54 protein-coding genes and 2 pseudogenes are annotated in these 49,146 nt (G+C 69.4%); 24 read left to right on the plus strand and 32 right to left on the minus strand.

Features of this window, described 5'->3' with window-relative positions; genetic code table 11:
- Positions 1 to 442 precede the first annotated feature (442 nt).
- The 11 genes from ACQG07_RS18535 to ACQG07_RS18585 all read right to left on the minus strand — a co-directional run bounded on the left by ACQG07_RS18535 (position 443) and on the right by ACQG07_RS18585 (position 11,777).
- Positions 443 to 1,909: a hypothetical protein gene (locus tag ACQG07_RS18535; RefSeq protein WP_426739080.1), complete on the minus strand. Its 1,467-nt coding sequence runs from the start codon at positions 1,907 to 1,909 to the stop codon at positions 443 to 445.
- Positions 1,899 to 2,711 carry a TIGR03943 family putative permease subunit gene (locus tag ACQG07_RS18540; protein WP_241160967.1) on the minus strand — a complete coding sequence of 271 codons (813 nt, stop codon included), beginning with the start codon at positions 2,709 to 2,711 and terminating at the stop codon, positions 1,899 to 1,901. The genes ACQG07_RS18535 and ACQG07_RS18540 overlap by 11 nt, the downstream gene beginning before the upstream one ends.
- Positions 2,704 to 3,792, minus strand: coding sequence for a permease (locus ACQG07_RS18545; protein WP_369821859.1), 1,089 nt, complete (start codon positions 3,790 to 3,792; stop codon positions 2,704 to 2,706). Before ACQG07_RS18545 ends, ACQG07_RS18540 begins: the two co-directional genes overlap by 8 nt.
- Positions 3,793 to 3,799: 7 nt before the next feature.
- Positions 3,800 to 4,201 (minus strand): Fur family transcriptional regulator, encoded by a 402-nt coding sequence (locus ACQG07_RS18550; protein WP_274498763.1) that lies wholly within the window; start codon positions 4,199 to 4,201, stop codon positions 3,800 to 3,802.
- A gap of 95 nt (positions 4,202 to 4,296) precedes the next feature.
- Positions 4,297 to 5,193 (minus strand): metal ABC transporter permease, encoded by an 897-nt coding sequence (locus ACQG07_RS18555; RefSeq protein ID WP_079704166.1) that lies wholly within the window; start codon positions 5,191 to 5,193, stop codon positions 4,297 to 4,299.
- Positions 5,190 to 6,044 (minus strand): metal ABC transporter ATP-binding protein, encoded by an 855-nt coding sequence (locus ACQG07_RS18560; protein WP_274498764.1) that lies wholly within the window; start codon positions 6,042 to 6,044, stop codon positions 5,190 to 5,192. The genes ACQG07_RS18555 and ACQG07_RS18560 overlap by 4 nt, the downstream gene beginning before the upstream one ends.
- On the minus strand, positions 6,041 to 7,015 hold the full coding sequence (locus ACQG07_RS18565; RefSeq protein WP_274498765.1) for a metal ABC transporter solute-binding protein, Zn/Mn family: 975 nt from the start codon (positions 7,013 to 7,015) through the stop codon (positions 6,041 to 6,043). The genes ACQG07_RS18560 and ACQG07_RS18565 overlap by 4 nt, the downstream gene beginning before the upstream one ends.
- A gap of 97 nt (positions 7,016 to 7,112) precedes the next feature.
- Positions 7,113 to 8,486: a dihydrolipoamide acetyltransferase family protein gene (locus ACQG07_RS18570; protein ID WP_192003891.1), complete on the minus strand. Its 1,374-nt coding sequence runs from the start codon at positions 8,484 to 8,486 to the stop codon at positions 7,113 to 7,115.
- A 26-nt stretch (positions 8,487 to 8,512) separates the two neighbouring features.
- Positions 8,513 to 9,493: an alpha-ketoacid dehydrogenase subunit beta gene (locus ACQG07_RS18575; protein ID WP_426739081.1), complete on the minus strand. Its 981-nt coding sequence runs from the start codon at positions 9,491 to 9,493 to the stop codon at positions 8,513 to 8,515.
- Entirely contained in the window at positions 9,490 to 10,629 is a 1,140-nt protein-coding gene (locus ACQG07_RS18580) for a thiamine pyrophosphate-dependent enzyme (RefSeq protein WP_426739082.1), read from the minus strand. Before ACQG07_RS18580 ends, ACQG07_RS18575 begins: the two co-directional genes overlap by 4 nt.
- Entirely contained in the window at positions 10,626 to 11,777 is a 1,152-nt protein-coding gene (locus ACQG07_RS18585; protein WP_426739083.1) for a histidinol-phosphate transaminase, read from the minus strand. The genes ACQG07_RS18580 and ACQG07_RS18585 overlap by 4 nt, the downstream gene beginning before the upstream one ends.
- 100 nt (positions 11,778 to 11,877) lie before the next feature.
- Between ACQG07_RS18585 and ACQG07_RS18590 the strand changes: the two genes are divergently transcribed.
- Positions 11,878 to 12,270, plus strand: a complete 393-nt coding sequence (locus ACQG07_RS18590) for a phage holin family protein (protein WP_159876305.1) — start codon at positions 11,878 to 11,880, stop codon at positions 12,268 to 12,270.
- Between the two features lie 20 nt (positions 12,271 to 12,290).
- Here ACQG07_RS18590 and ACQG07_RS18595 read toward each other — a convergent pair whose 3' ends face one another.
- Positions 12,291 to 13,862, minus strand: a complete 1,572-nt coding sequence (locus ACQG07_RS18595) for a hypothetical protein (RefSeq protein WP_426739084.1) — start codon at positions 13,860 to 13,862, stop codon at positions 12,291 to 12,293.
- The gene (locus tag ACQG07_RS18600; RefSeq protein ID WP_079704174.1) at positions 13,859 to 14,155 is read right to left on the minus strand and encodes a hypothetical protein; all 297 of its coding nucleotides are present in this window, start codon (positions 14,153 to 14,155) and stop codon (positions 13,859 to 13,861) included. Before ACQG07_RS18600 ends, ACQG07_RS18595 begins: the two co-directional genes overlap by 4 nt.
- Before the next feature lie 180 nt (positions 14,156 to 14,335).
- Between ACQG07_RS18600 and ACQG07_RS18605 the strand changes: the two genes are divergently transcribed.
- On the plus strand, positions 14,336 to 14,863 hold the full coding sequence (locus ACQG07_RS18605; protein ID WP_079704175.1) for a low molecular weight protein-tyrosine-phosphatase: 528 nt from the start codon (positions 14,336 to 14,338) through the stop codon (positions 14,861 to 14,863).
- On the plus strand, positions 14,860 to 16,242 hold the full coding sequence (gene purB / locus ACQG07_RS18610) for an adenylosuccinate lyase (RefSeq protein ID WP_064296029.1): 1,383 nt from the start codon (positions 14,860 to 14,862) through the stop codon (positions 16,240 to 16,242). The genes ACQG07_RS18605 and purB overlap by 4 nt, the downstream gene beginning before the upstream one ends.
- A 211-nt stretch (positions 16,243 to 16,453) precedes the next feature.
- Here the strand turns inward: purB and ACQG07_RS18615 are convergent, their stop codons facing one another.
- The 3 genes from ACQG07_RS18615 to ACQG07_RS18625 form a co-directional block, all read right to left on the minus strand.
- A complete protein-coding gene (locus ACQG07_RS18615) occupies positions 16,454 to 16,720 on the minus strand; it encodes a hypothetical protein (protein WP_056010480.1) in 267 nt (88 codons plus the stop codon).
- Complete coding sequence (locus tag ACQG07_RS18620) at positions 16,717 to 17,376, minus strand: hypothetical protein (protein ID WP_192003894.1); 660 nt, start codon at positions 17,374 to 17,376, stop codon at positions 16,717 to 16,719. Before ACQG07_RS18620 ends, ACQG07_RS18615 begins: the two co-directional genes overlap by 4 nt.
- A 70-nt stretch (positions 17,377 to 17,446) precedes the next feature.
- A complete protein-coding gene (locus tag ACQG07_RS18625; RefSeq protein WP_426739085.1) occupies positions 17,447 to 18,502 on the minus strand; it encodes an NAD(P)H-dependent flavin oxidoreductase in 1,056 nt (351 codons plus the stop codon).
- A gap of 124 nt (positions 18,503 to 18,626) precedes the next feature.
- On the opposite strand from ACQG07_RS18625, the gene ACQG07_RS18630 reads away from it, so the two are divergent.
- From ACQG07_RS18630 to ACQG07_RS18655, 6 genes are all read left to right on the plus strand, one after another.
- Positions 18,627 to 19,406, plus strand: a complete 780-nt coding sequence (locus ACQG07_RS18630) for a carbon-nitrogen hydrolase family protein (RefSeq protein WP_274498769.1) — start codon at positions 18,627 to 18,629, stop codon at positions 19,404 to 19,406.
- Positions 19,407 to 19,468: 62 nt separating this feature from the next.
- Complete coding sequence (locus ACQG07_RS18635; protein WP_159876313.1) at positions 19,469 to 20,935, plus strand: APC family permease; 1,467 nt, start codon at positions 19,469 to 19,471, stop codon at positions 20,933 to 20,935.
- A gap of 41 nt (positions 20,936 to 20,976) precedes the next feature.
- Positions 20,977 to 21,711 (plus strand): FadR/GntR family transcriptional regulator, encoded by a 735-nt coding sequence (locus tag ACQG07_RS18640; RefSeq protein ID WP_426739086.1) that lies wholly within the window; start codon positions 20,977 to 20,979, stop codon positions 21,709 to 21,711.
- 124 nt (positions 21,712 to 21,835) lie between these two features.
- Positions 21,836 to 23,473, plus strand: a complete 1,638-nt coding sequence (locus ACQG07_RS18645; RefSeq protein ID WP_426739087.1) for a chromosome partitioning protein ParA — start codon at positions 21,836 to 21,838, stop codon at positions 23,471 to 23,473.
- Positions 23,474 to 23,480: 7 nt separating this feature from the next.
- Positions 23,481 to 24,341, plus strand: coding sequence for a helix-turn-helix transcriptional regulator (locus ACQG07_RS18650; RefSeq protein ID WP_426739088.1), 861 nt, complete (start codon positions 23,481 to 23,483; stop codon positions 24,339 to 24,341).
- Positions 24,342 to 24,438: 97 nt separating this feature from the next.
- On the plus strand, positions 24,439 to 25,008 hold the full coding sequence (locus ACQG07_RS18655) for a hypothetical protein (RefSeq protein ID WP_426739089.1): 570 nt from the start codon (positions 24,439 to 24,441) through the stop codon (positions 25,006 to 25,008).
- A 38-nt stretch (positions 25,009 to 25,046) separates the two neighbouring features.
- Here the strand turns inward: ACQG07_RS18655 and ACQG07_RS18660 are convergent.
- A pseudogene (locus ACQG07_RS18660) lies at positions 25,047 to 25,868 on the minus strand (helix-turn-helix transcriptional regulator); the annotation flags it as partial.
- 184 nt (positions 25,869 to 26,052) lie between these two features.
- On the opposite strand from ACQG07_RS18660, the gene ACQG07_RS18665 reads away from it, so the two are divergent.
- The 5 genes from ACQG07_RS18665 to ACQG07_RS18685 all read left to right on the plus strand — a co-directional run bounded on the left by ACQG07_RS18665 (position 26,053) and on the right by ACQG07_RS18685 (position 30,819).
- Positions 26,053 to 26,598 (plus strand): hypothetical protein, encoded by a 546-nt coding sequence (locus tag ACQG07_RS18665; protein ID WP_426739090.1) that lies wholly within the window; start codon positions 26,053 to 26,055, stop codon positions 26,596 to 26,598.
- Positions 26,599 to 26,724: 126 nt separating this feature from the next.
- Positions 26,725 to 27,942 (plus strand): cupin domain-containing protein, encoded by a 1,218-nt coding sequence (locus ACQG07_RS18670; protein WP_079704186.1) that lies wholly within the window; start codon positions 26,725 to 26,727, stop codon positions 27,940 to 27,942.
- A 95-nt stretch (positions 27,943 to 28,037) separates the two neighbouring features.
- Complete coding sequence (locus tag ACQG07_RS18675) at positions 28,038 to 28,937, plus strand: helix-turn-helix domain-containing protein (protein WP_426739091.1); 900 nt, start codon at positions 28,038 to 28,040, stop codon at positions 28,935 to 28,937.
- A gap of 8 nt (positions 28,938 to 28,945) precedes the next feature.
- Complete coding sequence (locus ACQG07_RS18680; protein ID WP_426739092.1) at positions 28,946 to 30,016, plus strand: Dyp-type peroxidase; 1,071 nt, start codon at positions 28,946 to 28,948, stop codon at positions 30,014 to 30,016.
- A complete protein-coding gene (locus ACQG07_RS18685; RefSeq protein ID WP_426739093.1) occupies positions 30,016 to 30,819 on the plus strand; it encodes a family 1 encapsulin nanocompartment shell protein in 804 nt (267 codons plus the stop codon). The genes ACQG07_RS18680 and ACQG07_RS18685 overlap by 1 nt, the downstream gene beginning before the upstream one ends.
- Here ACQG07_RS18685 and ACQG07_RS18690 read toward each other — a convergent pair.
- Positions 30,816 to 31,895 (minus strand): GlxA family transcriptional regulator, encoded by a 1,080-nt coding sequence (locus tag ACQG07_RS18690; RefSeq protein WP_426739094.1) that lies wholly within the window; start codon positions 31,893 to 31,895, stop codon positions 30,816 to 30,818. The genes ACQG07_RS18685 and ACQG07_RS18690 overlap by 4 nt on opposite strands.
- A 174-nt stretch (positions 31,896 to 32,069) precedes the next feature.
- Between ACQG07_RS18690 and ACQG07_RS18695 the strand changes: the two genes are divergently transcribed.
- The gene (locus ACQG07_RS18695; RefSeq protein WP_426739095.1) at positions 32,070 to 32,885 is read left to right on the plus strand and encodes an SDR family NAD(P)-dependent oxidoreductase; all 816 of its coding nucleotides are present in this window, start codon (positions 32,070 to 32,072) and stop codon (positions 32,883 to 32,885) included.
- 31 nt (positions 32,886 to 32,916) lie between these two features.
- Positions 32,917 to 34,137, plus strand: a complete 1,221-nt coding sequence (locus ACQG07_RS18700) for an MFS transporter (protein ID WP_426739096.1) — start codon at positions 32,917 to 32,919, stop codon at positions 34,135 to 34,137.
- Positions 34,138 to 34,178: 41 nt separating this feature from the next.
- Here the strand turns inward: ACQG07_RS18700 and ACQG07_RS18705 are convergent, their stop codons facing one another.
- The 5 genes from ACQG07_RS18705 to ACQG07_RS18725 form a co-directional block, all read right to left on the minus strand.
- On the minus strand, positions 34,179 to 35,438 hold the full coding sequence (locus tag ACQG07_RS18705; RefSeq protein ID WP_426739097.1) for an FAD-dependent oxidoreductase: 1,260 nt from the start codon (positions 35,436 to 35,438) through the stop codon (positions 34,179 to 34,181).
- Positions 35,435 to 35,800 (minus strand): UBP-type zinc finger domain-containing protein, encoded by a 366-nt coding sequence (locus ACQG07_RS18710; RefSeq protein ID WP_426739098.1) that lies wholly within the window; start codon positions 35,798 to 35,800, stop codon positions 35,435 to 35,437. The genes ACQG07_RS18705 and ACQG07_RS18710 overlap by 4 nt, the downstream gene beginning before the upstream one ends.
- A 113-nt stretch (positions 35,801 to 35,913) precedes the next feature.
- Positions 35,914 to 36,240, minus strand: coding sequence for a transcriptional regulator (locus ACQG07_RS18715; protein WP_274498782.1), 327 nt, complete (start codon positions 36,238 to 36,240; stop codon positions 35,914 to 35,916).
- The gene (locus ACQG07_RS18720) at positions 36,233 to 36,676 is read right to left on the minus strand and encodes a hypothetical protein (RefSeq protein WP_229940251.1); all 444 of its coding nucleotides are present in this window, start codon (positions 36,674 to 36,676) and stop codon (positions 36,233 to 36,235) included. Before ACQG07_RS18720 ends, ACQG07_RS18715 begins: the two co-directional genes overlap by 8 nt.
- A gap of 97 nt (positions 36,677 to 36,773) precedes the next feature.
- Positions 36,774 to 37,088 (minus strand): ArsR/SmtB family transcription factor, encoded by a 315-nt coding sequence (locus ACQG07_RS18725; RefSeq protein ID WP_426739099.1) that lies wholly within the window; start codon positions 37,086 to 37,088, stop codon positions 36,774 to 36,776.
- Between the two features lie 85 nt (positions 37,089 to 37,173).
- On the opposite strand from ACQG07_RS18725, the gene ACQG07_RS18730 reads away from it, so the two are divergent.
- A complete protein-coding gene (locus tag ACQG07_RS18730; protein WP_426739100.1) occupies positions 37,174 to 38,223 on the plus strand; it encodes an SDR family oxidoreductase in 1,050 nt (349 codons plus the stop codon).
- A 14-nt stretch (positions 38,224 to 38,237) separates the two neighbouring features.
- On the opposite strand, the gene bla is transcribed toward ACQG07_RS18730, so the two are convergent.
- Together bla and ACQG07_RS18740 are read right to left on the minus strand one after the other, a co-directional pair.
- A complete protein-coding gene (bla, locus tag ACQG07_RS18735) occupies positions 38,238 to 39,176 on the minus strand; it encodes a class A beta-lactamase (protein WP_426739101.1) in 939 nt (312 codons plus the stop codon).
- Entirely contained in the window at positions 39,173 to 39,580 is a 408-nt protein-coding gene (locus tag ACQG07_RS18740; protein WP_426739102.1) for an SRPBCC family protein, read from the minus strand. Before ACQG07_RS18740 ends, bla begins: the two co-directional genes overlap by 4 nt.
- Before the next feature lie 123 nt (positions 39,581 to 39,703).
- Between ACQG07_RS18740 and ACQG07_RS18745 the strand changes: the two genes are divergently transcribed.
- Positions 39,704 to 40,774 carry a S41 family peptidase gene (locus ACQG07_RS18745; RefSeq protein WP_426739103.1) on the plus strand — a complete coding sequence of 357 codons (1,071 nt, stop codon included), beginning with the start codon at positions 39,704 to 39,706 and terminating at the stop codon, positions 40,772 to 40,774.
- 249 nt (positions 40,775 to 41,023) lie between these two features.
- Positions 41,024 to 41,860: an alpha/beta fold hydrolase gene (locus ACQG07_RS18750; protein ID WP_426739104.1), complete on the plus strand. Its 837-nt coding sequence runs from the start codon at positions 41,024 to 41,026 to the stop codon at positions 41,858 to 41,860.
- Positions 41,861 to 42,001: 141 nt separating this feature from the next.
- On the opposite strand, the gene ACQG07_RS18755 is transcribed toward ACQG07_RS18750, so the two are convergent.
- Positions 42,002 to 42,469 carry an LptM family lipoprotein gene (locus tag ACQG07_RS18755; RefSeq protein ID WP_274498788.1) on the minus strand — a complete coding sequence of 156 codons (468 nt, stop codon included), beginning with the start codon at positions 42,467 to 42,469 and terminating at the stop codon, positions 42,002 to 42,004.
- Positions 42,470 to 42,554: 85 nt separating this feature from the next.
- Between ACQG07_RS18755 and ACQG07_RS18760 the strand changes: the two genes are divergently transcribed.
- Positions 42,555 to 42,953 carry an AraC family transcriptional regulator gene (locus tag ACQG07_RS18760; RefSeq protein ID WP_426739105.1) on the plus strand — a complete coding sequence of 133 codons (399 nt, stop codon included), beginning with the start codon at positions 42,555 to 42,557 and terminating at the stop codon, positions 42,951 to 42,953.
- 9 nt (positions 42,954 to 42,962) lie between these two features.
- Here ACQG07_RS18760 and ACQG07_RS18765 read toward each other — a convergent pair whose 3' ends face one another.
- The 3 genes from ACQG07_RS18765 to ACQG07_RS18775 all read right to left on the minus strand — a co-directional run bounded on the left by ACQG07_RS18765 (position 42,963) and on the right by ACQG07_RS18775 (position 44,539).
- Entirely contained in the window at positions 42,963 to 43,421 is a 459-nt protein-coding gene (locus tag ACQG07_RS18765; RefSeq protein ID WP_274498790.1) for an NUDIX hydrolase, read from the minus strand.
- A gap of 92 nt (positions 43,422 to 43,513) precedes the next feature.
- Positions 43,514 to 43,897 carry a cupin domain-containing protein gene (locus tag ACQG07_RS18770; protein ID WP_071262105.1) on the minus strand — a complete coding sequence of 128 codons (384 nt, stop codon included), beginning with the start codon at positions 43,895 to 43,897 and terminating at the stop codon, positions 43,514 to 43,516.
- Positions 43,898 to 43,981: 84 nt separating this feature from the next.
- Positions 43,982 to 44,539 carry a dihydrofolate reductase family protein gene (locus ACQG07_RS18775; protein WP_426739106.1) on the minus strand — a complete coding sequence of 186 codons (558 nt, stop codon included), beginning with the start codon at positions 44,537 to 44,539 and terminating at the stop codon, positions 43,982 to 43,984.
- A gap of 121 nt (positions 44,540 to 44,660) precedes the next feature.
- Between ACQG07_RS18775 and ACQG07_RS18780 the strand changes: the two genes are divergently transcribed.
- Both ACQG07_RS18780 and ACQG07_RS18785 read left to right on the plus strand, forming a co-directional pair.
- Positions 44,661 to 45,134, plus strand: coding sequence for a GNAT family N-acetyltransferase (locus tag ACQG07_RS18780; RefSeq protein WP_426739107.1), 474 nt, complete (start codon positions 44,661 to 44,663; stop codon positions 45,132 to 45,134).
- Between the two features lie 141 nt (positions 45,135 to 45,275).
- Complete coding sequence (locus ACQG07_RS18785) at positions 45,276 to 45,785, plus strand: hypothetical protein (RefSeq protein ID WP_274498794.1); 510 nt, start codon at positions 45,276 to 45,278, stop codon at positions 45,783 to 45,785.
- Here the strand turns inward: ACQG07_RS18785 and ACQG07_RS18790 are convergent.
- On the minus strand, positions 45,740 to 46,144 hold the full coding sequence (locus ACQG07_RS18790; RefSeq protein ID WP_274498795.1) for a VOC family protein: 405 nt from the start codon (positions 46,142 to 46,144) through the stop codon (positions 45,740 to 45,742). The genes ACQG07_RS18785 and ACQG07_RS18790 overlap by 46 nt on opposite strands.
- Positions 46,145 to 46,197: 53 nt before the next feature.
- Positions 46,198 to 46,686 (minus strand): MarR family winged helix-turn-helix transcriptional regulator, encoded by a 489-nt coding sequence (locus ACQG07_RS18795; protein WP_411557204.1) that lies wholly within the window; start codon positions 46,684 to 46,686, stop codon positions 46,198 to 46,200.
- A 96-nt stretch (positions 46,687 to 46,782) separates the two neighbouring features.
- Between ACQG07_RS18795 and ACQG07_RS18800 the strand changes: the two are divergent.
- Positions 46,783 to 46,974, plus strand: a pseudogene (locus tag ACQG07_RS18800) (SDR family NAD(P)-dependent oxidoreductase); the annotation flags it as partial.
- An 83-nt stretch (positions 46,975 to 47,057) separates the two neighbouring features.
- On the opposite strand, the gene ACQG07_RS18805 reads toward ACQG07_RS18800, so the two are convergent.
- Positions 47,058 to 47,948 carry a MurR/RpiR family transcriptional regulator gene (locus tag ACQG07_RS18805; protein ID WP_137243010.1) on the minus strand — a complete coding sequence of 297 codons (891 nt, stop codon included), beginning with the start codon at positions 47,946 to 47,948 and terminating at the stop codon, positions 47,058 to 47,060.
- A gap of 202 nt (positions 47,949 to 48,150) precedes the next feature.
- On the opposite strand from ACQG07_RS18805, the gene ACQG07_RS18810 reads away from it, so the two are divergent.
- Positions 48,151 to 49,146: MFS transporter (locus ACQG07_RS18810; RefSeq protein ID WP_426739108.1), on the plus strand; the 996-nt coding region annotated here is incomplete at its 3' end.

The following is a 49,146-nucleotide window of genomic DNA, read 5'->3' on the forward strand; positions in this document are numbered from 1 at the left end:
AACCGAAAAGGAAGGCATCAATTGCACGAGGTTTTTGGCATTTGACATTGTGCACGCTGTTGAGTTCTCAAGGATCGGATGCTCCTGCCTTTGGCCATCACGACCGCCCTGCAGGGCAACTTCTCTATCTTACATCTTCCCGGCTTGTTGTCAACTCGGCGTTTCAGCCGCTCTGCGAACAGAGTCATGCTGAGCACGAGTGACACCAGGAGGAAGTCATCCAACCGAGACTTGAAACGGTAACATCGAAATGTTCTCGCTTTTGGCTGGGGATTGTCCCCGCTTGAGGCCGAGAAGCTCTTCCGCTTCCCGCACCTTTGGGGTGACGAGTGATTACTCTACGTGTGTCTCGGGATCGTGGCAAATTCCGCTTGCATCCCGGGCGTGTCGCCCGGAATCACGCGGTTTTCGCCGAGGCGGCCGCGAACGGGTCGGCGCAGGGTCACTGCGCGACACCCGTGCCTGCGCACCAGGACAGGTCGAAACCGGCCTGCGTCCCGACCACCTTGCCGGTGCGGGCGTCGACGACCTCGATCTCGGGGCCGTTGGGCATCGGCGCGTTGGCGTACCCGTCGAAGCCGGCCTTCGCGAAGTCGGGGACGACGACGACCGCGACGTACTCCGCGTTCGGGCTCGCGCACAGTGACCAGATGACGGCACCCGCGTCAGGTCGATAGAGCTCGGCGGTCGCGCCGTCCTTGATCGCCAGTACCCGCTGCTCCGTGGTTCCGGCGGCGCGGTCGTAATCGGCGTAGATCCTGGCCGACAGGGACTCGGACAGTGCGACGAGTTGTCCGGGGATCTCGGTGGGTGCCACCGAGGGCAGGACGAACGGTTCGCTCTTCCCCGTCGCGAGGTCGAGCACGACAACACCGTCGACCTGCTCGATGACGACCTTGGTGGTGCCCGGGATGTAACTCGAGATGAGGGAGGCCCGGCCGAGCAGCACCGGGTCGGTCGTCGCAGCAGGATCGAGCAGCTCGAGCGAGTTGTCCACCGTGCGGACGAGCATCGAGGAGGTCCGGGGCACGAACGACCACTCCGCCGCCTGGACCGCAGCCCCGTCGATCCCGCCGACCCGAGCGGCCTCCGTGGGTTTCCCCTGCCGCAGCTCGAACGAGTACAGCGTGAGGTTGTCGCCGCCATCGCGGCCGAACGACTGTTCCGTGAACAGGAACCCCACCCGACTCTGCGCCGGGGCGGTCTGCAAGGAGGTGATCATCCCGCCCATCGGGAGGGCCACCTCCTGGGTACTGCCGTCGGTCGTGTCCACCACCACGATGCGACCGAGCCCGCTCGTCTCCTGCTCCACGACGATCAGGGAGTCGCCGATCGTCGCGAACTCCTGGATCTTCGCCGCTTCGTACGCGGTCTCGGGTTCACCACCGCCGATCGAGAGGCGCACGATCCGGTCGTCCGCCTTCGTCGCCGCCGAGCCGCCGTCCTTGACCGGACTCCGCACGAGCGAGAACCCCTCGACCGGCGGCGTCGAGAACGACGTCGTGAGCGTGGCCGCGGGTCCGCCACCCGGCGCGGTCACCCCGTCGACCGTGATCCGGTAGTCCGTCGCATAGGCGAGCGGCTCGGGGAACACCAGCGTGATGCCGCCGGCCCCGGTACTGACGTCGAAGTCTGCTGCCGGCTCGATCCGCACCCGGTCCGACCCGAGATCCGCGATCGGTTGGTTCACCGCCAGGACCACCCGCTGGCCCCAGGACTCCACGAGTCCGGTGGGATCGACCACCGTGCGGACGAGCTTCGGCCCCTGGGTCAAGCCCACGACGGCCGCGCCGCCGCCGATGACGACGAGCGCGATCAGCACGATCGCGACCAGCCGGCCGAAACCGCTCCGGTCGCCGGCGGCCTGCGTCGACCGGCCTCGTGCGCCACCCCGGCGATCAGTAGTCATACGGGTCCGCCGGCTCCTCGACCTTGTCGACCTTCGCCGTCCCGACCACCAATGGCAGATGCGAGGCGTCGCTCGCGGTGAGCGCCCCCGAGACCTCGACCCAGTCACCGGGCTTGAGCTGTTTGTCCCAGCCGTCGAGCTGCACGGGCACACCGACCGGCTGGGCGTCCACGGCGCAGCAGTTCACGACGAACCGCGAGACGTAGAAGACGTCGGCCGCGTCCGGATCGGCGATCACGAAGCCGACCCCGGTGAAGGCACGCCCTTCGAGGTCGGCGGGACGCGTCGTCTGGCGCAACAGCGTCGCCCAGTCCTTGATGCCGAAGGTGCTGAAGTCCGGGTTCGAGGTCAGCACCGTCTGGGCGTCCTGCCCCTGGACCTCCCCCGCGAGCGTGCCGGAGTTCACCGCGCGCTGGTCGGCCGTCGCGACCGACAGCGTCGACGGCGGGAGCACCACCATCGCACCGACCACCGCGAGACTGCCCACGACGGAGGCGAGCTGCAGCGCCGTTCGTCCGCGACGCTTCGGCACCTCTTCGACGTCCACGTGGACGAGGACGCTGACGATGCCGAGCGCGACCGCGATGAGCGCCATGATGACGGTGAACACGAAGTAGCGCGGGTGGATGTAGAGCCCGAGGCGGTCGGTCAGCGCGAGCCAGAGGATGCACACGGCGGCGGTGACGAGCAGCAGCACGCCCCACCATCGCTGCCGGAGGCGTTCGAGCAGTGGGACACGACGATCGCCGGCCGTCGACGTCTCGGCATGCGCGTGTCCGTGGGTGGCGTTCTGATCAGGCAAGGGCGTTCACTCCGAATCCGAGGGCCGCCGAGAACAGCACGGCGACCGCGGTGATGATCACGAGGGTCCTGGTCGTGTAGGTGGTGCGCATGAGTGCGAGCATCTTGACGTCGACGACGGGGCCGAGGACGAGGAAGGCGACGATCGAGCCGGGCATGAACGTCGATCCGAAGGACAGCACGAAGAAGGCGTCGACGTTCGAGCAGATCGAGACGATCACGGCGAGCGTCATCATCGCGAGCACCGACCAGACCGGGTTCGCGCCGAGGGTGACGAGCACCTCGCGCGGCACGAGCACCTGCACGGCGCCGGCCACGGCCGACCCGATGAGCAGCGCCGGCATGATCGCGCGCGCCTCGGCGACGAACTGCTGCAGGCTGCGCTCCACCTTCGTGTGCTCGTGCCCGTGCTGCTCGGTCACCTCGCAGCTGGCTTGGAAGGTCGGCGTGAGCAGCGAGCTGGGGTCGGGGTGCTTGCTGAAGAGCCACCCGATGAGGTTCGCGAGCAGGAACCCGCCGACGAGCCGGGCGACGAGGATCCCGCCGTCCCAGCCGAAGGCCTGATGCGTCGTGACGATGACGATGGGGTTGAGGATCGGCGCCGCGAGCAGGAAGGTGATCGACTCCGGCACCGTGAACCCGCGCACGATGAGGCCGCGGGCGAGCGGGACGTTCCCGCACTCGCAGACCGGCAGGAACATGCCGAGCAGCGAGATGCAGGCTCGGCGGAGGATCGGCTGCGTCGGCAACCACCGCTCGAGCCAGCCGTCGGGAAGCCAGATCTGCACGAGGATCGACAGCACGATGCCGAGCACCACGAACGGCAGCGACTCCACCACCACGCTGAGCGTCAGGGTCACGAAGTCGCGCACCGCGGTGGGCGGGGTGAGCGCCTCACCGAGCGGCATGAGCGCCCGGAGCACGAAGAGCCCGACCACCACGAGCAGTGCGACGCCGATCAGGAGCGGTGTCCGCAGGTTCCGTGGATCACGCCCCTCGGTGCGACCCCAGTGCTCCGCGCCGTCGTCGTCGGGCGCGGTCCAGTCGTCGTCGACCCCGAGGGTGCCGGTCGTCCTGCTCACTCCGGCCTCACGCGCGCTGGGCCGCCGCCGAGCAGTTCGCGCAGAGCCCGAAGACGTCGACGACGTGCTTCGCCTCGGTGAACCCGTGCTGCGACGCGACCGAGCGCGCCCAGGCCTCGACCTCGTCGGCCTCGATCTCGATGGTGAGACCACAGTTGCGGCAGATGAGGTGGTGGTGGTGGGTGCCCGGCGTGCAGGCGCGGTAGAGGTTCTCGCCCTCCGGCGACTGCAGGGAGTCCGCCTCGCCCTCGACCGCGAGGTCGGAGAGGGCGCGGTACACGGTCGCGAGCCCGATCGGCGAACCGGTGTCGCGGAGTTCGGCGTGCAGACCCTGGGCGCTGATGAATCCGTCGTTGCCGCCGAGGGCCTCGCGGACAGCTTCTCGCTGCCAGGTGTTGCGCTTCGCCACGGGTGCTCCTGCCTGTCCCTTCAAGGGTACCCGGGAACCGCTCGGAGGACGCTCCGAAGCAGCTCCACGCGGACGCGGTGCACGGTCCACGATCATCACGCGACCTGGGCGTGCCGCGTCTCGCCGACGGGTGCCCGACGACCACGTCGCCCGGACGCGGTGCGCGGCCCGACGATGCGGCAGACGAGGTAGATGAGGAAGGAGATCGTCGTGATGTAGGGGCTGATCGGGAGCGATCCACCGATGGCGAGCAGGATGCCGCCGACCGCCGAGACGAAGCCGAAGAGCATGCTCAGCACCGGGACGAGGACGGGCGACGACGACACCCTGAGCGCCGCGGCCGCAGGTGTCACGAGCAGTGCGAGGACGAGCAGCGCACCGATGATCTGCACCGACACCGCGACGGTGAGCCCGAGCAGCACCATGAAGGCGAGCGAGACGAACCGGCTCGGCACCCCACGCGCTGCGGCGACGTCCGGGTCGAGGCTGTCGAAGCTGAGGGGCCGCCAGAGGAGGAGGAGCGCTACCAGCACGACGATGCTGATGACGATGAGCAAGCCGAGCTGCGGGTCGTCGACCGAGACGATCTGCCCGGTGAGGAGCCCGAACTTGTTGGCACTCCGGCCCGGATAGAGCGCGAGGAACAGGATGCCGAGGCCGAGGCCGAACGGCATGAGCACCCCGATGATCGAGTTGCGGTCGCGCGCTTTGGAGCCGAGCAGGCCGATGAGGATCGCGGCGACGAGTGAGCCCGCGAGGGACCCGACGACGACGTTGGCCCCGAACAGCAGCGCACCCGCGGCGCCGGCGAAGGACAGCTCGCTGATCCCGTGCACCGCGAACGCCATGTCCCGCTGCATCACGAACACGCCGATGAGGCCGCCGACGATGCCCAGGACCGCGCCGGCGATGATCGAGTTCTGCACGAGTTCGAGGAGTGCGCCGTAGTCCTGGAAATTGAACAGGCGTCCCCAGAGGTCGTCGGTGTTCATGCGCCGACCCCCACCGCACCGGTGTGCGGATCGTCGTGGTGATGGTGATGGGTCTCGCTGTCGGGGATGCCGACCACGACGACCCGGCCGTGGCTGCGGAGCACGTCGACGGGCGTGCCGTAGAGCTCGGACAGCACCTCGCTGCGGAGCACCTCGTCGGGGGTGCCCTCCCGGAACCGGCCGCCCGCGAGGTACAGGATGCGGTCGACCATGGGGAGCACCGGGTTCACGTCGTGGGTGACGAAGACCACCGCGGTGTCGTGCTCGCGCCGACGACGGTCGATGAGTTCGCTGACCCCGCGCTGATGCTGGAGGTCGAGGCTGAGCAGTGGTTCGTCGCAGAGGAGGAGGATCGGGTCGTCTGCGAGCGCCTGGGCGACGCGGAGCCGCTGCTGCTCGCCGCCGGACAGGGTGCCCACCGCGCCGTCGGCGTAGGCGGTCGCGCCGACGGAGGCGATCAGCGCGTCGACCCGACGCTTCGTCGCCGCGGTGCGGATGGGGAGTCCGAAGCGGTGACCGTCGACGCCGAGGGCGACGAGATCGCGACCGCGCATCGGCGTGCCGGCGGGGATGAGCTTCTGCTGCGGGATGTAGCCGATGCGGCGGTCGCCGCGGTGCACCGGGCCTCCGGCGACCCTGATGGTCCCGCGGTCGAGCTGCTGCTGCCCGAGGATGGTGCGCAGCAGACTCGTCTTGCCGGAGCCGTTCGGGCCGAGCACGGCGAGGAACTCCCCCGGTCGCACCGAGAGGTCGAGGCCGTCCCAGAGCGTTCGTCCGCCGAACCCGAGCTCGGCCCCGGCGAGCGCGAGGACGTCGACGGTGCCTGAGCCGTTGGTCGGACCGCTGGTCATCGATTCAGGGCGTCCGCCACGGCGTCGACGTTCTCGGTCATCCACGAGAGGTAGTCCTTGCCGTCCGGGAGGGTCTCGGTGAATGACAGCACCGGCACGCCTGCGTTCTCCGCGGCGGTCTTGACCTGTTCGGTCTCGCCGCCACTCGTCTGCTCATTGTAGGCAAGCAGCGCGACCGATCCGCCGCCGAAGAGGTCGAGCGTCTCCTTGAGGACGGTCGGTGACACGTCGGTGCCCTCCTCGATCGCCTCGCTGAACGCCTCGGGGGTGCGGTTCACGAGTCCGGCGCCCTCGAGCAGGTAGAGCGGGACGGGCTCGGTGATGGCGACACCCTCGCCGTCGTGTGCGGTCTTGATCGCGGCCTGGGCCGTCTCGATCGTGCCGAGGGACTCGGTGAAGGCCTTCGCGTTCGCGGTGTACGTGGCGGCGTTCGCGCTGTCGAGTTCGCCGAGCTCCTTGGCCAGCTCGTCGGCGAGCTTCGCCATCGTCGGGAAGCTGTACCAGACGTGCTCGTTGAACCCCTCGATGTGGTCGTGGCCGTCGTCCTCGGCGTGCGCCTCGTCCGTGTGCTGCTCGTCGGCGTGGTCGTCGTCCGGGGCGAGGCCCGACAGGTCGACGACGTTGACGACCTCGACGGACTCGTTCTTGGCGGCGTCGAGGAGCGTGTCGACGAACGGGTCGTAGCCGCCGCCGTTCTCGATGACGAGGTCGGCGTTCTTGATGGAGAGCTGGTCCTGCGTGCTCGCCTCGTAGGAGTGCGGGTCCTGGGCGGCCGAGGAGATGAGCGACGTCACCTCGACGTCCTTGCCGCCGATCTTCGAGGCGATGTCGCCGTACACGTTCGTGGAGGCGACGATGTTGATCTTGCCGTCGTCGGCCGCGCTCGACGCACTGCTGCCGGAGCAGCCCGCGAGGACGAGGGCGGCCGCCGGGAGGATGGCCAAGGCTGGGAGCAGGGTGCGAGCGCGCATTGATGAACCTTCTCGATCGGGGTGAGAAGGCCAACGGTACGCCTATTGATACTGATTCTCAAAATCGCCCGGCTGGAAGGTTCCTGAGCAGGTGTACTCAGTCGAGCAGCAGCGCCGGCTCCTCGATGATCGACGCGACATCCGCCAGGAAGCGGCTCGCGACGTCGCCGTCCACCACGCGGTGATCGAAGGAGGCGCCGAGCGTCGTCACGAACCGACTGCGCACCTCGCCGTCGACGACCCACGGCTTCTGCTTGATCGTGCCGAGCGCGACGATGCCGACCTCGCCCGGGTTGAGGATCGGGGTGCCGGTGTCCATGCCGAAGACACCGATGTTCGTCACCGTGATCGTGCCGTTCTGCTGGTCGGCCGGCGGCGTCTTGCCGTCGCGGGCCGTGAGCGTGAGGGTCTCGAGGGCGCGCGCCAGCTCGAGCAGGCTCATCGCCTGCGCCTCCTTGACGTTCGGGACGATCAGTCCGCGCGGTGTCGCGGCGGCGACGCCGAGGTTCACGTAGTGGCGGACGATGATCTCCTGGTCGGTCCACTCGCTGTTGACCGTGGGGTTGCGGCGGACCGCCCAGATCATCGCCTTGGCCATGATGAGCAGCGGCGAGACCTTGACGCCCGCGAAGTCCGTCGAGTTCTTCAGGCGCTTGACGAACTCCATCGTGCGCGTCGCGTCGACGTCGACGAAGAGGGAGACGTGCGGCGCGGTGAAGGCACTGCGGGTCATGGCCGTCGCGATGGCCTTACGGACGCCCTTGACCGGGATGCGCTCCTCGCGCTCGTCGGCCCACTCCGGCGTCTCGATGTTGCGGAACACGCTCGCCTGGCTGGCCTCACGGATGACGTCGTCGCGGGTGATCTCACCCGCGAGCCCGGTGCCCTCGATGGCCGTGAGGTCGACCTCGAGGTCCTTCGCGAGCTTCCGGATCGGCGGCTTGGCGATGACCGGCAGCGCGGAGGCGGCGGGGATGCTCGACGGCGGCTGGCGGCGCACGGGCGGCTGCGGGGTGACGGCCGGGCTCGACGGCTCGACGATCGGCGTCGCGCCACGGCCACGACGACGGCTCGAGGTGCTGCCGGCACTGCCGTACCCGACGAGCACGGCGCCAGGGCGCGGCTCTTCGGCGGGAGAGACGCTCGCCGCGGTGTCGGCGGCCAGCGTGGCCTCCTCCGACTCGACGACCGCCGGTGCGGGCGCGGTCGGCTCGGCGGTCGCTGCCCCACCACCGGTGCTCACGCTGATGATGGGCGTCCCGACGTCGACGGTCTGGCCCTCCTCGACGAGCAGAGCGCCGACAGTGCCGGCGAACGGCGACGGGAGTTCGACGAGCGACTTCGCGGTCTCGATCTCGACCAGCACCTGGTTGACCGAGACGGCGTCGCCCGGCGCGACCTTCCATGCGACGATCTCGGCCTCGGTCAGGCCTTCGCCGACGTCCGGCAGTTCGAACTGGAGATCACTCATCGTGGTTCCTCGTCTTCCTTCGGTGTTCAATACGCCAGCGAGCGATCGACGGCCTCGAGGATGCGGTCGGCATCCGGGAGGTAGACGCCTTCGAGCTTCGCCGGCGGGAACGGGGTGTCGAACCCGGACACCCGAAGAACGGGTGCCTCGAGCGAGTAGAAGGCACGCTCGGTGACGGTCGCCGCGATCTCCGAGCCGACGCTCGTGAAGCCGGGCGCCTCCTGCACGTAGACGAGGCGGCCGGTCCGGCGGACGGATTCGACGAGCGGGTCGTAGTCGATGGGCGACAGCGAGCGCATGTCGACGACCTCGACGCTCGTGCCCTCCGTGGCGGCCAGTTCAGCCGCCTGCAGCATGACGCTCACGATCGCGCCATGTCCGGCGAGGGTGACCTCCGTGCCGGTGCGGACGATGCGGCTGCCGTGCAGTGGGGCGGCCGAGCCGTCGAGGTCGACCTCGCCCTTCGGCCAGTAGCGGCTCTTCGGTTCGAGGAAGACGACCGGGTCGTTCGAGGCGATGGCGTCCTGGATCATCCAGTAGGCGTCGTTCGGGGTCGACGGGCTGACGACGCGGAGGCCGGCCGTGTGGGCGAAGTACGCCTCGGGGCTCTCCTGGTGGTGCTCGACCGCGCCGATGTGTCCGCCGTAGGGGATCCGGATGACGACGGGCATCTGCAGCTTGCCCTCGTGCCGGTTGGTGAGCTTCGCGAGCTGCGTCGTGATCTGGTTGAACGCCGGGAACACGAAGCCGTCGAACTGGATCTCGCACACCGGACGGTAGCCGCGCATGGCGAGACCGATCGCGGTGCCGACGATGCCGGACTCCGCGAGCGGGGTGTCGAGGACGCGGTCGCCGCCGAACTCGGCGTGCAAGCCCTCGGTGACGCGGAAGACGCCGCCGAGCGGGCCGATGTCCTCGCCCATCAGCAGGACCTTGTCGTCCTCGGTCATCGCCTTCCGGAGGCCTGCGTTCAGCGCCTTGGCCATCGGCATGGTGGTCATCGTCATGCGTTGCCTCCTTCGAGCGAGGCCTCGTAGCGTTCGAGCCAGGCCTGTTGCTCGACCATGAGCGGGTGCGGTTCGGAGTAGACGCCGTCGAAGATGAGCTCTCGGCCGGGCGCTTCGAGGGCGAGCGTGCGGACGCGGGTGTCCTCCGCGAGCGCAGCAGCCTCCTCGTCGACCTCGGCGAAGAACGCGTCGGAAGCGCCGAGACCCTGGAGGTACGTCTTGAAACGGACGATCGGGTCGCGGGCGATCCAGGACTGGAGTTCGTCGTCGGTGCGGTACTTCGTCGGGTCGTCACTCGTGGTGTGGGCGCCGACGCGGTAGGTCATCGCCTCGATGAGGCTCGGGCCGTGGCCGGCGCGGGCGTCGTCGAGGTGCTTCGCCGCCGTCGCGTAGCTCGCGAGCACGTCGTTGCCGTCGATGCGGACGCTGTCGAGGCCGAACCCGGCTGCGCGGTGGTAGAGCGGCTCGCGGGCCTGGCGGGAGACGGGGACGGAGATGGCCCACTGGTTGTTCTGCAGGAAGAACACCTGCGGCGTCTGGTAGCTGGCGGCGTAGATGTACGCCTCGTTCGCGTCACCCTCGGAGCTCGAGCCGTCGCCGAAGTAGACGAGCACGGCCGTGTCGCGGTCGGGGTCGCCGGTGCCGACGGCCTTGTCGAAGTTCAGGCCCATCGCGTAGCCGGTCGCGTGCAGCGTCTGGGCGGCGAGCACGAGCGTGTACAGGTGCATGTTGCCGTTGGACGGATCTGCCGGGTCCCAGCCGCCGTGCGTGTTGCCGCGCATGAGGCGGACGATGTCGATGGGGTCGACGCCGCGGATCATCGCGACGACGTGTTCGCGGTAGGAGGGGAAGATGTGGTCCTGGGCTCGCGCCGCACGGGCCGAACCGACCTGCGCCGCCTCCTGCCCGTGACTCGGCGGCCACAGCGCCATCTGGCCCTGGCGCTGCAGGTTCGTCGCCTCGATGTCGAAGGCGCGGACGTTCGCCATGTCGCGGTAGAACTGCTGCAGGTCGGTCTCGGTCAGGCGATCGAGGAACGGCTGATAGCGCTCCGCGTGTTCGTTCGGCGCGAAGGTGCCGGCCGCGTCGATGAACTGGACGCTGGGCACGGTGGGGTCGTCTCCGGAACGGCTCATCGTGAGCGCACTCCCTCTCGTGTCGGGTGGTCGGCCGGCAGCCCGGCGAGGATCTCTGCAGCGGCGGCGAGGAGCGGTTCGATCGACTCGGCTTCACCGATCGAGATGCGGACGCCGTCGCCGGGGAAGGCGCGGCCGACGATGCCGTGCGCGAGGAAGGTCTCGTTCGCCGCGGCGGTCTGCTCGCCGAGGCCGAACCAGACGAAGTTGCCCTGTGCCGCGGGGATGAACCAGCCCTGCTCGCGCAGTGCGGCGGCGAGGTCGTCGCGTCGGGCGGTGATGACCGCGACGCGGGCTCGGATGTCCTCGGCGTTCGCGAGTCCGGCGATGGCCGCCTGCTGCGCCGGCGCGGTGCTGGAGAGCGGGATGGCCGCGTTGCGGGCGCCGTCGAGGACGAGCTCGTGGCCGATGGCCCAGCCGACGCGGAGGCCGGCGAGTCCGTAGGCCTTCGAGAAGGTGCGGAGCACGACGAGGTTCGGGTGCTCGTCGAGGAGCGGGATGCCGTTCACGGCGTCATCGTCGGTGACGAACTCGCGGTAGGCCTCGTCGAGGAGGACGAGCACGTCGGACGGCACGGAGCGGAGGAAGGCGAGGAAGGCGGCGCGCTCGACCACCGGGCCCGTGGGGTTGTTCGGCGTGCAGACGATGACGACGCGGGTGCGGTCGGTGACGGCTGCGGCCATCGCCTGGAGGTCGTGGGAGCCGTCGGGCCGGTTCGGGACGCGCACCGACGTCGCGCCGGCGACGGTCACGAGACCCGGGTAGGCCTCGAAGGAGCGCCAGGCGAAGACGACCTCATCTCCCGGACCGGCGGTCGCGGTGATGAACTGGCTGAGGAGTGCGACCGAGCCCGCCCCGATGTGGATGCGTTCCGGCGTGACTCCGTTGGCTTCGGCGAGCGCCGTTCGCAACGCGAGTGCGGCGCCGTCGGGGTAGCGGTGGGAGTTGGCAGCCGTGTCGGTGATGGCCGAGAGGACGGCGTCGAGCGGCGGGAACGGGACCTCGTTGCTGGAGAGCTTGAACGCGTCGGGTGCGGCCGGCTTGCCCTGACGGTAGGGCGGCAGATCTGCGATCTCCGGACGGAGACGGACCGGGCTCCGGCCCGGCTGAGCGGCCGGCTGGGCGGTGGTTGGCAGGTTGTCACTCACTCGACGAGTCTAGGCCGCGAAGGATACCTGCGTCGGAATGCAGTGCGCCGGTCCGAATCGGCCCTTTGCCCGCTGTGGCAAGGGTGGGAGGATTGCCGTCATGGGACGTTTTCTGCTGAACCTGATCGTCAACGGCTTCGCCATCTGGGTCACGACCCTCATCGTCGCCGGTGTGAACGTGACACCGTACGCGCCCGGCGGCACGCTCGAGACGATCCTGACCTTCGCGCTCGTCGCCCTCATCTTCGCGGTCGTGAACACCATCATCGGCTCGGTCATCAAGGTGCTCGCGTTCCCCCTCTACATCCTCACGCTCGGCCTGATCGGGCTCCTCATCAACGGGCTCCTCCTCCTCATCACCGCGGGCATCAGCGGCTGGTTCGGCTTCGGCCTGACCGTCGACGGCTTCTGGTGGGGCGTCCTCGGGGCGATCGTCATCTCGATCGTGAACTGGCTGCTCGGCATCGTCATCCGCCCGAAGACGCGCGACTGACACTCAGCTCCACCACCCGGTCACGGGAGGACCTTGTCGGCCCGGTACATGATCCGCTCCCCTTCATCGGCCAGTCCGTCGAGCGGACGAAGGGCATCTCTGACGCCCGGGTCGCTCGAGCCGTCCAGTAGTCGGGCGGTGTCGAGGTAGTTCCGCGCCAGATGCGCCGGGACCGGTTCGTCGACTCCGTCGGCGGGAGGCGGGGGCGGCCCACCGTCATACAGTGAACGCCGCGCCACTCGCCCACCGTCAACCGGTTCCGCCCGTTCCCCGGACAGCGCCGGGACCGGATCCTCCTCGTGCTGCACGTGCAACGCTGGGACGTCCTCAGGGAGATCGATCGTCTCGACGGGCGCCCCGAAGGTGACGACCGACGAGTCGTACTGGCCTGAAGCGCCGATGGCCGCTGCGACGATCCCTCCCTGGGAGTACCCGACGTGCATGACGCGCGCTCCCTCCGGGATCCCTGCCTGTCTCATGGCTTCCATCGTCGCTTGCACGCTCTCCGCCGCCGCACCTGCGACAGCGTTCAGGTTGCTCCGAGCGTCCCATGGCTCAGTCGAACCCGGCACGGGGAGCATCTCGACGGTTCCGCCGGACCAGACGATCCAGACGTCTTCGCCGTTCTCGTCGACGTGGTGTTCGATCCTGATCTGCGGGGCGCCAGGAGCGTTCCCCGGCATCCGCTCCATGAGTTCGGACGGGCTACGCGGCGGCCCCATGGCCGCCCATGGTTGAGCTGCCGGCGCTCCGGCCGGCGCCGTCCATCCGGGTGGACGGATCGGCTTGACGTCGACCGGTGCCGGCGTGAAGATCCCGCTCGTGTCTGCTCCACGGGCGATGAGCAGCGCGACACCGGCGACCCCGCCGGACGTCCGCGGGTCGTAGTCGCGCAGGAACGGGACGGGTGCACCAGCGGCTCCGGTCAGCGCATCGTCGACCGAGGAGACGAACGTCCGCAGCAGACGTGCAGTCGCAGCAGAGGATCCTAGGTTCCGCAGGGTCCGCTGTGCCGTCGCCTCGAGTGCAGGCCAGACCTTCGGGTTGAGCGAGATGAGGGCGAAGGCGGCCACGGCCGGCGCAACGAACGGAACGAGAAGCGACCGCCCCCAGGTGACCGCCATGTCCTCCATGAACTGCGCCTCGCCAGGCGCCACCTGCTTGTCGGTCTCATGGAACCGCACCACCGTGCCGACGACAGCCCCGAGGACCCACGCACCCGCACCCGCGATCGACTCGAACAGTTCAGACACCCCGCGCTCGAGTGCCCCATACGCTTCGGCACCGAGCGTGAGCTGCCCGCTCAGACGTTCAGCATCGACCGCGGCGTCCCGCAGGGCGGAGGCTGCGCGCATCGCAGCCTCCCCGCCCGCACTGGACGGTGTTGAGGACGACGAAGGGTCGAGCCACGGACGCGCGAGCGCAGTCGGGATGGCGGTGCCGATGTCCGCTGAACCGGCGACCGCCTCGACCTGGGACGCCGCGTCGAGACACCACTCGGCGAGGGCGGCGGTGACCCGCGCGAGATGCAGCTGGTCGTCGGTCGCCACGGCCGTGGAGCCGCCTCCGCTCAGAACGACGTCGTCACTCATCCGCGTCCATCCGCCACGGCACTCGTCGCGGCCCCGCGAGCGATGCCTGCACCGACATCGAGCGCGGCTGCGGCAGCACGCAAGTGCTGAGCGAGCTCATCCGCACTCCACCCGAACACCGTGGCCGCTGGGCCCGACCACCGCGCCCCGGCACGCGCGTCCCCCAGCGTCGTCATCCAGACCTCGAGGTCGAACATCACGGATTCGAGACGAAGCGACCGCAATTCGAGCACGGCGACCGACTCCTCGAGGCTCTCCTCGGCCGAGCACATCCTGATGCCATCGTCGTCCATCCCCACCGTCCCCTCTGTGCTGATCCCGCGCCAGCCACAGCTCTCGACTCTGCCGGAGCACCGCCGATCGCCAGAGGCGCCGTCCGTTCGATGTGGAGGGGATGTCGCTCGCGGGGACTGTGGAGCGGAGTCAGCTGAGAACGGTTCGACGGCTCGGGCGCGGTCGGCCAGAATAGACGCATGAACACCCTCGGGGAGGCCGACCCCGGCACGACCCCGTTCCGCGTGTGCTTCGTCTGCGCGGGCAACATCTGTCGATCCCCGATGGCCGAGAGCGTCTTCACCGACCTCGTCGCGGCCGCCGGGCTGGAGCGGGTCGTGGAAGTCTCCTCCGCCGGCACCGGCGACTGGCACGTCGGCGAGCACGCCGACCACCGCACGGTCACCGCACTGCGAGCGCACGGCCACGACGCCACCGCCCACCGGGCCAAGCAGTTCGACCCCGACCGCTTCGACAGCTACGACCTCGTCGTCGCCCTCGACCGCAGTCACGAACGCATCCTGCGGGCCTGGGCGGGCAACGACGCCGACCGTTCCAAGGTGCACCTGCTCCTGAGCTTCGACAGCACCTCCGGGACCCGCGACGTGCCCGACCCCTATTACTCGGACGCCCAGATGTTCGAGACCGTCCTCGGCATGATCGACCATGCCTGCAGATCCCTCTTCCACCAGCTCGAACCAGCACTGACCCAGGGAGCCACCCCATGACCGAATTCCCCGCCCAGCCGCTCAGCCCGCTCGACGGTCGCTACCGCCCCGCCGTGACGGCGCTCGGAGAGTATCTCTCGGAGGCCGGCCTGAACCGCGCCCGCGTGCAGGTCGAGGTCGAGTGGCTCGTCTACCTCACCGAGCACTCGATGTTCGGCTCCTCCCCGCTCACCCCGGCGGAGATCGAACAGCTCCGCGCGCTCTACCTCGACTTCGGCCAGGCCGACATCGACTGGCTCGCCGAGAAGGAGGCCGTCACGCGTCACGATGTGAAGGCCGTCGAATACCTCGTGCGCCACCGCCTGTCCGAGCTCGGTCTCGACCGCATCGCCGAACTCACCCACATCGCCTGCACGAGCGAGGACATCAACAACCTCTCCTACGCGCTCACCGTGTCGCAGGCCGTCCGCGCCATCTGGCTGCCGAAGCTGCGACTCGTCCTCGACTCCCTGCGCACCAAGGCCGTCGACTTCCGGGCCGTCCCGATGCTCGCCCGCACGCACGGCCAGCCGGCGACGCCCACCACGATGGGCCGCGAGCTCGCCGTCACCGTCTACCGACTCGAGCGCATCGCCCTGCAGATCGAGGCGAACGAGTACCTCGGCAAGTTCTCCGGCGCGACCGGCACCTTCGCCGCCCATGTCGTCGCCGATCCCGATGCGGACTGGCCCGCCATCTCGCGCGAGTTCGTCGAAGGACTCGGCCTCGACTGGAACCCGCTGACGACGCAGATCGAGTCGCACGACTGGCAGGCGGAGCTCTACGGCAAGATCTCCCACGCCAACCGCGTGCTGCACAACCTCGCCACGGACATGTGGACGTACATCTCCATTGGCTACTTCCGGCAGATCCCGGTCGCCGGCGCCACCGGCTCGTCGACCATGCCGCACAAGGTCAACCCGATCCGTTTCGAGAACGCCGAGGCCAACCTGGAGCTGTCGAGCGCGATCCTCGACTCCCTCGCCGCCACCCTCGTCACCTCGCGACTCCAGCGCGACCTCACCGACTCGAGCGCCCAGCGCAACATCGGTGTCGGGTTCGGCCACTCGCTGCTCGCCCTCGACAACATCCTCGGCGGCCTCGGACAGATCGACCTCGCGGAGGACGTGCTCGCCGCGGACCTCGACCACAACTGGGAGGTGCTCGCGGAGGCCATCCAGACGGTCATCCGCGCCGAGGTGACCGCGGGTCGCTCGAGCATCGAGGACCCCTACGCGCTCCTCAAGGAGCTCACGCGCGGCAAGCGTCTCGGGCAGGCGGAGCTCGTCGAGTTCGTCTCCAAGCTCGACATCGGCGACGCCGCGAAGCAGCGCCTGCTCGAGCTCACCCCGGCGACGTACCTCGGGCTCTCCGACGACCTGGTGGACTACCTGCCGTAGGTCGCCCATCGACAGGCTCGGGGAACGGGAGACCGGTCACCGAGCCTGTCGGCGTGCGCCCTTCGACAAGCTCAGGGACCGGAAGGAACGCTCAAGGACCGGAAGGGACGCTCAGGGACCGGAGGGAACGCGCGGGGACCGGAGGGAACGCGCGGGACCCGGCAAGACGCCGAAGAAACGGGCGGACGCTCAGGCCCGGGGTGGCCGGAGGTCAGTGGCCGGAGGGGCGCGGCGGACGCTTGTCGTCGCCGTCCTGCTCGTCGAGGTCGAGCTTCTCCTGGAAGTCAGGCTTCACGGCGAGCGCCAGCATCGCGAGGACGACGAGCGAGGCGATGAACGCGATGCCCAGGCCGATGAGCGACAGGACGATCTCGCGGGTCGACATCAGGACGACGACGCCGGTGAAGACCCCCATGACGCCCGAAAGCACGAGGAGCTCGATCGGCCGCAGGACGTCGTCGCGGTTGGGCTTGCTCATGATGCGGCTCCAGCCGTGCCGGTGGTGTCGTCGGTGGCTGCGCCGGTGACCGGGCGCTTGCCCGCCCACCGCAGCGACAGTCCGCCGATGACGAGGTAGACGCCGATGATCGCGGCGTATGCTCCGACGAGGCCGACGACGACGATGTCCGCACGGAGGACACCCTCGACACCTCCCGGGGCGGCGAATCGCTGCTCGAGTCCGGGCGGGACGAGGAGCGTCGCGATGGCGAGCAGCACCGTGAAGGCACCGACCGCGGTCCAGTCCTTCGCCGCGGCGAGGCGTCCGCGCCAGCGGATCCCGCTGTACAGCTCGAGGAATCCGGTGAGGGCCGCCCACAGGGTGACGACGTAGAGGAAGATGCTCAGCCCGCCGCCGCTCACGAGTAGCGAGAAGACGCCGGTCACGACGCCGATGACGCCCTGGCCGAGGAAGAACGCGCGCGTCACGGTGTCGGAGAAGTTCGGGAACGCGAAGGCGCCGACGATCGCGCCGGACAGCAGCGTGAAGACCCCGAAGACCACGAGGCCGAACTGCGAGGAGTGGCCCTGCGTGAAGGTGACGACTCCCGCCGTGGCGAGCGCGATCACCGCACGCAGGATCGGGACCATCCAGTACCGATCGTGCTTGGCGCCGTCGAACGGAATGCTGGGCACGGTGAACGTCTCATCTCTTGCAGGAAGTCCCCTCCAGCTTACGCGGTCCTGCGGGCGACGCGGACCGGGGTCAGGGTGCCCTGGGTGGGACCGACAGGCCCGCGGCGAGTTCCGCGAAGACGGACTCGGCATCGGCCCGATCCCGGGTCAGCAGTGACGCCTGCCCAGCCCAGAAGCCCTGGAGGTCCGCGACGCCCCGCTCCGAGGCGACGGTGCGGAACCGACCGGTCAGCCAGTTCTGGACCGGGAACGGGGCGACGACCCCCGACGCCTCGATCTGGCGCAGCACCCGGTTCGGGACACCCCGGCCGAGCCTGCCGCTCATCGCGCGCGTGAGGACGGTGCCGTCGGCGGGCGTCGAGACGATGGCCGCCCGATGCTCGGCCGTCGCCGCGGAGACGCTCGTGCGGAGGAAGGCGGTCCCGACCTGCACGCCGGCGGCGCCGAGTGCCCATGCGGCGGCGACACCACGTCGATCGGCGATACCGCCGGCGGCGATCACCGGGACGTCCAAAGCGTCGACGAGTTGCGGGATCAAGGCGACCAGACCGACGAGGGAGTCCTCGGCCGCTCGCAGGAATGAGACGCGGTGGCCGCCGGCCTCCATGCCCGTGCCGACGACGACGTCCACGCCTCCCTCCTGCAGGGCGAGCCCTTCGGCAACCGTGGTAGCCGTCCCGACCACGACGATGCCCCGCTCGTGCGCCGCGTCGACCACCGGCCGCGGTGGAACCCCGAAGACGAAGCTGACCACGGCGGGCCGCGCGTCCAGGACGGCCCCGATCTGCTCGTCGAACGGCGGCACGTACCGGGCCGGGCGATCGGGCAGCTCGAGCGACAACTCGTCGAACACGGGTCGGAGCGCCTCGACCGCAGCTGCGAAGGACGCCTCGGAGTCGTCGGGCGACAGCTCGTCGCCACGCGGCAGCCACAGGTTCAGTGCGAAGGGCGCCGCGGTCCGCTCGCGCAGCGCCGTGACCGTCCGCTCGATGCGCTCGGCGTCGTAGCCGTACAGACCGAAGGAGCCGAGGCCGCCCAGCTCACTCACCGTAGCGGTGAGTTCGACGGAGGACAGGCCTCCGAAGGGGCCGAGCACGATCGGGACGTCGACAGGAAGGGCGCGCACGCCACCAGTATGTCCCTCGCCTCTTGCGGGCGAAACCGGATCGAAACATGATGGACATCAAACAACTCACTTTGAGCTGTTTACTGAGTGCATCGACGCACGCCCGCAGAGGAGCTCCACCGCCATGACCCTGACCATCGCCGGACTGCAGCACCACGGCGTCCCCGGAGACGTCGAGGCGAACCTCGCGCTCGTCGCCGACGCCGCCCGACAGGCATCGGATCGCGGCGCGGATCTGCTCGTCACCCCCGAGATGTTCATCACCGGCTACAACCTCGGCGACCGCCTCGCCCCGCTCGCCACCCCGGAGCTGATCGACCGGGTCGCCGCCATCGCCGGCGAGACCGGGATCGCGATCCTCGCCGGCCTCCCCGAACCGCTCCCCGGCGGAGCCGTCGCGAACGCCCTCGTCCTCGTCGGTCCTGACGGGACGGAGCTACTCCGGTACCGCAAGACGCACCTGTTCGGCGAGCTCGACCGACAGCTCTTCGTGGCCGGTGACACCCTCGCACCGACCGTCGACCTGGGTGGCGTCCGCGTCGCCGTCCTCATCTGTTACGACGTCGAGTTCCCCGAGACCGTCCGCGCGGCGGCCCTCGACGGTGCTGACGTCGTGATCGTCCCCACCGCGCAGATGGAGCCGTACGCGCACATCGCCGAGCGGCTCATCCCGGTGCGCGCCTGGGAGAACCAGGTCCACCTCGTCTACGTCAACCGCGTCGGCTCCGAAGGGGACCTCACCTACGTCGGCCGCAGCAGCATCGTCGGCCCGGACGGCGTGGTCCTCGACGCGCTCGACGCGGACGCCGTCGGTCTCATGATCGCCACGATCGATCCCGAGGCCACCAAGCGCGCCAGGCAGGAGAACCCCTACCTCGCCGACCGCCGCGCCGAGCTGTATTGAAGGATCCCGTCCTTCCTCCCCACCCCCCTCCGAGTCCCCCGACTCCCCTGGAAAGTGACCTCATGACCGTCAACCCCATCGCCGAGCCGCGTCAGCGCCTCGACGGCCAGCTCGGTACCGGCTCCATCGTCTTCATGGTGATCGCCGCCGCCGCACCACTCACCGTGATCGGCGGCAACGTCCCCATCGCGATCGGCACCGGCAACGGCGCCGGAGCCCCGATCGGCTTCGCCCTCGCCGCCGTGATCCTCCTCGTCTTCTCCGTCGGCTTCGTCACCATGACGCCGTTCGTCCGCGAAGCCGGCGCGTTCTTCTCCTATGTGACGGCCGGACTCGGCTCGCGTCTCGGCCTCGGTTCCGCGTTCACCGCGCTCGTGGCCTACACGGCGATCCAGGTGGGCGTGTACGGCTACATGGGGTGGGCGCTCGACGACCTCGTCACGTACTTCGGCGGCCCGAGCCTGCCCTGGTGGCTGTACTCCTTCGCGACGATGGCGATCGTGGCCGTGCTCGGCTACCGGCACATCGACCTGAGCGCGAAGGTGCTGGGCATCGCCCTGACGCTCGAGATCCTCGTGGTCGTCGTGCTCGACGTCGTCATCTTCGCGACGGGCGGCGCGGACGGCATCGCGGTCGAGACCTTCGACCCCGCCAACATCTTCACCGGTGGAATCGGCGTCGCCGTGCTCTTCGCCCTCACCGGTTTCATCGGATTCGAGGCGACCGCGGTCTTCCGAGACGAGGCGCGCAACCCGGAACGCACCATCCCGCGAGCAACGTACCTGGCCGTCGTCATCATCGGTGTGTTCTACGCCATCTCCTGCTGGGCGCTCGTGACGGGCGTCGGCGCGGGGAACGCCGTCGCGGTCGCCCAGCAGACGCTCGCCGGCGAGGGCAACCTCCTGCTCGATACGACGACGACCTACCTCGGCCCGATCATGCGCGATGTCGTCCAGGTGCTGCTCATCACGAGCCTGTTCGCGTGCGTGCTGTCCTTCCACAACGTCATCGCGCGCTACCAGTTCACACTGGCGCAGAAGTCGGTGCTGCCCGCCCGCCTCGGCCGGCGCCACCCCGCACACCACTCCCCGTCGACCTCCTCGATCGTGCAGACGGTGACGGCGGCCATCGTCCTCGCAGCACTCGCACTCGCCGGCCTCGACCCGCTCGTCGGGGTCTTCGGATCCATGGCCGGGGTGGCGACCGTCGGGATGGTGCTGCTCATGCTGACGACCTCGATCGCCGTCCTCGTGTTCTTCGCGCGGCGACCCGAGCTGGTCGCCGGCCGCACCTGGGGTGCGCGGGTGTTCCCGATCCTCGCGGTGGTCGGACTCGCGTTCGCGCTGTGGCTCGTGCTGTCGAACTTCACGCTCGTCACCGGCGGAAGCGTCACCGTGAGTGTCGTGCTCGCCCTCATCCCCGTGGTCGCCATGCTGATCGGTATCGTGTTGGGGAAGCGGTTCCCCCTGGACGCCGAGCCGGACGGCGCGGTGAGCGAGGCGACCGCCGACCAACCGACCGCCGGCTGAACCAGGGTCGCGGAGTCGATCAGCGACGAGACGAGGGTGCCATGGATCTGGGTTCGCCCTCACTCGGAGCGATCCGACGCACGACCGCCGTCGACACCGTCCGCGCGCGGATCTCGCTGGCGCTGGAGCTCGGGATGCTGGTGCCCGGCCAACGGCTCCCGGCACCCGAGGAAGCGGCTCGAGCGTTCGGGGTCAGCGAGATGTCGGTGCGGCGCGCGTATCGGGCGTTGAGCGACGAGGGCGTCGTGGTCCGGCGGCAAGGCAACACGGGCGGCACGTTCATCGCGGATGCGCCCGCGGTGGGCACCGTGCCCGAGATCGCCGCCTACCGCGAGGACGCCGTCCACGTGCACACGCTCATCGACCAGCGCGCGACGCTCGAAGCCGGGCTGGCGGCGCTCGCAGCCACCGAACCGGAGGCGTCGTCCCTGCATCGACTCGACGACCTCGTGACGACCATGCGGACGGAGCCGGACTGGAGCCGGTTCCGCGAGGCCGATGCGGCGTTCCACGCCGAGCTGGCGGTGTCGGCAGGCGTGCCGGGCGCTGCCGACCTCCACGACCGCGTTTCCCGCGAGCTGTACTCCTACTTCATCCCCTACCGGATCGAGTACCTGCGCGCGTCGAACGAAGAGCATGCTCTACTCGTCGCCGCGGTCCGTGACGGCGACGCGGCAGCAGCGAGTCGCCTGGCGTTCGACCACGTCGCGGAGCTCCACCGCTCGATGTACGTCGGCCTCGCGGGCCACACCGACGGCGCGCAATCCACTTCTTGAAGCGCCTGGAGACGACCGAAGGCGCGCCCTCGGCGAGGCGTCACGGCTGGGACCGGAAATCCGACATGCGCCGTACTAAGGCATAGTGGGGACGGGTTCACCCCCGCCGCGAAGGAGTGAGAGCATGATCGACAAGGCCTCGATACAGGACTTCCCGCCGATGACGGCATCGCTGCTGGCGGACAATTCCGGCGTGTTCCGCGTCGGCACCGCCGAGCAGTACCTGACCGCCACCGACGAGGGAACGGCCCGCCGCCAGCTCGTCGAACTGATGCAGGCGGAGGCCCGGAAGTCGGGTCGACCGATCCGCGTGACGGTGACCGACCCCACGAGCGTCACCGTGCTCCTCATCGGTGTCGACGGCGAACTGCAGGAGGAACCGCAGTCCACAGCGCCCGCGCGCACCGCGCAACGGTCCACGCCACCGCCCGCAACGGCACAACGTGTGCCGCTCATCCAGGCGCCGCCGCCCACGCCCGCGCAGCCGGCACCCGCGCGCCCGGCCCCGGCTCAGCCGCCGACACCGCCCCGTGCCTCGCCCGTCCAGCCGTCGACACCTGCGCCGGTCCCTGCGCAGCCCACGCCGCCGGTCTCCGCCAACCCACAGGCGACCACGACGCCGCAGCCCGTCCCGCCGCAGCGCCCGACCGTGCAGCAGCCCGCGTTCGGCACACCGCCGTTCCAGCCGGTCTCGAACCAGCCGAACGCGCAGCAGCCGGTGCCGGCGCAGCGGGCGGTCCCGGTCCAGCAGTCGGTGCAGGCACCGCCGGTCGCGCCCGCGCAGCAGCAGCAGCCCCCGGTCCCACAGCAGCAGCAGCAGGCTCCGGGCCAGCAGACCGCCCCGGCTCGACGAGACCTGCGCGATGCGCCCTCGTTCCTCGCGCCGCCCACGATCGGCCCGGCGCAGCACGGGCTCGCCGGCCTGCTCAACAAGCTCGGCTTCTCGGTGCCGCCGTCCGCGAGCGAGCGCGCCGAGCGTGACGACGTCCACGCCGTGTCACGCCACTTCCCGAGGCGTCGCACCATCTCCGTCGCGAACCAGAAGGGCGGCGCCAACAAGACGCCGACCGTCGTCAACCTGTCGTCCGTCTTCGCCCGGTACGGCGGTGGCGGCGTCGCGGCCTGGGACAACAACGAGACCATGGGCACGCTCGGCTGGCGGACCGAGCAGGGCGGCCATGATTCGACCGTCCTCGACCTCCTCGCCGCGGCGAGTGACCTCCTCTCCCCCGGCGCCGAGCGAGCCGACCTGTCGCGGTTCGTCCACCACCAGCCCGGCGACAAGTACGAGGTGCTGCGATCCGCGGCCGACGGCGAGCATGTGGTGACCGCCGACGAGGTCGACCTCGTCCATCGCGTCCTCGCGAAGTACTACCGCCTGATCGTCATGGACTCGGGCAACTCTGCCGGTGCCCCCAACTGGCGGCGCATGGTGGAGCTGACCGACCAGCTCGTCATCCCGACCACGACCGTCGAGGACAAGAAGGAGGGCGCGCGGCTCACCCTCACCGCCGTCAGCCGCGTGAGCGAGCGCGGTGCTGAACTCGCGCGGAACGCCGTCGTCATCGTCTCCGAGGCCGAGGCCAAGGACACGTCGATCGCCAACGCGTACGCCGAGGACTTCCGACCCTACGTGCGCGACGTGGTCGTCGTCCCCTTCGATCCCGCCTTGAAGAACGGCGTCATCCGTCACGACGCCCTGCGGTCGAGCACGCAGCGGGCGTGGCTCGCAGCGGCAGCCGCGGTGTCGCGCGGACTCTGACCGGGCCATGACGCAGGGAGCATCGGAGACCGGCATCACGCGGGCGGCCGCGCTCGGCGACTACCTCAGGGCTCGTCGAGGACTGGTCCGACCGGAGGACGCGGGGTTCGTCCCGGAGGACGGGCGGCGGGTCGCCGGACTCCGACGCACCGAGGTGGCAGCCCTCGCGGACGTCAGCGCCGACTACTACCTCCGCCTCGAGCAGGGGCGGGATCAGCGCCCGTCGGAAGAGGTGCTGGCGGGCATCGGTCGGGCCCTTCGACTCGACGAGCACGCCGTGGACTACCTCTTCCGGCTCGCCTATGACGTCGACCTCTTCCCGGCCGAGCGCCGACCGTTGGACGCCGGCACGCCCGCACCGGCCGGACGATCCGTCCCGGACACGACACTCCTCGACCACTGGTCGGACACCGGGGCGTACATCACCGACGGCAACCGGGACATCGTCGCATCGAACGCGCTCGCGCGACGCATCGGCGGTGGCCTCCTCGACGTCGGGCAGAACGACGTGCTCGGGTACTTCGACGATCGGGTGCGTTCCATCGCCCCGGAGTGGGAGGTGAGCGCCCCGGCCGTGGTCGCAGCACTCCGCTACAGCAGCGATCCGAGCAGCCCTCGATTACAGACGATCGTCGAGGAGCTCACCGCTCGCAGTCCGCTGTTCGCCCGCCTCTGGGCTCGCCATGACGCCCGTCCCCTCGCCGGCGGTCCACTTCGGGCCTCGATCGACGAGTTCGGAACCGTCGAGCTGCAGTATCAGCACCTCCTCGTCCCCGACTGGCCCGGTCATCAGTTGACGACGGTCTTCGCAGAGCGCGGCTCCCCAGGGGCCGCGGTGCTCGCCTACCTCGCCGCCCGGGCCGACTGACCGCCATCCGGAGCGATGACCGGCGCACGCTGACCGAGGTGGGCCGGCGGGCACCGGAGGGGTAGCCGACGGCGGTCGCAGCGCCTACCGTGGACGCATGATCGCGAACGAGGGCGTGCGTGAGCGCCGGGACCGGATCAGGGACTTCATCGACTCGTGGCGAGAGGTACCCGTGGTCCTCTGCGACCGCACGCTGGATGTCCTCGAGGCGAATCCGGCGGCGGCACGCTTGACGCCGGCGTTCCACACCGGCGTCAACCTGGCGCGCTTCGCGTTCCTCTCCCCCGACCGGGTCGTCGACGATCCGCTGTGGACCCGGATGTCCGAGACCACCGCGGAGCTCCTCAAGCGGTCGGTCGAGGAGCACGATACGGATCGCCCGGCGGCTCGGATCATCGGCGAACTCTCCGCGAAGTCGCGCGACTTCGCCCAGACCTGGGCCTCGGGCGACGGCCACTCCGGGACGTCGGGCCCCATCGTCTTCCCCACGCCGGCCGGGGAGGTCCGGATGGTCTACAACGTCTTGAACGCGCCCGGGCCCGAGGGCGACCTGCTGTTGGTCTTCGTCCCGTCGGGAGCATCGTCCCGGGCGCGGCTGAAGCGGCTGTCCGAGGCGGTCTCGCCGGACGAGCCCTCCACCTCGAGCGATCCGGTGCCCTCCCGCTGAAGCTCGTCCCGAGCTGCGAGGTAGGCGATCGCCGCCGCAGCAGCTGAGCCTGGCTCGTCGAAGAACACCGTGAGGAACTGGTCCGTGTGCGGGACCTCGAAGGTCTGCGCCCGGAAGTCGACCCAGCCGAGCGGCTCGATGAACGTGCGCGTCCGCCGGGACATCTGCGGTTTGACGAGGTGTTCCGCCCAGATCGTCCGGAACACCGGGTGCCGTGCCGAAAGCATCCCGACGATCTCCTGGAGGCGCGGATCGTCCGGTCGGCCGTAGTAGCGGAGCGGGGCGGTGAGGTCGCGGAGGGTCCCTTCCCACTCCCGGTGCATGCGCTCGTACTCCGGTGCGTCGGGCGATGTGGTGCCTCGGAAGTCGGCGTACTGCTCGAAGGCTGAGACGAGCAGATTGACCCCGGGGTCGAGCATGCCCGGCGGCACCCATGCCCGCGCGAGCGCGTTCGCGGCGACGACGTACTGATTGTCGTCGCTCACGTAGGCGGGCGTGCCGGACCAGTGCGCGAGGAGCCGGGCGACCCGGTCGTCGAGTCGCGTCGACCGGTCGTCGACCGCGCGCATGAACGGCCTCGGGCTCGCCAACCGGAGCAGGTATCGGCGTCCACTGTCGTCCAGCAGCAGGGCACGGGCGAGCCCGAGGAGGACCTGCTCCGACGGCCGCCGCACACGACCCTGCTCGATCCGCAGGTAGTACTCGGGGCTGATGCTCGCAAGGTGCGCGACCTCCTCGCGGCGCAGGCCGGGCACCCGTCGGGACGTGTCGGCGCCGATGCCGACCTGCTCTGGCCGCACGAACTCCCGGCGCGCGCGGAGGAACTCGCCGAGAGCATTCGAAAGCCGAGTTGGTGACATCGCCGCGTCCTCCGGAGAGCGAGTGGGATCGACGCCAATCCTCCCCTAGCAAGCTCGTCCGTATGCATCCTTCCGCGGCCGATCATGGGTCGTTTCTGGACATGTCGACCGACGATCGGTCGTTCGCTGAGCCTGACCCTGCGCGTCCCACCCGGTCGCCGCCCGACGTCACTATCGTGGTCGCATGGTTGAGCGCGGACCCGCCGATCGGCTCCCTCAGGACCTGGTCGATCTCGTCGACTCCTGGTCGACCGTCCCCGCGTTCGTCCATGACCGCCACTTCACGGTGCTGCACGCCAACCACCTCGCCCAGGCGTTGTCGCAGGCCTTCCGTCCAGGAGCCAACCTGCTGCGCTCGACCTTCCTCCGCCCGGAGGTCCTCCGGGCGAGTCCCGATCCCGGCCTCGTCACCGAGCATGTGGTGGGCGAACTCCGGAGGTCGCTCGGCACCCACGAGTGGGACGCGGTCTTCGAGGGCCTCGTGGACGAACTCCGCTCCGGGAACAGCCGCTTCGCCGAGGCCTGGGCCGGGCTGGAGCCGGGCCTCCGACCCGATGCGGCCGAGTCGTTCACCTTCGACCGTCCGGATCTCGGGCGTCTCGAGCTGCGCTACCTCCAGTTGGAGGTCCCCGAGCACTTCGGCATGAGTCTCGTGGTCTGGCGAGCGTGCGACGAGGCTTCGGCACGGCTGCTCGCGGTCCTCGCCGGGCAGTCCCCCGACCGGACCTGACGAGCGGGCCGCCACGATCCGACCGCCGACGGGCACGATCTCGTCATCCGTCGGAAGGGTTGTCGTGCCGTCCCTGCTGGGCTGGAGACGATCCAGGCCGCAGGGCGGCGGAGCGAGGAGGACACCATGGATTCGACGGACGACACCGTCCCGCACCACGAGACCCCGAGTCTGGGCAATCCGGACCTTCCGGCGGAGGGCGAGGTGAACACGCTCCGCCACCCGCAGAGCACGCAGATGACCGGCCCGCAGAACCCGGCAGTCGCAAGCCAGTTCCCGAACCAGATCGACGCTCCGGGAACCGACATCAGTACGCAGGCGTTCTTCTGGTCGTCGTTCAACATCTCGCCTCGCCGCGTGCAGGACGGTGGGTGGGCGCGCGAGGTGACGAAGCAGGACTTCGCGATCTCCGACGAGATCGCCGGCGTGAACATGTACCTCGAGTCAGGCGGCATCCGCGAGCTCCACTGGCACCAGACGGCCGAGTGGGCCGTCATGACCCGTGGCAGGTGCCGGGTCACCACCCTCAGCCGATCCGGGATGCCCAGCGTCGAGGACGTGGAGGAAGGCGATCTGTGGTTCTTCCCCGCCGGGACGCCGCACTCCCTGCAGGGGCTGGGTCCCGATGGCGCCGAGTTCGTGCTCGCCTTCGACGACGGCGACCAGTCAGAGTCCAACACCCTGCTGCTCACGGACTGGTTCGCCCACACGCCGCCGGACGTGCTGGCGAAGAACTTCGGGGTGGCCCAGGAGACCTTCGCGGACATCCCGCTCCACAACCTCTGGATCTTCCCCGGCGACGAGCCCGGCCCGCTCGCCAAGGACCAGGAGGACGCCGGTGTCGAGTGGGGAGCGTCGGAACCGATCATCTTCCGACTGTCGCGGTCCAAGCCACTCCACCGGAACAGCGGCGGGAGCATCCAGATCGCGGACAGCACCAACTTCCCGCTGTCGCAGTCGGTCGCCGCAGCGCTCGTGACGGTGGAACCCGGGTCGATGCGCGAGCTGCACTGGCATCCCAACGCCGACGAGTGGCAGTACTACCTCCGCGGATCCGCCAGGATGACCGTCTTCAACACCGGACCCCACGCGAACACGACCGACTTCCGCCCGGGCGACATCGGCGTCGTGAAGAAGAACCTCGGACACTACGTGGAGAACACCGGCGACGACGTGCTGCAGTTCCTCGAGGTGTTCCGCACGGACCGGTACGAGGAGGTGTCGCTCGCGAACTGGCTGGCGCACGTGCCGCCGTCGCTCGTCGCCGCACACCTGAACATCGACGAGGCGACCCTGGCGACCTTCCCCCGGGAAGCGCAGGGGATCACGCCGCTGCGTCCGTGATCCGGGCAGGGTGGCTCTCGGCGGGCCACGCTCGCCCAGGGCCATCCGTCCTAGCTTGAGCGGGACACCACTCGTTCAACCGCGCGGAGGCACCGATGAACAGCGAACGCAGCACGATCGAACCGGCCGAGGGCTCCTGGTCCATCTCGGACGACCGGGCGTTCGTCCTCATCGACATGCTCAGCGACCACCGGGACCGGCGGCGCCACGCGCTCAGGACCGCGCGCTCGAGGCGCTGGCTCGACTCCTACGGTGAGGTGGTCGTGCGTTCGGTGCTGCTCGGGACCACGAGCACGATGGAGCGGGACGAGTACGCGCGGGCCCTCCGTCACGACGGCCGCGACCACACGCTCGTCCTCGATCACGTCGGCGGCTTCGTCCTCGTGACCTCCGAACGACGCGCCGCCTCGCCCGTCGACGAGTGGGTCCGCTCCGTCGCGCCGGCCGGTGTCCGCATCTCCGCGATCGGTTCGGCCGTGCTGCACGCGGACGAGGACGACCTGCTCGGCGTCGTCGACGAGGCCCGCACCGCTGCCGAGATCGTCGGTCAGGTCGGGGACGCGCTCGGGTCGACCCGCGCGGAGGATCTCGGCGGATGGCGACTCCTGCACGCGATCGGTGGCGGGCCGCAGCTCGTGACCTCGGCGTCGCCGGCGGCCGACGAACTCTGGCACGCGGATCCCGTGCGTCGGGAGACGGTGGAGACCTACCTCGACTCCGGGTGCAACGTCGTCGTCGCGTGCGAGCGGCTCCACATCCACCGCACGACGCTCTACTACCGGCTCGACACCATGCCGGAGGTCGTGCGCGACGCGCTGGCCGACGGCTTGAAGCGGAGCACGCTGCACCTGTCGCTGAAGCTGCTCCGCCTCTGGAACGACGTCCCCACCGCGTCGGAGCGGTCGTCCGCGTCCAGCCGACGCCGACGTGTTCCGGAGACCCGTACCGTCGCCCCGGTGCGGCAGCTGCACCCGCGGTCCGCTGGCACCGAGTAGAGGTCGACGTGACCAGTTCAGCACGACGCGTCCCGATCGAGCCTCAGGCCGTGGACGCGCCGCTCAGCGGGACCGCCGTCTTCCTCGTGCTCACCGTGCGCGACGCGGTCGGCGCGATCGACACCGTCCGCAGCACCCTGGCGGGTATCGCCGATGTCCTGAAGAACGTCGCCTTCCGCGACCTCGACGCCGCCCTGTCCTGCACCGTCGGGATCGGCGCGCGCGTCTGGGGTGAGCTCACGCGCGGTCCCGCACCGAGGGAGCTCCATGTCTTCCCCGCGGTCGTCGGCGACCGGCACACCGCGCCCTCCACGCCCGGCGACGTCCTGCTCCACATCCGCGCTGCGAGACGCGACCTGTGCTTCGAGTTCGAGCGGCAGCTCCTGGACCTGCTCGGCGACGCCGTCGAGGTCGTGGACGAGACGGTCGGCTTCCGGTACTTCGACGTCCGCGACCTGCTCGGCTTCGTCGACGGCACGGCGAACCCCGTCGGGCAGGACCTTCCCGACGCCACGCTCGTCGGTGAAGAGGACCCGGCCTTCGCCGGTGGCAGCTACGTCGTGGTGCAGAAGTACACGCATCCGCTCGACCGCTGGCGCGCGCTCACCGCGGAACAGCAGGAGGCGATCATCGGCCGCACGAAGGCCGACAACGTCGAACTCGACGATGCGGAGACCGGCCAGAAGTCGCACAAGACCCTGTCCACGATCGTCGTCGACGGTGCCGAGCACGACATCCTCCGCGACAACATGCCGTTCGGGAGCCCGGCCGGCGGCGAGTTCGGCACCTACTTCATCGGGTACGCCCGACGGCTCTGGGTCATCGAGCGGATGCTCGAGCGCATGTTCATCGGTGACCCACCGGGACTCCACGACCGACTCCTCGACTTCTCGACCGCCCGGACCGGCTCCGTGTTCTTCGCTCCGAGCGCCGCGTTCCTCGAGGCGATGGACGACGATCCGGCCCTGTCCGGCCCCGCTGATCCGGCGAGCGCCGTCGTCCCCGCCACGCCACCCTCGACCGCCGACGGTTCCCTCGGTCTCGGGTCGCTCCGCACCCCACCCGAAAGGACGCAATGATGAACAACCATCTCTTCCGTCACCTCGCGCCGATCACCGATGAGACCTGGCAGATGCTCGACGACGAGGCCCGTGCGCGCCTCACCCCGGTACTCGGCGGCCGACGGGTGGTCGACTTCGCCGGCCCGCTGGGTTGGGAGCACTCCTCCACCGACATCGGCCGTGTCGGCGCGGTCGTCGACGCCCCGATGGAGGGGGTGATCGCCCGACAGCGTGCGTCGCTGCCCCTGACGGAGGTGCGTGCCGATTTCGCGCTCATGCGCAGCGAGCTGGACAGCGCGGCGAGAGGCGCACTCGACGTGGACCTCTCCCCGCTCGACGACGCGGTCACCCGCTTGTCCACGGTGGAGAACGCGGCGATCCTGTCCGGCTGGTCGGCGGCCGGGTACACGGGTGCGACGGCTGCCTCGCCGCACCCGCCGCTGACGCGGGACGACGACCCGACGCGGTTCGCACAGGTGGTCGCCACGGCGGTCGAGACGCTCGCGCGGGCCGGGGTCGGCGGCCCCTACGCCCTGGCTGTCGACGCACCGGGCTGGGTGTCGGTCACGGGCGGCAACGACAGCGGTGGTGCGCGGCTGTCCTCGCACATCGAGGCGATCATCGGCGGGGAGGTCGTCTGGACGCCCGGCATCGAGGGAGCCGCCGTCCTCAGCCGACGCGGCGGCGACTTCCTGTTCGAATCCGGTCAGGACATCGCCCTCGGCTATGCGGCGCACTCGGCCGAGTCGGTGAGCCTCTATCTGGAGGAGAGTTTCAGCTTCCGTGTCGTGACGCCAGAGGCTGCCGTCGCGATCCGTTAGCGCGGCGACACGGCTCCGTCGATCGGGTCGGCCAGGGGCGACCGGGTCTGCAGAGACGCCTCGGCCACGCCGACACCCGTCGTGCGGAACCGTCGCTGGTACTCGGAGGGCGTCGTGTTGTACCGTGCCGCGAACGCGCGGCGGAAGGCGATCGGGCTGGCGTACCCGGCGGCAGCGGCGACCTGCCCCACCGTGTCCCCGGCCTCCAGCATGCCGAGCGCGACGTCGAGTCGGAGCGAGCCGACGTACTGGATGGGCGTCATGCCCAGCTCGTCCCGGATGACGCGGTTGAGGTGGCGAACGCCGACGTTCGCGTGTGCGGCGATGTCGGCCAACGATCCAGCCCGGGTCGGATCACCGTGGATGTAGTCCGCGACGGCCTTCGCGATCGAGGTCCGCGCCGGCTTCGCGCGGACGGAGGCGGAGAACTGCGATTGGCCGCCGGACCTGCGCATGTACACGAGCAGCAGCTGCGCGATGGAGCGTGCGACGTCCGCACCGTGGTCCTCCTCCACGATCGCGAGCGCGAGGTCGATCCCGGCGGCGACCCCGGCCGAGGAGTAGGTGTCGCCGTCGCGGACGAAGATCGAGTCGGGGCGGACGTCGATCGACGGGTAGGCGGTGGCGAGCGCGCCGGTGAACTTCCAGTGGGTCGTCGCCGACTTGCCGTCGAGGAGACCCGTGACCGCGAGGGCGAACGCACCGCTGCAGATCGATGCCACCCGCTCGGCTCGGGCCGCGAGGAGGCGGACCGCACGCTGCACCTCCTCCGGGCGGTACACCTGTGGTGCGGACTCGCTCCCCGGGACGATCACGAGGTCGAGCGGTCCGCTGTCGGCCGCGGCGCCGTCCACGCCGACCCGGAGTCCCATCGAGGTGACGACGTCCTGGCCGTCGTGGGAGAAGAACCGGACGTCGTAGCCGTCGACCCGCTGGTTCGCCTCGGTGAACACCTCGGCCGGGCCGACGAAGTCGAGCGTCTTCACCTGGTCGAACAGGAAGATCCCGACGCGGCGTCGTCGCGCGGGTCCTCCGAGGATGGGCTGTGGTCCTGGCTCCTGCTGGGGCGGGCTCATCCCCACATCCTGCCCGACGAGAGCGCCCCGGCCAACGTCGGATTCGACTTCTGTCGCACCTGCCGCCGACGAACGTCCGAAGACTCCGGCCCGGCGCCGACGTAGCCTCGGTCGGACCGGCCCGCCGCCTGGAATCCGGCCCATCCACTCCACGACGCCCAAGGAGATCCGCTCATGCGACTCGAACGCGCGGGGACCATCCCCCTCGACCTCACCCATCGCACCGCGCTGGTGACCGGCTCGACGAGCGGAATCGGTTACGCCATCGCCGCGCGGCTCGTCGAGGCGGGGGCGGACGTCATCGTCAACGGCCGCGACGCCGATCGCCTCGAGGCCGCCGTCCTCTCGCTCGACACCGAATCGGTCGAGTCGGTCCGGGGGATCACCGCAGACGCGACCACCCGGGAGGGGGCCGAACGGCTCGTCGCTGAGGCCGGTCAGGTCGACATCCTCGTCAACAACCTCGGTGTCTTCGAGGCCGTACCGCCGCTGGACATCACCGACGAGCAGTGGCGGTCGATGTTCGAGGTCAACGTGCTGTCGGCCGCTCGCCTCACCCGGCTCCTGCTCCCCGGCATGTCCGGTCGCGGCTGGGGTCGTGTCGTCGACATCGCCAGCGACTCCGCCGTGGTCATCCCCGAGGAGATGATCCACTACGGCATGTCGAAGACCGCCCTCCTCGCGGTGAGCCGCGGCTTCGCGAAGGCTGCCGCAGGGACCGGCGTCACCGTGAACTCGGTGATCGCCGGCCCCACCCACACGCCGGGCGTGGAGACCTTCGTCCGGCAGCTCGTCGGCGACGAGCTCGAGTGGGACGACGCCCAGCGGGAGTTCATGCGTCTGCACCGCCCGCAGTCGCTGATCGGCCGCCTCATCGAGCCCATCGAGATCGCGAACCTCGTGGTGTACCTCGCCTCGCCGCTCGCGTCCGCTACTACCGGCGGCGCGCTCCGGGTCGACGGCGGCTACGTCGACTCGATCCTGCCCTGACGTCGACACCGACCGAGAGCCGAGCGACCCGATGACGACCTCCCCCGTTTCGACCCGATCCCGCGTCTCCCACGGTGCCGGGTTCTGGATCGTCGCGACCACGTTCCTGCTGGTGATGGCCTACTCGACCGTCCCGACGCCGCTGTACGCGCTGTACCAGGCGAGGGACGGGTTCCCCGTCTCGACGATCACCGTCATCTTCGCCGCCTACGCCGTCGGCGTCGTGTTCAGCCTCTTCTTCGTCGGCCACATCAGCGACTGGGTCGGGCGGCGGCGGATGCTGCTCATCGCGATCCTGATCTCGGCGCTCTCGGCAGTGCTGTTCCTCCTCTGGAGCAGCGTGGAGGGGTTGATCGTCGCGCGGGTCGTCAACGGCGTCAGCATCGGCGTTCTCACCGCGACGGCGACCGCTCACCTCGGCGAGCTGCGCGCGGTCGCCCGGCCCGACGAGAACTCGATCGTCGCGGCATCGGTCGCCGGAGCCAGCAACCTGGGCGGTCTCGCCCTCGGACCGCTCATCGGAGGACTCTTCGCCGAGTTCCTCCCGAACCCGCTCGTGCTCCCGCACGCGGTGTTCCTCGTGGCGCTCGTCATCGCCGCGATCGTCATGGTCTCCGTGCCCGAGACCGTCGAACAGAGCGAGCCGCGGAGGCGCTACCGACCACAGCGCCTCGCGGTCCCGGCGTCGTCCCGAGGGGCGTTCATCGCCGCGGGGTTCGGGGCCTTCGCCGGCTTCGCGCTCCTCGGACTGTTCACCTCACTCGCGCCCACCATCCTGATCGGCACCTTCGACGCACCCGACCACCTGCTCGCCGGTGTGACGACCTTCTCCGTGTTCGGAGCCGCCGCGCTCGGTCAGGTCCTGCTCGCCCGACTCCCGTTGCAGCGCCAACTCCTGATCGCGACGGTGAGCTGTGGCATCGGACTCGCCGCGGTCGCCGCGGGGGCGGTCCTGCCGCAGCTGGGGGTCTTCCTCGTCGGCGGTGTGATCGCCGGACTCGGTGTCGGCGTCCTGTTCAAGTCGGCGATCGCGACCGCCGGATCGCTCGCCGATCCCGCCCGCCGGGGCGAGACGCTGTCGCTCGTGTTCCTGATCGCCTACTGCGGCCTCGCACTCCCGGTGCTGGCCATCGGCTTCGCCCTCACCTTCGCACCGGAGATCGACGTGCTGCTGATCTTCGTCTCGCTCGTGCTGGTGACGACGGTGCTCGCCGGTGTCGCGATGACCCGGCGAGCGGCCGGCCGGCCCTGACCGGGCCCGGCTGCCACTGAACGGGCGATGTCGGCTTCGGCCTACCCGAACGTCTCGGCGAGGTAGCGATGGACGAGGGAGACCGCCATCGCCCCCTCGCCGACGGCCGACGCGACCCGCTTGATGGAGTTGGCGCGGACGTCACCGGCCGCGAACACGCCGGGCTGGTTCGTCTCGAGGTGCAGGGGCTGACGGCGGAGTGGCCACGCCGACAGGTGCTCCAGCAGCAGGTCGCCTCCGGTGAGCAGGAAGCCGCGCGGGTCCAGCGCGACCGCGGAGTCGCGGGCCCAAGCGGTGTTGGGGCTCCCGCCGATGCAGATGAACAGGCGCGACGCCGGCACGTCGGTCGTCGTCCCCGCGGAGTCGATGGTCAGGCCGCGGAGGCGGTCCTCGCCGTGGAGCGCGGTGACCGTCGTGTCCACGAGGATCTCGACATTGGGAGCCGCGAGCAGTCGCCGCAGGAGGTAGGTCGACATCGTCGACGAGAGGGAGTGCCCGCGGACGAGGACGGTGACCCGCTCAGCGTGCGCGGCAAGGTTCATCGCCGCCTGGCCCGCCGAGTTCGCACCGCCCACGATGTAGACGTGCTCGCCGACGCACGAGGACGCCTCGCTCGTGCCGGCGCCGTAGTAGACGCCGGAGCCCTCCAGCTCGTCCTCCTTCGGCAAGCCGAGGCGACGCCACTGCACCCCCGTCGCGCAGACGACCGCCCGTGCGGAGAGTCGCGAGCCGTCCGCGAGCTCGGCCTGCATGTGGTGGTCGCCGAAGCTCCGGCTCAGGCTGTGACGCATGACGAGCAGTTCCGCGCCGAACGCGATCGCCTGTCGTCGAGCCTGTTCCGCGAGGGCTGCGCCGGAGATGCCGTGCGCGAAGCCGAGGTAGTTCTCGATGAGGCTGCTGGAACCGGCCTGACCGCCGACGGCGTCCCGTTCGACCACGGCGACATCGAGTCCCTCGGACGCCGCATAGACCGCGGCCGAAAGCCCGGCCGGTCCGGCGCCGTAGACGAGCACGTCGTACTCGCTGCGTTGCGGTCGATTGATCCAGCCGAAGTGTTCGGCGATCTGCGCGGGCGTCGGATCGGCGAGCCGGGTGCCGTCGGGGAAGGCGACGACGGGAAGCCGGGCCTCCGCCAGACCCGAACCGAGCTGCGTCCGACAGTCCTCGTCCGTCTCGACGATCACCGTCTGGAACGGGACACCGCTGCGGGTGAGGTAGTCGCGGATCGCGAAGGCCTCGCGACCGAAGGACCGCTCGAACACGAGCAGTGGCGCGATCGCCACCTCCCCGACGACGGTCATGAACCGAGGAGTCGTTCCCATTGGGCGGGGACACGATCGTGCGGCCCGGGGACCGTCTGCGAGCGCGGGTGACTCAGCGGGGGCGCAAGGGTCGGACCGACGAACGACTCCTCCGTGCCGTAGTCGTAGAACCAGTCCTCGCCCGGCTCGTAGCTGCGGATCACGCGATGACCGGTGGTGGTCGCGTGCTTCGTCGCGTGCTTGTTCAGGGAGTCGTCGCAGCATCCGATGTGCCCGCAGAACGTGCAGCGGCGGAGATGCAGCCACCAACTGTCGGTCGCCTCGCACTCGGCGCAACCGGGCCCGGACGGCGGGACGTCCGGCTTGATGTACTGCTCGACGTCGTCCATGGTGGACCTCATCTCGGCTCGTGCTGCGGTGACGTGGACTCACCGTACGGCCCTCCGTGCGCGGCCCGCTTCGACCTCAGTCGGAAATCGAAGGCTCGTCAACCGTTCGTTCGCGCAGCATCCCGTCAGCCCCGGGCGTTCTGCACGATCGCGGTCAGGGCGTCGAGATAGGAGTCGAAGGCGACCCGGCCCTCCGCGGTGAGTGCGATGCGGCGGCCGCGGCGGTCCGTGTCGCTCTTCCCGACCTCGATAACCCCGGCGTCGGCGAGCGCCGAGAGGTGCTTCGAGAGGGCCGACTTGCTGACGCCGGTGATGCGCAGGAGCGAGGCGAAGTCGGTGTACTCGGCGGGGGCGAGTGCGGACAGCAGGGCGAGGCGGGCAGGCTCGTGGAAGAGCGGGTTCAGCGCCTGGCGGCCGACCGCGGCGTCCTCGGCTCCGTCGTCCTCAGGCATCGCGCGACCCCGACCGTCCGCCGAGCGGCGTGGAGCCGTTCGCGAGGCGCACCAGTGCGGGCAGGCAGACGGCGAACACGACGACGGCTGCGACGACCGCGGACACCGTGTTCGGTACGGAGACGCCTGCGGAACGGGCGATCCACTGGGTCACGACGTAGACCACGGCGACCGCCACGCCACTCGCGGTGAGCAGCAGCACGCCGGTCCGGTCCGACCAGTCGAGGCGGAGCTTCACCGGGCGCGCGAGGGACAGGGCGACGAACCCAATGGCGACGAGTCCGAGCAGCCAGACCATGTCGAGGTCGACGACGACCCCGAGCGCGATGATGAGTACCGCGGTGAGGATGGCGGTGGTGAGCGCTCCCTGGCGGGCGGAACGGCGCGAGGCGTCTCGTGCCTGGTTCAAGCGGTCCTGTGCGTCTTCATGATCCATGATCGACCTCCAGTCGTTGCGCCTGAAGAAACTATCATAGTGTTTCCCCAAAGGAAACAACCATCGGGCGCGACGCTTGCCATCGCGCCACGCCCCCCTAGACGGCGAGCGTCACGTGCCGACCGAGCGCTTCGATCGCGGCCTCGTTGCGCTGATAGTGCGACCACTGGCCGATCCGGGTGCATGTCACGAGGCCGGCGCGCTGGAGGGTGGCCATGAACTGCGAGGCCGTCGACTGCGACACCTCGGCCCTCGCCTGGATGTGCTTGAGACACACGCCGACCTCGGCCGCCGGCTGATCCTGCGGCGGGAACGACTCGGGATCCTTCAACCACCCCAGGATGGCCAGGCGCGTCGGGTGGCCGAGCGCCTTGAAGACCGCCACCAGGTCCAATTCGTCAGCGTTCGTCATACGTCGACCATATCGCAATATCGCGATCCCACGATGTTGTGCAACACTGTGGATCGTTAAATCGCGATCTAACGATGGAGATGTCATGACACAGCACACAGCACTGGTGGTCGGAGCCCGCGGAGTGATCGGCGGGAACCTCATCACCCACCTCGAGGGGCTCGGCTGGGACGTGATCGGGTTGTCCCGCCGCGGCGGTGCCGACCGGGGATCCGTCAGGCACCTCGCGGTGGACCTGCTCGACCGCGACGCGACCATCCACCAGTTGCAGGGCCTGTCGGAGGTGACACACCTGTTCTACGCCGCCTACCAGGACCGCCCGAGCTGGGCCGAGCTCGTCGCACCAAACCTCGCGATGCTCACGAACGTCGTCGATGCCGTCGAACCCGTCGCGCCGGGCCTCGAACACATCAGTCTGATGCAGGGCTACAAGGTCTACGGCGCGCACCTGGGACCCTTCGCGACACCCGCGAAGGAGTCCGACCCGCCGCACATGCCGCCGGAGTTCAACGTCGACCAGCAGCAGTTCCTCGAGCGCCGCCAGGTCGGGGCGGCCTGGTCGTGGTCGGCGTTGCGGCCGTCGGTCGTCGCCGGGATCGGCCTGGGCAACCCGATGAACCTGGCGATGGTCATCGCCGTCTACGCGTCCATGAGCAAGGAACTGGGCATCCCGTTGCGCTTCCCCGGCAAGCCCGGCGCATACACGAGCCTGATCGAGATGACCGACGCCGACCTCCTCGCGAAGGCCACCGTGTGGGCGGCGACCACGGAGCATGCCCGCAACGAGGCGTTCAACATCACGAACGGCGACGTGTTCCGGTGGTCGTCGATGTGGCCGAAGATCGCCGCCTTCTTCGACCTCGACGTCGCGCCGCCACTCGAGATGAGCCTCACCGAGGTGATGGCCGACAAGGAGGCCCTGTGGAACGCGATGGTCGAGCGGCACGGCCTCGCGCCCACCCGCTACGCCGAGGTGTCGTCGTGGGCGTTCGGCGACTTCGTCTTCACGTGGGACTACGACGTCATCGCCGACACCTCGAAGTCCCGCCGAGCCGGCTTCCACGAGTACGTCGACACGGAGGCGATGTTCCTCCGCATCTTCCAGGACCTCCGCGATCAGCGACTCATCCCGTAGGCGCAGGAGCCCGGCTACTGCTCGAAGGCGGCGAGCGCGACGCTCGCCGCCTCCGCGACCAACGCGTCGTCGTACTCGGCGTCCGGGTCGAGTGTGTTCGTGAGGATCGTCAGGACGATCGGGTCGCCGCCCGGCCGGTCGATGATCGCGATGTCGTTCCGGATCCCACCCGCACCCCCGGACTTGTCGGCCACCTGCCATCCCGCCGGAGCACCGGCCCGGATCAGCGTGTCGCCCGTCGCGTTGCCGCTCATCCAGGCGAGGAGCGTCGCCCGGTCGGCGGACTCCAGGTGGGAGCCGTCGACGAGGCGGGTCAGGTTGTCGGTGAACGCGGCAGGGGTGGTGGTGTCATCGGTGCTGCCCGGTTCGATCACGTTCAACAGCGGCTCCGCGTTGACGACCTCGGTCACCTCATCGCCGAGCGTGACGAGGGCGGCGTCCAACGCGGCGGGCCCACCGATCCGCGCGAGAACGAGGTTGAGGGCCGTGTTGTCGCTCTGCCGGACCGCGGCCTCGGCGAGCTGCGACAGGGTCAGGCCGGTCTCGACGTGTTCACTCGTCACCGGCGAATAGCCGGCCGCCTCGACATCCTCAGCCGACCACGTGACGACTTCGTCACGCGCCGAACCGCGCACCTCGTGGAGGAAGACCGCTGCGGCGAGCGCCTTGATCGTCGAGGCATATCCGAAGCGCTCGTCCGCGCGGTAGGACAGGCGCGCGCCGGTCCCGGTGTCGACGGCGCTGATGCCGACGCGCGCGCCGAACTCGGCCTCCAGGGCTTGGAACTCGCCGGACAGGTCGGGCATCGACGTGGGCGGCACCGACGTTGGTACCGAGGTTGGGGAGCTCGGCGACGCCGACGGGGACGGAGTAGCGGAGGCGCACCCCACGAGCCCGAGCACCAGCCCACCGGCCAGGGCGACGGCGACGACGCCACCGGCGCTCCGCGTCATCGACGAACGCCGGCCTGCCCGGCGACCTGCTGATCGAGGCGCTCGAGGTCCGCCTCGACCATCGCGACATCCCGCGCGAACGCGTCGTCGTCCAGCTCGATCTGTCGGACGGTGAACACCACCTCGGCACCCTCTGGATGGGCCAGCACGCGGACCGGGTTGGTCACGACGGTCCCCGACGGCAGGGTGACGTCGTGGTCGAGCACGCCGAAGCGGTTGCGCTCGACGAACCGGACCTCCACCCGACCCATCGGCGACTCGACGAACAGCGAGTCACCTTCGCGCACCACCTCGGCCTGCGCGAGACCGGCCGCCCACCGCGGGAGGTTGTCGACATCAGACGCGTACTCGTAGACGGCTTCCGGCGAGGCGCTGATGACCCGGCTCACATGGTGACTTCTCATGACCGCATCCTGCCACCTCGGTGTGGGATCCATCCGCCACGTCCCGCCTGCGGATGATGCTCCGCGAGCGGGATCGTCCTGCGGGCTGACGATTCGACCATCGACGATTTGTAGCCTGGAGGCATGCCCGGCATCACCCGCAGTCGACCGCCCTTGCCATCACCGGCCCCCATGGAACAGCGACGTCGTCGGCGTCGGCGTGGCCTCATCGCTGCCGTCGTCACGGCATCATTCCTCGCGCTGGTGGTCGGCGGCGCGGTCGTCGCCGCGCCGCTCCTGCGGTCGTACGGGATCTACCTCGTCCCGCCATCGCCGCAGACGTATGCGGAGGTCGCGCTGGATGCGATGCAGCGGGGCGTGAACGCCACGCCGGACCGCTACACGCAGGTGCGGGAGCGGGCTCTGGCCTCAGTCGCGGACGCCTCCGACTATGCCGACACCTACGGGCCGCTCACGAAGGCGGCGGCCGAGCTGGGCGGCCCCCACACCACCTTCAACGATCCTGCGACCGCGGCCGAACTGTTCGGGCCGTCGTCGGGATCGAAAGCGGAGAACGAACTGCCCACCGTCACGAGCGCTGACGGCGTGACGACCATCCGCCTCCCGACACTCATCGGTGGCGGCTCCGGAGAGGACTCCTTCGGCCAGCGATACATCGACACGGCCGTCGACGCGATCACCGCCGCCGCGCCCCACACGTCGGCATGGGTGGTCGATCTGCGGGACAACCACGGCGGCAACGTGTGGCCCATGCTGGCTGCCGTGGCACCACTGCTCGATGATGGGACCGTCGAGACCTTCGAGTCCGTCGACAGGTCGACGGTCGTCTCGGTGTCGGGCGGCGGCGTCTCGTCCGACGGCAATCGACAGAGCGCGGCGACGAAGCCGCAGCCGAAGGTGGACGGTCCGATCGCCGTGGTCATCGACGGGATGACCGGCAGCTCCGCGGAGGCGGTCGCGATCGCCTTCATCGGGCAGTCGGACGTGCGCGTGTTCGGTCAGCCGAGCTACGGCTTCAGCACGGCGAACCAGCCGGTCCGCCTCTACGACGGCGCGGTCGTCAACCTGACGGTCGCCGTCGACGCCGATCGCACCGGCAAACGCTACGGTGTCCCGATCCAGCCCGACACCGTCGTCGAGGACTTCACGCAGCTCCCCGCGGTGATCGGCGCGTGGGTCGCCGACCGCGGCTGAACGATCCGTCCACCGAGAGTGCCGGTTCTGCTCGTCCGAGCACGCCCAGCGAGCAGAACGAGCACTCTCGGCCGCCCGGAACTGGACGTCTGCGGCAACCGGTTTGGACAGGTGTCGGGACTTTCGACAGACCAGCGAAACGGCCGTCGCGTCGCGTTACCGTGGTCGCGCTCCCACAATCCGTGGAAGTGGAATTCGCGAGAGTCGTTCCGAGCGCGGCTTGGCTCGACATGAGCTTGGAGGTCAGTCATGCCATTCGTGACAACGGACGACGGCACGGAAATCTACTACAAGGATCTGGGCGACCCGGCGGCGCAGCCCATCATGTTCCACCACGGTTGGCCGCTGTCGTCGGACGACTGGGACGCCCAGGTGCTCTTCTTCCTGTCGAAGGGGTACCGCGTCGTGGCGAGCGACCGCCGTGGGCACGGGCGGTCCTCTGAGATCGGCACCGGTCACGACATGGACCACTACGCCAGCGACGTGTCGGCGGTCGTCGAGCACCTCGACCTGCGCAACGTCGTCCACATCGGCCACTCGACGGGTGGCGGTCAGGTCGCGCGGTATGTCGCCAAGTACGGCGAGCCGCAGGGTCGTGTGGCGAAGGCGGTCCTGGTCTCGTCCGTGCCTCCGCTGATGGTGCAGACCGACGCCAACCCCGAAGGGACACCCATCTCGGTCTTCGACGGCTTCCGGAGCGCGCTCGCCGCGAACCGGGCGGAGTTCTTCCAGGCCGTGGCTTCGGGCCCGTTCTACGGATTCAACCGCGACGGTGTCACCGTGTCCCAGCCCGTGATCGACAACTGGTGGCGTCAGGGCATGACCGGCAGTGCCGTGGCGCACTACGAGGGCATCAAGGCGTTCTCCGAGACCGACCAGACCGAGGACCTCAAGGCGATCTCCGTGCCGGTCCTCTGCATGCAGGGCGATGACGACCAGGTCGTGCCCTACAAGGACGCCGTCATCAAGCAGGCCGAGCTCCTCAGCAACGCGACCCTCAAGGTCTACGAGGGCTTCCCGCACGGCATGCTGACCACCCACGCCGACATCATCAACCCCGACCTCCTCGCCTTCATCGAGCAGTAAGGGAACCACCGTCGGAGACGTGCGGCGCACCCGGGTGATCTCGGGTGCGCCGTTCGTGTGATGCCCGAGTCCGGCCGTCGCAATGACCCGACGTCGATCCCTCGGCGCATGTCGCCGCTGGTGTTCGGCCGAACGGTCGACTCAACGACGCACACATGGACCCGACGCGCCCAGGACGAGGACCGGCCCCCACTCGGACGTGTCAGCGAATTCGTCGAGACGCACGTAGTAGCCGTCATCGGAGATGAAGGAGACGCCGCTCGTGAGGTCTGAGGAGTCGTCGGCTGCGACCACCTTCTCGACCTTCCAGGCCGCCCTGTCGGCATACATCGATGCAGCCTCGTCCAACCAGGCGTTGCGATCGAAGTCCTCCGCGACGCTCACGGTGATGCTGCCGTCGTACTGGACGGCACCGCCGCTGCAGGCGAGTTCCACGTCGTTCTGGCTCACCGTCGACGCTCCGTCCGGCAACGTCGCTTCGAACTCCTGACGCAGGGAGAGCGCTTGTTCCTTGGCAGACTCGTAGCTCGGCCCTCGGTCGAACACACCACACCCCGCCAGTGCGCCGACGAGACACAGGGCGAGGAGAGTGCTGACGGCGCGGCGCATGGGGACCTTCCTACCATGGCGTCGCGTGTTAGACAGAGGCATGACGCACTTCCCGATGACGCATGAGCTCGGCCGGATCGACGTCGTGACGCTCGACGACATCGCCGCCCTCAGTCAGGACGTCGCACTCGACATCGAACAGGTGCAGGCGGCCTGGCCGGCGTTCGAGAACTCGTTCGACTCGCTGCAGGGCCGCAGGATGATGGGTCTGGTCTACGGAGGAAGTGACAGGTACCGCATGGCGTCCGTGCGGCTGGACCGGGATGCCGACAACCCGCTCGGCCTGGACGAGACCGTGATCCCCGGCGGCGACTACCTCCGGCTGCGTCTTCGCGGCGATGCGCCCGGCGTCTACGCGCAGATCGCCGGCGCGTTCGACGTGCTCTTCGACCTTGCTGATCACGACGAAGACCGCCCCCACATCGAGCACTATCGGCGCGACGGCGAGGTCGACTGCCTCGTTCCGGTCAGGTCGCCGCGCTGAGCTGTCGCCTCAGCTCACCAACGGGTACCAGTGTCGGTCGCGCAGCTGATGCTCGTCATCGTCGAGACGCACCCAGGTTCCGTCAACCATCGGAGTCGCGTCCGAAGCCCACACGCCAAAGTGGGCGGCAGGGACCGGCCAGTCGTATCCGTCGGCCGGTGCCTCCACGACGTTGCGTACGGCGCCGAGGAAGTGCATGCCCGTGTACTCACCGGTGATGCGTTGCACCAGTTCACGAACGGCCGCCGTGCCGTCGACATCATCGGATGCGGCCTCGAGCATCGGGAGATCGAGCCGACCTGTCCCCTGCCTCGGCACGCAGAACACCTGGTCGGAGTCGCGGAGGAGCAAACGTACGACCGACATCGGCCGGGGTGGCGTCGTCCGGCGGACCACATCGGCCCGACCTCCCGGGGGAAGCCACGGCGCGTCGTGCGTCACGTGGACGAGCGTCTCGTCTTCGTTCACGCCGCGAGCGTACCCGAATCGAGGGAGCGCCCTCCAACCCCCGCCCTCCGGATCCTGACCGGCTGCGTTCCCGAGCTGTCGGGCGCCTGGCGTCAGCGGAAGTCGCCCAGCTGACGCTCGACGGGCACCGTGCCCTCGACGATCACGTCACCGGTGTGCGCGGTCGTGACGGTCTCGATCAAGACGATCTCGACCTCCTCGTCGGCGATGGGATTGTGCTGCACGCCCCGCGGCACCACGAAGAACTGGCCCGGCGTGAGCACGACCTCCTCATCGTCAGGGAGCTGGATACGGAGCGTGCCCGAGACGACGAGGAACATCTCGTCTTCGTTCGCGTGGTCGTGCCAGACCAACTGGCCGAGGAGCTTCGCCACCTTCACGTATTGATCGTTGACCCGCCCGACCACTCGAGGAGTCCAATGGGCCTCGACCTGTCGGAGTTCGGCGGCGATATCGATTCCGGAGAGAGCGGTCATACGTCCATCCTCTCCCGGCTGGAGTGTGCGTGCAGACGTCCCTCTTCAGCAGGGGCATCGAGCATGGGCGTTCTGGCGACGACGTCACGCCGGCCGATACCGCATGGCGACCGCGCCTGAGCGGAACTCCCGGCGGTCCACGAGTTGGAGCTCGATGCGCTCACGCAGCCCGGCGAACAGGGTCGGCCCTCGCCCGGCGAGCACCGGCTGCACGAGGAACTCGTACTCGTCGATCAGTCCCAGGTCGGCCAGCGCGAGCGGCAGCGTCACCCCGCCCACCCACAGGCCCTCGCCCGGTTCGTGCTTGAGCCGCCGGACCGCCTGGTCGAGGTCGCCTCTGACCAGCTCCGCGTTCCAGTCCGCATCGCCCAGCGCGCTCGAGACGACGTGCTTCTTCGCCCGGTCGATGGTCTCCGCGAAGGGGATCTGCCACGGCTCGACCCAATCCGGCCAGGTGCCCGAGGCCGGTCTCCGCCAGGCGGACTCCATCATCTCGTAGGTCACCCTGCCGAACAGGAGGGCGTCCGCCCGCGCCAGCTGCGCGGTCCAGTACTGCATCGACTCCTCGTCGGGCGGGAGTCCCGCCTCGTGATGACAGCACCCGTCGAGCGTGACGTTGATCGAGTATCGGAGTGGTCTCATCGCACTGCGCTCCCTCACGGATCGACGGCCTCCCGACGCTGGGGGCCCGTCTTGCCAGCGAACCACGTCGCTGATCGTATGTCGATCACGTGTGTCTCGTCGCCCTGCCAGACTGGCATCGATGATCATCCGCACCGAACGAACCACCCTCGAACCAATCTCACCGGCGCTCGCGCGACGCATCGTCGAACGCGATGAGCGCGACGGTGACGCCTGGCACCCGGAGTACCCCTTCGCCGACGAGCTCGGCCCGCTCCGTGGCCTCGCGGAATCGACCACTGGCGACCCGATCTTCACGATGTACCTCATCCGTGACGCCGACGGGTCGGCCGTCGGTGGCTTCGGCTTCTTCGGTCCGCCCGACAGCGATGGCCGCGTCGAGTTCGGCTACGGTCTCGTTCCCGCCGCTCGCGGGATCGGACTCGCGACGGAAGCGGTCGCCGGCGCACTGTCGTTCGTCGCAGCGCACGGCGCAGAACGGGCGGCCGCGGAGACCGACGTCACCAACCTCGCATCCCAGCGGGTCCTCCTGAAGGCGGGACTCGCCGAGACCGGACGCACGGCCACGACGGTGTCGTTCGCGCGCGAACTCTGACAGGAGACGCAAGCCACGGTCGAGGCCTGATGTCCCCTCGCCCGCGCACGACGTGAGGAGACCGTCTGCGTTCCGGTCATCGGCGTATGGATCCCGTGAGGGCGGTCGCTCGCGCAGACGGCGAGGCGTAGACCGGAGGTCATGACCCTCACGACGATCCTGCCTTCACTCCGCCGCAGCATCCCGGACCCGTTCCTCCCCGACCGCTGGCCGGCACACACCCACCTCAGCACCACGGACGTGATCGTCGACGACGTTCCGATGCTGCGCCTGGTCGAGCAGTGCGGAACCCCGTGCGTCCACTCGGCGGCAGCGGTGATCCCCGGCACCGGCGGATGCCCGTCTCCGGTCGAGTGGACCTCCGTGGTCGTCGCGCGCGTCGTCACTGCGACGTTCGGCGAGGACGGCCATCACCTCACCCTCGACGCCTGCCTCTCAGACGTCGAACCGTGCTGGTCGGAACTCCGGCTGATCGGCCGGGCGTCCACGACGCATACGGTGTCGTTCCGCATCGACAGCGAGGCCGGAACGGAGCAACGCGTGCTGCTTCCCCGCGACCTCACGCCTGGAGACCTGCTCGCTGTGCCGTGTCGCGGTGAGGTCGCTCAGGCGGTCGGCTCGGCGTCGGGCTTCATCCAGAACGGCGAGTAGTGGTACCCGTCGGGGTCGTCGAACTGGCGCTGATACATGAACGGGTAGTCGTCGGTGTCGCCGATCCGTCCACCCGAGGCGCCGGCCCGCTCGACGAGCTCGTCAACCGCCTCGCGACTCCCGAGGTCGAAGGAGACCGTCACCTTCGAGGGCGTGTCCGGCCCGCCGATCAGCTCCTCGGTGCCGCCGACGCTCGCGTACATCTCGCGACTGCCGAGCATGACGTACTGTTCGGGCGCGATCTCGAAACAAGACACCTGGTCGGTGGACATCGCGGCGTTGCGGGTCCAGCCGAGGGCGTCGTAGAAGGCGGTCGCGCGTTCGACGCTCTCGACCGGACACGTGATGAAGAGGCTCATGCGGTCAAGCTACGCCCGGCGTGAGCGCGCCCACAAGGACGTCTTTCCGAGGTTCACTCGGACGGCGCCCACGGCACGGTTGGATCGATCGTCGTCGCGATCCTCGCGCTGATCTCGGCCAGTTGCCGCACCTGCGCCTCCGTGAGCGAGCCGAAGACGAGCTCCTCGACGAGGGCGTGGTGCGCCGGCGTGGACCGGGCGACGTGCGCGTGGCCGTCGTCCGTGAGGACGGCGAGGGTGAACCGACCATCGGTGGGGTCGACCTCGCGTCGCACCCAGCCCTGCTTCTCGAGTCGCGAGACCGCGCGGGAGAGCCGCGAGAGCGTGCTGCTCGCGTACCCGGCGAGTGTGCTCATCCGGAGCGTGCGGTCCGGGGCGGTGTCGAGCGCGAAGAGCAGCCCGTGCTCGTAGTGGCTCAGCCCGCTGTCTCGCTGCAGCTGGGCGTCGAGTGCCGCGGGAAGCCGCTCCACCAAGGTGGCGACTGAGGCCCAGGCCGCGAGCCGCTCGCCGCTGAGGCCAGGATGTTCGGCGGATTCGGTCATGGGGCAAGCCTATTCGACTTGCTTGAGCAAGTGAACCGGCCTAGGGTGACTTGCCTGAGCAAGTAAATCGGCGCATCGCCGACGGAGGGAGACGACATGGACCTGCAGCTTCGAGGCAAGACGGCCTTCATCAGCGGATCGACCGGCGGCATCGGTGCCGCCGTCGCACGGAGGCTCGCCGCCGAAGGCGCACACGTCATCGTGAACGGGCGCTCCGAGCAGGCGGTGCAGGATACGGTCGCCGAGCTTCGGCGCACGCACCCCGATGCCGGCCACGACGGGATCGTCGCGGACTTCGCCGATCCCGCCTCCGTCGAGCGACTGCTCGAAATACTCAACCGTCGTTGCGGAGTGCAACCACACGGTCGACGTCACTCGGTCGAGCGACGCTCCCGGACCGCGTCGAAGGTCCGCTGCAGCGCACCGATGGACGCTTCGGAGTCGACCTGGGCGACTCCGATGAAGAGGCAGTCGACGACCATCAGCTGTGCGATCCGGCTGCCGAGCGCTCCCGAGCGGAACGCCGTCTCCCGCGCGGACGTCTGGAGGACGATGTCCGCGCTGGTCGCCAGGGTCGACTCAGCGTGGTTGGTGATCGCGATGGTCGTCGCCCCGGAGCGGGCCGCGAGCCGGAGGTAGTCGACGGTGTCAGCGGTCGCGCCGGAGTGCGAGATCGCGACGGCGACCGCCTGCTCGTCGAGGATCGCAGCGGCGGTCCAGGCGGCATGCGGGTCGGGCCATTCGAGCGCCACGCGCCCGATCCGCGAGAGCTTCCGCTGCAGGTCGACGGCGACGATGGAGCTTGCCCCGACGCCGAAGATGTCGACCCGGCGAGCGCCGGCGACCGCCGCGACCGCACGCGTGAGGGCTGCCGTGTCGAGCGCCTGTGCGGTGTCGGCGATCGAGAGCGATTCGTTCGCGGCGACCTTCGCGACGATGTCGTCGAGACTGTCTCCGGCGACGATGTCGGGCGACTGCACGTTCGTCCCGGCGAGCGCGAGCCGCTCGCGGAGGTTCTCCTCGGTCAGGTCGTGGCGGAAGTCCTTGAAGCGGTCGTAGCCGATCTTGCGCGTGAAACGGACGACCGTCGTCGTCGACGTCGAGGCCTCTTCGGCGATCTCGGCGACCGACCGCGTTGCGAAGGCACCCGGGTCGGCGAGCAGCGATTCGGCGATCCGCCGTTCGGAGGGACGGAGTTCGTCAAGACGGGCGCGCACCTCGGTGGACACCGCCCGTGATGTCCGGTGGACGTCGGCTCCCATCGGTGCTCCTCTCGACCGTCATCACTGTACCGTCGGCACCCGCGGTCAGGATGTATGGAAATTACCATCCATGATCGAATTGTGTATGTTTGTTGCACCGACTCGCGACCAGTGCCCTCCTCAGGTGCGGACTGGCCGACACGTGTAGCGGAGTAACGCGGGTGCTGCCGGCATGCACGATCCAGGAACCAAGGGAGGTCCCGTGACCAGCTCCACACCACGCAGCGACGTGATCAGCAGCACCGCCCGACGCCGGGCCATCGTCGCCGGCAGCGTCGGCAACTTCATCGAGTGGTACGAGTTCGGGATCTACGGGTTCCTCGCCACGATCCTCGCCGCACAGTTCTTCAGTGACGGCCAGCAGACCGGTATCGAGTCGCTCATCGCGACCTACGCGTCCTTCGCGATCGCCTTCTTCTTCCGCCCGGTCGGGGCGGCGCTCTTCGGCCGGATCGGCGATCGGATCGGCCGCAAGCCGACCCTCATCCTCGTCCTGGTCATGATGTCCGGGGCGACCGCACTCATCGGTATCCTCCCGACGTACGCCTCCATCGGCATCGCGGCGCCCATCCTGCTCACGATCGTGCGCATCCTGCAGGGTCTCTCCGCCGGCGGTGAGTTCGGTGGCGCCGTCTCGGTCATGACCGAGTTCGCACCGGCCGGGAAGCGCGGCTTCTACGGATCGTGGCAGTCGTTCACGGTCGCGCTCGGACTCCTCGGCGGCGCCGGTACCGTCGCGCTGCTGGCATCCCTGCTGTCCGAAGCCGATCTGGCGGCGTGGGGCTGGCGGGTCGCCTTCCTGCTCGCCATCCCCCTCGGCGCGGTCGCCCTGTTCCTCCGCCTGAAGCTCGAGGAGACCCCGGAGTTCCAGAAGGTCGCCGCCGCCGACACCACCGACGTCGCCAAGCCGGTGGTCGTGCGGGCGGGCGCCGCCGAGACCGCCAAGGCGATCCTCCTGGGGATCGGTCGCCTGATGGGCTGGTCCGCCGCCGGGTACACCTTCCTCGTCGTCATGCCCTCCTACCTCCAGAGCAGCCTCAACGCCTCGTTCCAGGAAGCACTGATCTCCACGGTCCTCGCGAACGCCGGCTTCGCCGCGACGATCCTCCCGGCCGGCTGGCTGTCGGACAAGATCGGTCGGCGTTGGGTGATGCTCACCGGCACCGGGCTCATCGTGATCCTGGCGCTGCCCCTGCTC

It is taken from the genome of Plantibacter sp. 2H11-2 (assembly GCF_050031945.1).
Classification (GTDB): domain Bacteria; phylum Actinomycetota; class Actinomycetes; order Actinomycetales; family Microbacteriaceae; genus Plantibacter; species Plantibacter auratus.

Coding starts and splice junctions, on each gene's coding strand:
- ACQG07_RS18615 (WP_056010480.1), bottom strand. CDS start 16,720: ATGAGCAAGCCCAACCGCGACGACGTCCTGCGGCCGATCGAGCTCCTC.
- ACQG07_RS18710 (WP_426739098.1), bottom strand. CDS start 35,800: ATGAGGTCCACCATGGACGACGTCGAGCAGTACATCAAGCCGGACGTC.
- ACQG07_RS18795 (WP_411557204.1), bottom strand. CDS start 46,686: ATGACCGAATCCGCCGAACATCCTGGCCTCAGCGGCGAGCGGCTCGCG.
- ACQG07_RS18640 (WP_426739086.1), top strand. CDS start 20,977: ATGGATCTGGGTTCGCCCTCACTCGGAGCGATCCGACGCACGACCGCC.
- ACQG07_RS18720 (WP_229940251.1), bottom strand. CDS start 36,676: ATGGATCATGAAGACGCACAGGACCGCTTGAACCAGGCACGAGACGCC.
- ACQG07_RS18600 (WP_079704174.1), bottom strand. CDS start 14,155: ATGGACGACGATGGCATCAGGATGTGCTCGGCCGAGGAGAGCCTCGAG.
- ACQG07_RS18730 (WP_426739100.1), top strand. CDS start 37,174: ATGACACAGCACACAGCACTGGTGGTCGGAGCCCGCGGAGTGATCGGC.
- ACQG07_RS18770 (WP_071262105.1), bottom strand. CDS start 43,897: ATGACCGCTCTCTCCGGAATCGATATCGCCGCCGAACTCCGACAGGTC.
- ACQG07_RS18670 (WP_079704186.1), top strand. CDS start 26,725: ATGGATTCGACGGACGACACCGTCCCGCACCACGAGACCCCGAGTCTG.
- ACQG07_RS18555 (WP_079704166.1), bottom strand. CDS start 5,193: ATGAACACCGACGACCTCTGGGGACGCCTGTTCAATTTCCAGGACTAC.
- ACQG07_RS18560 (WP_274498764.1), bottom strand. CDS start 6,044: ATGACCAGCGGTCCGACCAACGGCTCAGGCACCGTCGACGTCCTCGCG.
- ACQG07_RS18665 (WP_426739090.1), top strand. CDS start 26,053: ATGGTTGAGCGCGGACCCGCCGATCGGCTCCCTCAGGACCTGGTCGAT.
- ACQG07_RS18790 (WP_274498795.1), bottom strand. CDS start 46,144: ATGAGCCTCTTCATCACGTGTCCGGTCGAGAGCGTCGAACGCGCGACC.
- ACQG07_RS18700 (WP_426739096.1), top strand. CDS start 32,917: ATGACGACCTCCCCCGTTTCGACCCGATCCCGCGTCTCCCACGGTGCC.
- ACQG07_RS18805 (WP_137243010.1), bottom strand. CDS start 47,948: ATGGGAGCCGACGTCCACCGGACATCACGGGCGGTGTCCACCGAGGTG.
- ACQG07_RS18655 (WP_426739089.1), top strand. CDS start 24,439: ATGATCGCGAACGAGGGCGTGCGTGAGCGCCGGGACCGGATCAGGGAC.
- ACQG07_RS18780 (WP_426739107.1), top strand. CDS start 44,661: ATGATCATCCGCACCGAACGAACCACCCTCGAACCAATCTCACCGGCG.
- ACQG07_RS18685 (WP_426739093.1), top strand. CDS start 30,016: ATGAACAACCATCTCTTCCGTCACCTCGCGCCGATCACCGATGAGACC.
- ACQG07_RS18755 (WP_274498788.1), bottom strand. CDS start 42,469: ATGCGCCGCGCCGTCAGCACTCTCCTCGCCCTGTGTCTCGTCGGCGCA.
- ACQG07_RS18725 (WP_426739099.1), bottom strand. CDS start 37,088: ATGACGAACGCTGACGAATTGGACCTGGTGGCGGTCTTCAAGGCGCTC.
- ACQG07_RS18785 (WP_274498794.1), top strand. CDS start 45,276: ATGACCCTCACGACGATCCTGCCTTCACTCCGCCGCAGCATCCCGGAC.
- ACQG07_RS18535 (WP_426739080.1), bottom strand. CDS start 1,909: ATGACTACTGATCGCCGGGGTGGCGCACGAGGCCGGTCGACGCAGGCC.
- ACQG07_RS18775 (WP_426739106.1), bottom strand. CDS start 44,539: ATGAGACCACTCCGATACTCGATCAACGTCACGCTCGACGGGTGCTGT.
- ACQG07_RS18575 (WP_426739081.1), bottom strand. CDS start 9,493: ATGACGATGACCACCATGCCGATGGCCAAGGCGCTGAACGCAGGCCTC.
- ACQG07_RS18580 (WP_426739082.1), bottom strand. CDS start 10,629: ATGAGCCGTTCCGGAGACGACCCCACCGTGCCCAGCGTCCAGTTCATC.
- ACQG07_RS18605 (WP_079704175.1), top strand. CDS start 14,336: ATGAACACCCTCGGGGAGGCCGACCCCGGCACGACCCCGTTCCGCGTG.
- ACQG07_RS18690 (WP_426739094.1), bottom strand. CDS start 31,895: ATGAGCCCGCCCCAGCAGGAGCCAGGACCACAGCCCATCCTCGGAGGA.
- purB (WP_064296029.1), top strand. CDS start 14,860: ATGACCGAATTCCCCGCCCAGCCGCTCAGCCCGCTCGACGGTCGCTAC.
- ACQG07_RS18590 (WP_159876305.1), top strand. CDS start 11,878: ATGGGACGTTTTCTGCTGAACCTGATCGTCAACGGCTTCGCCATCTGG.
- ACQG07_RS18705 (WP_426739097.1), bottom strand. CDS start 35,438: ATGACCGTCGTCGGGGAGGTGGCGATCGCGCCACTGCTCGTGTTCGAG.
- ACQG07_RS18565 (WP_274498765.1), bottom strand. CDS start 7,015: ATGCGCGCTCGCACCCTGCTCCCAGCCTTGGCCATCCTCCCGGCGGCC.
- ACQG07_RS18570 (WP_192003891.1), bottom strand. CDS start 8,486: ATGAGTGATCTCCAGTTCGAACTGCCGGACGTCGGCGAAGGCCTGACC.
- ACQG07_RS18695 (WP_426739095.1), top strand. CDS start 32,070: ATGCGACTCGAACGCGCGGGGACCATCCCCCTCGACCTCACCCATCGC.
- ACQG07_RS18745 (WP_426739103.1), top strand. CDS start 39,704: ATGCCCGGCATCACCCGCAGTCGACCGCCCTTGCCATCACCGGCCCCC.
- ACQG07_RS18630 (WP_274498769.1), top strand. CDS start 18,627: ATGACCCTGACCATCGCCGGACTGCAGCACCACGGCGTCCCCGGAGAC.
- ACQG07_RS18715 (WP_274498782.1), bottom strand. CDS start 36,240: ATGCCTGAGGACGACGGAGCCGAGGACGCCGCGGTCGGCCGCCAGGCG.
- ACQG07_RS18595 (WP_426739084.1), bottom strand. CDS start 13,862: ATGAGTGACGACGTCGTTCTGAGCGGAGGCGGCTCCACGGCCGTGGCG.
- bla (WP_426739101.1), bottom strand. CDS start 39,176: ATGACGCGGAGCGCCGGTGGCGTCGTCGCCGTCGCCCTGGCCGGTGGG.
- ACQG07_RS18740 (WP_426739102.1), bottom strand. CDS start 39,580: ATGAGAAGTCACCATGTGAGCCGGGTCATCAGCGCCTCGCCGGAAGCC.
- ACQG07_RS18645 (WP_426739087.1), top strand. CDS start 21,836: ATGATCGACAAGGCCTCGATACAGGACTTCCCGCCGATGACGGCATCG.
- ACQG07_RS18635 (WP_159876313.1), top strand. CDS start 19,469: ATGACCGTCAACCCCATCGCCGAGCCGCGTCAGCGCCTCGACGGCCAG.
- ACQG07_RS18750 (WP_426739104.1), top strand. CDS start 41,024: ATGCCATTCGTGACAACGGACGACGGCACGGAAATCTACTACAAGGAT.
- ACQG07_RS18675 (WP_426739091.1), top strand. CDS start 28,038: ATGAACAGCGAACGCAGCACGATCGAACCGGCCGAGGGCTCCTGGTCC.
- ACQG07_RS18650 (WP_426739088.1), top strand. CDS start 23,481: ATGACGCAGGGAGCATCGGAGACCGGCATCACGCGGGCGGCCGCGCTC.